Raw genomic sequence first — 57228 nt, 5'->3', positions numbered from 1 at the left:
TGAAGAACTGGCCTGACGGCCTGTCGATTCCCACTCGGACACGTGTAATGGCCACCAAGAGCGTTTCGCAGGAAGCGGATGACATCCTGCTAGCCAGCTCCATGATCACTCTGGGCGCGCGGCTGCAGGTGTTGGAGGCTGAAACCAGCCTCAGCCACGACCGCCTGGCACGTCTGTACCGCGAAATCCGCGGTTGCTCGCCACCGAAGGGCATGCTGCCTTTTTCGGTCGACTGGTTCATGACCTGGTTGCCGAACATCCATTCCTCGCTGTTCTACAACGTGTATTCGTTCCTGAACACGCGCACCAGCAGCAAGGGCATCCGCGCCATCATCGACGCGTACCGCCTCTATCTCGAGAACGCCGGCGTGGACAACGCCGAATCCGCCGAGCCCGTGCTGAGCTTCACCCGGGCCTGGATGCTGGTGCGGTTCTTCGATAGCGGCATGCTGCAGCTTTCCGCCTGCCGCCAGTGTGGCGGGCATTTCATTGCGCACGCGCATGATCCGCAGTCGGATTTCGTGTGCGCAATCTGCCGTCCGCCACCCCGGGCCGGCAAGACCCGTGCCGCCGCCAAGGCGCGCGCGGGCAGCCGATCCGTGCCAGCCGTAGACGCCGCCCGTTCCTGAGCGGCGCGTCCAAATACATCAAAAGCCCTGGAAAACTCCCCGTAACCCGCCTTTTTGGGACGGGGGGAACAGGGGATCATTGACGCCGGTTTTAGACTTCGTTGGCAGGGGCCTGATGTGTTGATTGTTATCGGTTTTCTAGTGGTGATCGTGTCGGTCATCGGCAGCTTCGTAGCGCTGGGCGGCCACATGGGCGCGCTTTACCAGCCGTTCGAGTTGACGCTGATCTTCGGCGCGGCCTTCGGCGCCTTCCTGGCCGGCAACAGCAAGAAATCGCTGATGCTCGTGAAGAAGGCGCTGCCCGACACGCTGAAAAGCTCGCGCTACGGCAAGGACGTCTACATGGAGCTCATGGCGCTCCTGTACGTGCTGCTGAACAAGGCGCGCCGCGAAGGCCTGATGGCGATCGAATCGCACATCGAGGATCCTGCCTCCAGTCCGATCTTCAGCGAGTATCCGCGCATCGCAAAGGACGAGAAGCTCATGGAGTTCATCACGGACTACCTGCGCATCATGATCAGCGGCAACATGAGCTCGTTCGAGATCGAAACGCTCATGGACGAGGAAATCGAAACCTACCGCCACGAGCGCGAAGTGCCTGCCAGCATGATCCGGCAGATGGCCGACGGCCTGCCTGCGTTCGGTATCGTGGCCGCGGTGCTGGGCGTGATCAAGGCACTGGCCGCCGTGGATCAGCCGCCCGCCATTCTCGGCGACCTGATTTCCAAGGCCATGGTGGGCACCTTCCTGGGCATTCTGCTTGCCTACGGCTTCGTCGGTCCGCTGGCCTCGCGCATCGAGCGCCGCACGGACGAGGCCATGAAGGTGCTGGAATGTATCAAGACCACGCTGCTGGCCAGCATGAACGGCTACCCGCCGCAGCTCGCGGTCGAATTCGGCCGCAAGGTGCTGTATTCGTCGGTGCGGCCGACTTTCGGTGAGCTGGAAGAGCACGTCCGGCAGACCAAGTCCACCGCCAAGGCCTGACGGAGCGGGCCATGAGCACGGTAAACAACCACCGTGTGGTGATCCGCCGCAAGAAAGTCCACGGCGGCGGACACCACGGCGGAAGCTGGAAGATCGCCTACGCCGACTTCATCACGGCGATGATGGCGTTCTTCCTGGTGATGTGGCTGATCAGCATCGTGCCGCGCGAGGAACTCAAGGGCATCGCCGAATACTTCCGCATGCCCCTGCGCGTGGCGCTGACCGGCGGTCCCAGCAGCTCGGCCGAGACCAGCGCGGTCCCCGGGGGCGGCCGCGACCCGCTGCGCAGCGACGGCGACGAGCGCCGCGCCCAGGGCAACCGGGTCGAGGCCCAGCCGATGGGTGATGCCGAACGGCGCGACCAGCACCGCCTGGAAAACCTCAAGAGGCGGCTGGAAAACGTCATCGAGAACAGTCCGGTGCTCAAGAGCTTCCGGCCCCAATTGCTGATCGACCTGACCACCGAAGGTCTGCGGATCCAGATCATCGACAACCAGAACCGCCCCATGTTCGCCACCGGTCGCGCCGAGGTGCAGCCCTACATGCGCGACATCCTGCGGGAATTGGGGCCGGTTCTGAACGAGCTGCCCAACAAGGTCAGCATCTCGGGCCACACCGACGCGTCGCAGTACGCCCGCGGCGAGCGCGCCTATAGCAACTGGGAACTTTCGGCCGATCGTGCGAACGCCTCGCGCCAGGAACTGGTGGCTGGCGGCATGAATGAAAGCAAGGTCATGCGCATCCAGGGCCTGTCCTCGAGCATGAGTCTCGTTAAAGATGATCCATATGCGGCCGTTAATAGACGTATCAGCCTAGTGGTGCTCAACCAGAGCACCCAGCGGCGCATCGAAAGCGAGAACGCCGCGGCCGCGGACGTCAGCGCCAAGGATGCGCGCGAGGTTGGAACGGCCGTGGAGGCGGTGAACGCCGCCGCCCAGGCCACGACGGCAACCAAGCAGGGCGACGCGGCGGCAACGCCGCCCGCCGAAGGGGCTCGATAGCAATGGCGGCAACGATTCTGGTGGCGGACGATTCGGCGACGATGAGAATGATCGTCCAGGCGACGCTGACGGGCGCGGGATGGAAGGTATTGACGGCCGGCAACGGCCAGGAAGCGCTGGAGGTGGCCAAAAACCATCCGGTGGACCTGGTGGTGAGCGACTGGAACATGCCCGTGATGGGTGGCCTGCAACTGATCCAGGGCCTGCGCGAACAGGAACAGTACCTGGACGTGCCGGTGCTGGTGCTGACCACCGAAGACGACGTGGACAGCAAGATGGCGGCGCGGGATCTGGGCGTATGCGGCTGGCTGTCCAAGCCGGTCGATCCCGATGTGCTGGTGGAATTGGCGTCCGAATTGCTCGATGAGCAATCCGGCGCGTAGGCAAGTTCATTTATGAAGGCGTACGGGTCATGAGTTCTGGTTTGGACCTCAGTCAGTTTTACGAGACCTTTTTCGACGAGGCGGACGAACTGCTCGCGCAAATGGAGCAGTTGCTGCTCGAGCTCGACGTCGGCGCGCCCGACATCGAGCAGCTCAATGCCATTTTCCGCGCGGCCCACTCGATCAAGGGCGGCGCGGCGACGTTCGGCTGCTTCAACCAGCTGGCGGGCACCACCCATCTGCTTGAAAACCTTCTGGACGCGATCCGTCGCGGCGAAATGGCGCTGCGTACGGACATGATTGATATTTTCTTGGAAACGAAAGACGTGCTCAAAAGCCAACTGGATGCCTACCGGGCCTCCGAAGAGCCCGATGAAGCCGTGTTTGAGCGCATCTGCGCGGTGTTGAGGCAGCTCGCCCTCGAGCACAAGGATCCCGCGGCTGCCGCAGCCCCGGCCGCCGCGCCTGCGCCGGTCGCCCCGCCGCCGGTGCAGGCCGCGCCCGAGCCCGAGCCCGAGCCCGCGCCCGTGGTCGAGGCGGCTCCTGCCGCCGATGCCGCCGGCCTGCCGCTGCGCGTGCGCATCACCAAGGTGTCGGACAAGGACGCCGAGTCGCTGCTCGAAGAGATGGGCAACCTCGGCCAGGTCAAGGCCAGCCAGCGTGCCAACGGCGTGCTGACCGTCTGGGTCGACAGCACCTGCACCCCGGACGACATCGAGGCCGTCTGCTGCTTCATCGTCGACGCCGACCAGCTCAACATCGCCCGTGAAGCGCCGCCGGCCAGCGCGGCAGAGGCGGCGCCCGCGCCCGTCGCGGCGGCGGCGCCCGCCGTGGCCCCGGCGGTGGCCCCTGAACCCGCGCCGGCGCCTGTTGCCGCGCCCGCCGTGGCCGAGTCGGCCGCCGCTGCCGAAGCCATCTCGCAGGCCTCGCGCACCAGCCGCGCCGCGGCTCCGGCCCACGTCGACAAGGAATCCACCTCGATCCGCGTCGGCGTGGAAAAAGTCGACCAGGTCATCAACCTGGTGGGCGAACTGGTCATCACCCAGGCCATGCTGGCGCAGACCGCGTCGACGCTGGACCCGGTGCTGCACGACCGCCTGCTCAATGGCATGGAGCAGCTCGAGCGCAACGCGCGCGACCTGCAGGAGGCCGTCATGTCGATCCGCATGATGCCGATGGACTACGTGTTCAGCCGCTTCCCGCGGCTGGTGCGCGACATCGCCGGCAAGATGGGCAAGCAGATCGAACTGCAGACCTACGGCCGCGCCACCGAACTCGACAAGAGCCTGATCGAGCGCATCATCGATCCGCTGACGCACCTGGTGCGCAACAGCCTGGACCACGGCATCGAGACGCCCGAGAAGCGCGTCGCCGCCGGCAAGGATCCGGTCGGCCAACTGGTGCTGTCTGCCCAGCACAATGGCGGTAACATCGTCATCGAGGTCAGCGACGACGGCGCCGGCCTGAATCGCGAGAAGATCCTCAAGAAGGCCATGGCCCAGGGCCTGCCTGTCAACGAGAACTCGCCGGACGACGAAATCTGGCAACTGATCTTCGCGCCGGGCTTCTCCACGGCCGAGAAGGTCACCGACATCTCCGGCCGCGGCGTCGGCATGGACGTGGTGCGCCGGAACATCCAGGACATGGGCGGCCACGTGCAATTGTCGTGCGAGCCGGGCAACGGCACCACCACGCGCATCGTGCTGCCGCTGACGCTGGCGATCCTGGACGGCATGTCGGTGCGGGTGGGCGAAGAGACCTTCATCCTGCCGCTGAACCACGTGACCGAATCGCTGCAGCCGACCAACGACCAGATCTACTCCGTGGCTGGCAACGAGCGCGTCATGCACGTGCGCGGCGAGTACCTGCCGCTGGTCGAAATGCACCGCGTGTTCTCGGTCAGCGAGGCCCAGACCGACCCGACCCAGGCCATCGCCGTCATCATGCAGGCCGAAGACCGCCGTTTCGCGTTGCTGGTGGATCACCTGATCGGCCAGCACCAGGTGGTGGTGAAGAACCTAGAGTCGAATTACCGTAAGGTCCCCGGCATCTCCGCCGCCACCATCCTGGGCGATGGCAGCGTGGCGCTGATCGTCGACGTATTTGCGCTTGCGCGCGCCAACCGTGAGCGTTGGTCGCAGCCCGAAGCCATTCTGAATTGATGGAGAAATAGCCCCATGGCAGCCAAACCGCAAGCGCAAGCCGCGCGCAATGAAGATGTCGGCAACGAGTTCCTGGTGTTCACGCTGGGCGACGAAGAGTACGGCATCGACATCCTGAAGGTGCAGGAAATCCGCGGCTACGATGCCGACACGGTGACCCGCATCGCCAATGTTCCGCCGTTCATCAAGGGCGTGACCAACCTGCGCGGCATCATCGTTCCGATCGTCGACCTGCGCATCAAGTTCAACCTGGGCAGCGTCGAATACAACGAGCAGACCGTCGTCATCATCCTGAACCTCGATCGCCGCGTGGTCGGCATCGTCGTCGATGGCGTGTCGGACGTGCTGATGCTCAACGCCGGCCAGATCCGCCCGGCGCCGGAGTTCGGCGCCACCCTGTCCACCGAATACCTGACGGGCCTGGGCACGGTCGACGAACGCATGCTGATCCTGGTCGACATCGAGAAGATGATGACCAGCGATGAAATGGCCCTGGTGGAGAAGGTCGCTTCCTGATCGGAAGGACCGGACCCGGATGCGCGACCGGCGGGGCGGAGCCCCGGCGGTGGCGACCTCCCAGGGAGATGGGCGCGCCATATTGTGGAATCGATATGGCGCTTTTCCTTAACGTTTGCAGTCAGGAGTGGTGCTTGTGATGCGCAAGTTTCTCGCGAACATGACGATACGCAGCAGCCTGTTGTGGGTGCTGGCGTTCTTCTCATTCATGTTGGTGATCGGAGCCGCACTGGGCGTGTTGTCGTTGCGCATCAGCAATGCGACGCTGGCGGAAATCAAGCAATCGCAAGAACTGAACGACGCGCTGGGCCGTGTCGTCTTGAGCTACAAGGACACCCTCAATGGCCTGGGCCGCGCGGCCACGTCCAATTATGGCGACATCGTCCGCAGCGTCGGTCAGCCCACGCTGCTGGCGCAGGGCCTGTCGAGCGAGGCAGCCGGCCTGCTGGAACGCGCCAAGGCGGCGCAGAACAAGGGCCAGGCGGAGTTCGACTATTTCAAGACCCTGCCGCGACCGGCCGAGGCGGCCGAGTCCCTCAAGGAAGTCGAGGACTCGTATGGCGCGCTGGTGCAGCAGGGCGTGGTGCCGCTGACCGCCGCGCTTGAAAAGGCCGACATGCCGGCCTACCAGGCGCAGGTGCAGAAGGTGCAGGATGCGCTCGAAGGGCGCTTCGCCCGCGCTGTCGAAGGCTTTGATTTCTGGCGCGCCAGCAAGATGCTGGACGCGTTCGAGGTGGCCCAGGTGCGCTACCAGTTCGTGCTGCTGGCGGTGAGCGCGGGCGGCGTGATCGCCGCGCTGCTGGTGTTCGCCACCTATGTGTTCCTGCGCCGCCGCGTGCTGCAGCCGCTCAAGGACGCCGGCCATCATTTTGACCGCATCGCCGGCGGCGACCTGACCGCGCGCGTCGAAGTCCGCAACACCAATGAGATCGGCCAGCTTTTCGCCGCGCTCAAGCGCATGCAGGAGAGCCTGACGCGCACGGTGGCCTCGGTGCGTCGGGGCGTCGACGAGATCAATACCGGTTCGCACGAGATCGCCGCCGGCAACACCGACCTGTCCAGCCGCACCGAGCAGCAGGCGGCCTCGCTGGAAGAGACCGCCGCTTCGATGGAAGAGCTGGCCTCGACGGTCAAGCAGAACGCCGACAACGCGCGCCAGGCCAACCAATTGGCGGCCAGCGCGTCGGACGTGGCCGAGCGTGGCGGTTCGGCCGTGGCGGAAGTGGTCAACACCATGCACGGCATTTCCGCCAGCTCGCGCAAGATCTCCGAGATCGTGTCGGTGATCGACGGCATCGCCTTCCAGACTAACATCCTGGCGCTGAACGCGGCGGTGGAAGCGGCCCGTGCCGGCGAGCAGGGCAAGGGCTTCGCGGTGGTGGCGGGCGAAGTGCGCTCGCTGGCGCAGCGCAGCGCGCAGGCGGCCAAGGAAATCAAGGGCCTGATCGAGGACTCGGTGACCAAGGTCGGCGCGGGTTCCGAGCAGGTTGAGCGGGCGGGCGCGACGATGCAGGAGATCGTGGCGTCGGTCAAGCGCGTGACGGACATCATGGGCGAGATCTCGGCGGCGTCCGAGGAGCAGTCCAGCGGCATCGATCAGGTCAATCGCGCGGTGTCGCAGATGGACGAGGTGACGCAACAGAACGCGGCGCTGGTGGAAGAAGCGGCGGCCGCGGCCGGCTCGCTGCAGGAACAGGCGCAGCGCCTGGCCGAGGCGGTGGCGGTGTTCAAGATCAACGTCGGCGAAGTGATCGAAGTGCCGGCCCATCGCCTGTCTTCGGGTCGCTCCGCCGCCGGCGACGATTCACGGCTGCAAGCGCCAGACGCGCTTGCTCTTGAGCGCTGAGGGCGGCAGTGGCGACAGCAGCAAACATGGCGCCGTCCATTCCGGTGGACCGCCAATTCGATTTTCGCGACGCGGACTTCACCCGCGTGCGCAAGATGATTCACGCGCGTGCCGGCATCTCGCTGGGCGCGCACAAGCGCGAAATGGTCTACAGCCGGCTGGCGCGGCGCCTGCGCGCGCTGGGCCGGCAGGACTTTGCCAGCTATCTGGACCAACTGGAGAACGAGCCGGACGCGGCCGAATGGGAAGATTTCGTCAACGCCCTGACGACCAACCTGACCGCGTTCTTCCGCGAGTCGCACCACTTCCCGATCCTGGCCGACTTCGCGCAAAAGCGCGGCGGCCCGGTGTCGGTGTGGTGTTGTGCGGCGTCCACGGGCGAAGAGCCATACTCCATCGCGATCACTTTGGCCGAGGCCCTGGGCCCGCGCGCCAGCGCCTGCTCGGTGCTGGCGACCGATATCGACACCAACGTGTTGAACCGGGCGCGCACGGCGGTCTATCCGGCCGAGCGCGTGGCCAAGATGGAAGAGAGCCGCCTCAAGCGCTTCTTCCTGAAGGGCCGCGGCGCCAACGCCGGACAGGTCCGGGTGCGTCCCGAGATTGCCGACATGGTGCGGTACGAGACGTTGAACCTGCTGGCGCCTTCCTGGCCGATCAGCGAGAAGTTCGACGTCATCTTCTGCCGCAACGTGATGATTTACTTCGACAAGCCGACCCAGGCGAAGATCCTTGAGCGGTTCGTGCCGCTGCTCAAGCCGGGCGGCCTGCTGTTTGCGGGCCATTCGGAGAACTTCACCTATATCAGTCGGGATTTCCGTCTGCGCGGGCAGACAGTCTACGAATGCGCTGGCAAGGCCTAGAGCTGTCGGTGACGACGGATTCCAGGTCCGCCTGAGGCGGTAAACAATGCAGAAAATCAGAGTTCTATGTGTGGATGATTCCGCGCTCGTGCGCGGACTGATGACCGAGATCATCAACAGCCAGCCGGATATGGAAGTGGTTGCGACCGCGCCCGATCCGCTGGTGGCGCGCGAGCTGATCAAAAAGCACAATCCCGACGTGCTGACGCTGGACGTGGAAATGCCCCGCATGGACGGGCTGGATTTCCTTGAAAAGCTGATGCGCCTGCGGCCGATGCCGGTGGTGATGGTGTCGTCGCTGACCGAGCGCGGCGGCGAAATCACGCTGCGCGCGCTCGAGCTGGGCGCCATCGACTTCGTCACCAAGCCCAAGCTGGGCATCCGCGACGGGTTGCTGGAATACACCGAGATCATTGCCGACAAGATCCGCGCCGCCTCGCGCGCCAAGCTGCGGGCGCCGAGCCCGCACGCGCCGGCGCCCGCCCCGGCGCCGATGTTGCGCCGGCCGCTGGCCAGCTCGGAAAAGCTGGTCATCGTGGGCGCGTCCACGGGCGGCACCGAAGCCATCCGCGAGGTCCTGCAACCGCTGCCGCCGGACAGCCCGGCCATCCTGATCACGCAGCACATGCCGGCCGGTTTCACGCGTTCGTTCGCGCAGCGCCTGGATGCCCTGTGCGCGGTGACGGTGCGCGAGGCCGTGCACGGCGAGCGCGTGCTGCCGGGCCACGTGTACCTGGCCCCGGGCGGCGAGATGCACATGCGCCTGGGCCGTAGTGGCGCCAACTACGTGATCGAGCTGGAGGCCAGCGAACCGGTCAATCGCCACCGCCCGTCGGTGGATGTGTTGTTTAATTCCGCCGCCGTGGCAGCGGGCAAGAACGCCATCGGCGTCATCCTGACCGGGATGGGCAAGGACGGGGCGGCCGGCATGCTGGCCATGCACCGCGCCGGCGCCCATACCATCGCGCAGGATGAAGCCAGTTGCGTGGTCTTCGGCATGCCCCGGGAGGCCATCGCAATCGGTGCGGCTGACGAAGTGGTGCCGCTGTCGGCAATGAGTGAGCGCATTCTGACTCGCCTGGGCGACCGGGGACACCGCGTTTGACGCGGCTGTGATCCCGATCGATCTCAAGCAAATTTCTTCTGGAGTAAAAGATGGTAGACAAGGGCATCAAGATTCTGGTGGTGGATGACTTCCCCACCATGCGGCGGATCATCCGCAACCTGCTCAAGGAGCTTGGTTTCGAGAACGTGGATGAGGCCGAAGACGGCGCGATCGGGCTGGAGAAGCTGCGCAACGGCGGCTTCCAGTTCGTCGTGTCCGACTGGAACATGCCCAATCTGGACGGCCTGGAAATGCTCAAGCAGATCCGCGCCGACGCCAGCCTGGCTTCGCTGCCGGTGCTGATGGTGACGGCCGAGGCCAAGAAGGAAAACATCGTCGCGGCGGCCCAGGCCGGCGCCAACGGTTACGTGGTCAAGCCTTTCACCGCGGCGACGCTGGAAGAGAAGCTGGTCAAGATCTTCGAGAAAATTGGCGGCTGAGGTGTGCAATGAGCACGACGCAGAATGAAGACTCGGCGGAATCCCCGGACCTGATTCACCGCATCGCCTCGCTGACGCGCATGCTGCGCGACAGCATGCGCGAGCTCGGCCTGGACCAGGCGATCAAGGACGCGGCCAACGCCATTCCCGACGCGCGCGACCGCCTGCGCTACGTGGCGCAGATGACCGAACAGGCTGCCAACCGCGTGCTGAACGCGACCGAGGCAGCCGGTCCGATCCAGGACGGCATGTCGCGTTCGGCGCAGGCCCTGGATGCTCGCTGGCAGCAATGGTACGACCAGCCGCTGGAATTGCCCGAGGCCCGCGAGCTGGTCAAGGACACGCGTGCATTCCTGCAGGACGTGCCCAAGCAGACGCAGCAGACCCAGTCCAAGCTGATGGAAATCATCATGGCGCAGGACTTCCAGGATCTGACCGGCCAGGTCATCATGCGCATGATGGACGTGGTCGGCGCGATCGAGCGCGAGCTGCTGCAGGTGTTGCTGGACAACGTGCCGCAAGAGCGCCGCGACGAGGCGAACAGCCTGCTCAACGGTCCGCAGGTCAGCCCGCAGGGCAAGACCGACGTGGTCACCAGCCAGGACCAGGTCGACGACCTGCTGGCCAGCCTGGGCTTCTGAGCCCGCCGGGCGACGGGCCGCGCGGACCCGCCTGCCGCCATGCCCGCTGGTCGGGCATGGTCGTATTCCCTAAGGGTGCGAACGCGCGCCCTTGGGTAGACTGCAACACAACAAGAATCGGGGCCGCAGCAGGAGACAGGGCGCATCGCGCCCAGGCAATGGATGCCCACAGAAGGCGATCCGGGCCGCACAAGGAGGTGCCATGTTGGCCAGATCCACATTCCGATTCGGAGGTATCTGGGGGTTGTTGCGCCGGCTCAACCGTGGCCGCGCCACGCTGTCCGAACGCCCGTTGTCCCTCAGCCCGGCCGCCTGGCCGCTTTACCGCTTCCTGGCCGGCATCCGCAGCCGGGTCAGCACGGTGCGGCAGTCCAGCATCGAGATCGCCCTCAACACCGCCCGGACCCAGTTCCAGGCCGGCCGCTGCGCGCTGCTGGCGCAGGAGCAGGCGCGCGCGGCCGAGGCCCTGGCTGCCAGCGGCGCCCAGATCGCGGCGCTGTCGGCGTCCACCTCGACCCATGCGCGCGAGATCGCCCAGGTCTCCGGGCAGAACCTGCGGGCGGCCGAGCAGGCGCTGGCCGAGCTGTCCGAGGTCAAGGAGCGGGTTGACCGCATGACGCGCGAGATGGCGGCGTTCACCGACGTGGTGGCGCAGTTGACCGGCCGGGCGCGTTCGGTCGGCGACATCAGCAAGCTCATCAAGGACATCGCCCTGCAGACCCAACTGCTGGCGCTGAACGCCGGGGTGGAGGCGGCCCGTGCCGGCGACGCCGGGCGCGGTTTTGCGGTGGTGGCCAGCGAGGTGGGCCGGCTGGCCGAACGGGTCAACGCCGCCACCAGCGACATCGGCCGCCATACCGGCGAGATGCTGGAGCTGGTCGATTCGACCCAGCGCCAGACCGGCGCCCTGCGCGAGGACGTGGACGCGTCCGGCGCGGTGCTGGACAAGACGCGCCAGGATTTCCAGCACTTCGTACGCGATTTCGACAGCATGAACCGCCAGGTGGGCGAGGTGGTGCAGGCGATCGGCGAGGTCGACGCCACCAACCACGGCATGAGCCAGGACGTCAGCCGCATCGCCGCGCTGAGCGCCGACGTGCGCGAGCGGGTGGCCAGCATGTCCGGCGAGATCGACCGCATCCGGCGCCAGACTGAGAGCGTGCAGGAGGTGCTATCGGACATGCGCACCGGCAATACCGCCTTCGACCGCCTGTCCGAGACGCTGGAGGGCTTCCGGCTGGCGGCGATCCGGCTGCTCGACCATGCCCGTGAGCGCGGCCTGGACGTGTTCGACCGCCATTACCAGCGGATCGCAGGCAGCGATCCCCCGCGTTACCACACCGCCTACGACCGCGGCATCGACGAGGCGCTGACCCGCCTGCTGGACCGCGTGCTGGAGGCCGTGCCCGGCGGCAGCTATGCGCTGCTGGTGGACGCGCGCGGCTACGCCCCTGCGCACAACAGCCGCTATTCGCACCCGCCCAGCGGCGATCCGGCCCAGGACATCGCCCGGGTGCGGCACAAGCGCATCTTCGACGACCCGGTCGGAGCGCGGCTGGCCGCCAACACCGAAACCCTGCTGTTTCAGACCTACTCCCGCGATACCGGCGAGATCGTCAACGACATCTCCGTGCCCCTGTTCCTGGACGGCGAGCACTGGGGCGCAGTGCGGATCGGGCTCGATTACGTGCGTTTCCAGGCCACCCTGGACGCCGGCGGATCGGCGCGGCCGGTGGTCGCGGCGGCCGGCTGAACCAGACCGATCCGCCTGGCTGGCGGGGCAGGGCGTCCGGTCGCCGGCCCGCCCTGGCCGGCCCGGCCCGGGCGCATCCGGGAATAGCGCCGCTTTCCCCCCGTTTCTTGGCTTATCGCCCAAGGCCCAGGCCTCCTAGAATCTCGGCGGGCAGCTCGTAATCCGTCAATCCGCGAGCCGCAACGACACCGCAGAGCATGGCCGAAGAAAGCGACCTCGAGAAAACCGAAGCCGCCTCTCCCAGGCGCCTGGAAAAGGCGCGCGAGGAGGGGCAGATTGCGCGTTCCCGGGAACTGGGCACGTTCATGATGCTGGCTGCCGGTGTCGCGGCGATCTGGGCCGGCGGCGGCACGATTTATAAGGGACTGAGCGGGGTGCTGCGCAACGGCCTGGCGTTCGACCAGCGCGTGGTGGCCGACCCGGGCGTGATGGTCGAGCAGGCCGTCAACGGCTTCGGCCAGGCCCTGATGGTTATTCTGCCGATCTTCGGCCTGCTGGCGGTGATCGCCGTGCTGTCCAGCGTGTTGCTGGGGGGCATTGTCATCTCGGGCAAGCCGCTGTCGCCGAATTTCTCCAAGCTCAGCCTGTTCGCCGGCCTCAAGCGCATGTTCTCGTCACAGACCGTGGTCGAGCTGATCAAGGCGCTGGCCAAGGCCCTGCTGGTGGGCGGCGTGGCGGTGTGGATCATCTGGCGCTACCACGACGACATGCTGGGCCTGATGCACGTGGCGCCGGCCGCCGCCCTGACCAAGGCGCTGAGCCTGGTGGCGATGTGCAGCGCCTTCATCGTCGCTTCGCTGCTGGTGATCGTGCTGCTGGACGTGCCGTGGCAGATCTGGAGCCACCTGAAGAAGCTGCGCATGTCCAAGGAAGACGTGCGCCAGGAACACAAGGAAAGCGAAGGCGATCCGCACACCAAGGCCCGCATCCGCCAGCAGCAGCGCCAGGCCGCGCGCCGCCGCATGATGTCCGAGGTGCCCAAGGCCGACGTGGTCGTGACCAACCCGACCCACTATGCCGTGGCGCTCAAGTACGAGGAAGACAAGAACGGCGCGCCGCGAGTGCTGGCCAAGGGCACCGGGCTGGTGGCGGCCAAGATCCGCGAACTGGCCGCCGAGCATCGCATTCCCACATTGGAAGCGCCGCCCCTGGCGCGCGCCCTGTATCAACACGTCGAGCTGGGGCATGAAATCCCGGCCGAGCTATATACCGCGGTCGCGGAAGTGCTGGCGTGGGTTTTCCAGTTGCGCTCGTGGCGCTCGGGATGGGGGGTCGAACCGACGGCGCCCAAGTCCCTGCCCGTGCCGGCCGCGCTGGACCCGCAGGCAAAGACCGCAGCACAAGGAGCTTAAGGAATGAGCGCTCTGCTCACCATGTTGAAAAGCAACGGAGCCACGCACGCGCGGCTCCTGGCCGGGCCCATCCTGATCGTGATGGTGCTGGGCATGATGGTGCTGCCGCTGCCCACCTTCCTGCTGGACCTGCTGTTCACCTTCAACATCGCGCTGTCGGTGATGATCCTGCTGGTGGCCATGTTCACCCGCAAGCCGCTGGATTTCGCCGCCTTCCCGGCCGTGCTGCTGTTCGCCACGCTGCTGCGCCTGTCGCTGAACGTCGCCTCGACCCGGGTGGTGCTGCTGCACGGCCACACCGGCCCGGACGCGGCGGGCAAGGTGATCGAGGCCTTCGGTCATTTCCTGGTGGGCGGCAACTTTGCCGTCGGCATCATCGTCTTCATCATCCTGACCATCATCAACTTCATCGTCATCACCAAGGGCGCGGGGCGGATCGCCGAAGTCGGCGCGCGTTTCACCCTGGACGCGATGCCGGGCAAGCAGATGGCCATCGACGCCGACCTGAACGCCGGCCTGATCGGCGAGGACGAGGCCCGCAAGCGCCGCGCCGAGGTGTCGCAGGAATCCGACTTCTTCGGCTCGATGGACGGCGCCAGCAAATTCGTGCGCGGCGACGCCATCGCCGGCCTGCTGATCATGGCGATCAACATCATCGGCGGCCTGATCGTGGGCGTGGCCCAGCACGACATGTCGATGAGCGACTCGGCCCGCGTCTACACGCTGCTGACCATCGGCGACGGCCTGGTGGCGCAGATCCCGGCGCTGGTGATCTCGACCGCCGCCGGCGTGGTGGTGTCGCGCGTGTCGACCGACCAGGACATCGGCCAGCAGATCATCAGCCAACTGTTCTCCAACCCCAGCGTGATGTTCCTGACGGCCGGCATCATCGGCATCATGGGCCTGATCCCCAACATGCCGCACATCGCCTTCCTGACGCTGGCCGGCGCGCTGGCCTGGGGCGGCTGGGCGATGCACAAGCGGCGCAAGGCCGCCGAGGTGGCGGCCAGCGAGGTGCCGCAGCAGGCCGTGACGCAGGCGCAGGCCGCCGCGGCCGAAGCCAGTTGGGATGACGTCTCGATGGTGGACCAGCTTGGCCTGGAGGTCGGCTACCGCCTGATCCCGCTGGTCGACCATGCCCAGAACGGCGAGCTGCTGCACCGCATCCGCAGCCTGCGCAAGAAATTCGCCCAGGACGTGGGTTTCCTGCCGCCGGTGGTGCATATCCGCGACAACCTCGAACTCAAGCCCAACGATTACCGCATCCTGCTGTCCGGCGTCGAGATCGGCCACGGCGTGGCGATGCCGGGCCAGTGGCTGGCGATCGACCCGGGCGGCGTGACCATGCAGATCAAGGGCACGCCCACCACCGACCCGGCCTTTGGCCTGCCGGCGCTGTGGATCGACGGCAGCCTGCGCGACCAGGCCCAGGTGGTCGGTTACACGGTGGTGGATGCCGGCACCGTGGTCGCCACCCACCTGAACCACCTGATGCACCGCCACGGTTCCAACCTGCTGGGCCGCCAGGAAGTGCAGCAGTTGCTGGACCGCATCGGCCGCGACGCGCCCAAGCTGGTCGAAGACCTGGTGCCCAAGACGCTGTCGCTCACCGCCTTGCAGAAGGTGCTGCAGGGCCTGCTGGCCGAGGAAGTGCCGATCCGCGACATGCGCACCATCATCGACACCCTGTCCGAGCACGGTCCGCGCCTGGCGGCGCTGGCGGCCGGCACGGGCGGCCAGCCCGACATCAACGAGCTGATCGCGCTGACGCGCCGGTCATTGGGTCGCGCCATCACCCAGCAATGGTTCCCGGGCGAGGGCGAACTGCGCGTGATCGGCCTGGACGTCAAGCTCGAACGCGTGCTGTCGCAGGCGCTCACCACCAGCGGCGGCCTGGAGCCTGGCCTGGCGGATACCCTGCTGCGCGAAACCCAGGCGGCGGTCGAGCGCCAGGAATCGCAGGGCAACGCGCCGGTGCTGCTGGTCTCGCCGGTGCTGCGCGCGCCGCTGTCGCGCTTCCTGCGCCACCACCTGCCGCAGTTGGGCGTGTTGTCGAATACGGAAATTCCGGATGAGCGCATGGTCCGTGTGACGGCGCTCATCGGCGGAGGTAATGGTCAATGAAAATAAGTCGCTTCTTTGGCGCGAACAGCCGTGACGTCATGCGCCAGGTGCGCCAGGTGCTCGGTCCCGACGCGCTGATCGTGTCGAACCGCAGCGTCGATGGCGGCATCGAGGTGCTGGCCACGGTGGAGGGCGCGTTCGACGACGCGTCGCCGCAGGCGCCGACGCCGACGCCGCAGGGGTATGCCGACGGCCACGCGCCGGCTCACGCTCCGGCCGCGCCGGTGCCGCCGCAGGCGCCCGCGCCGTACGGTCACGCCGCGCCCGCCAACCTGGCGCCGCCTCCCTATGGCGCCACCCCGACCACGGCCTCGCAACCGCCTTATGGCGCGCAGTCCGGTTATGGCGCGCCGGCCGCCGCCGCGCCGCAGCCGGTCGCGCCGCGACCCGTCTACGGCACGCCGCCTGCCGCAGCGCCGCAACCCGCCTATGGTGCGGCGCCGAGCGTCTCGCAACCGGCCTACGGAGCGCCGCCTGCGCCCGTCGCCGATGCGCAGCCCGCCTACGCGGTGCCGTCGCGTTCGATCGCCGCCTACCAGTCGGCCTACGCCGCGCAGTCTCAGCCCGAGCCGGAGGTGTCGGCGGAACCCGTCGCGCGTCAGGCGCCGCCCGCCGTGACGGCGGAAGCGGCCGCGCCCGCGGTGATGGCGCCCGCCGCGCCGGTGCGGATGGAAATGCCGGCCTTGCCGCCGGCGCGAGAGGTGCCGCCCGTGGCGCCGTCGCCGATGGCGCGCATGCCGGATGCGCCGCTGCGCAATGGTCCGGGGGTGCCGCCCGCGGCGCTGCCCAGCGATGCGGCGGCGGGCTTGCAGGACGCCATCAGCGCCTTGCGCGGCGCGCTCGAAAGCCGCATGGACGGCTTGCTGTGGGGCGGACGCCAGGGGCCGGGCCGCGAGCCGGCGGGCGCCGCCTTGTTCCGCAGCCTGCTGGACGCCGGTTTCAGCACCAAGCTGGTCCGCGCGCTGGTCGAGCGCATGCCGCAAGGCATGAGCGCCGAATCCGCGCTGGCCTGGGCCCGCAATGAACTGGTAACGCACCTGCCGGTGCTGGGCTCGGAAGATGAATTCCTGGGCGGCGGCGTGTACGCGCTGGTCGGCCCGACCGGCGTCGGCAAGACCACCACGCTGGCCAAGCTGGCGGCGCGCTGCGTCGCGCGCGAAGGCCGCGAGCAGGTGGCGATGCTGACCACCGACAATTTCCGGATCGGGGCGCTCGAGCAGTTGCAGATCTATGGTCGCCTGATGGGCGTGCCGGCGCACTCCGTGCGCGATGCCGGCGAGCTGCGCCGCATCCTGGCCGAACTGGGCAACCGCAAGATCGTGCTGATCGACACCACCGGCATCAGCCAGCGCGACCGCCAGGTGGCCGAGCAGGCCGCGATGCTGTGCAACGCCGGCAAGCCGGTGCGCCGCCTGCTGGTGCTCAACGCCGCCAGCCAGGGCGACACGCTCGACGAAGTCGCCCACGCCTATCGCAACGGCGTCGGCGAGGACGTGGCCGGCTGCATCATCACCAAGCTCGACGAGGCTTCGCGCCTGGGTGCGGCACTGGACACGGCGATCCGCCACCGCCTGCCCATCCACTATTCGTCGATCGGCCAGAAGGTGCCGGAGCACCTGGAGCTGGCGCGCGCCGACGCGCTCATCGATCGCGCCTTCGCCATGGTCGAGCGCGCCCGCGCCCTGTATTCGCCCAGCGAGGCCGACATGGCGTCGCTGTGGTCGACGTCGCGCGAGACCGAAGCGAGTGTCGATCCCGCGCGCCGCCGCCAATTGCTGGCTTCGGCGATCCTGCGTCCGCAGGGCGGCGCCGGCACGATCGAAGCCGCGCAGAACCTGGACGACACCCTGAGCTGGCTCGACAGCGACCCTGCCTGCGTGCAGGCCCGCGCCTCGTGGCGCGAGTATGTCAGCGACGGCGCGGGGTCGAGCCTCGCGGCGCTGGGCGAAACGCCGCTGGCGATGGTGCGGCGCGAATTCTCAACCACTTGCAGCCGCAATCTGCTGGTCATGCACGGCAAGGCCAGCATGAAGGGCGAGGCCTTGCCCGGGGGCACGTTGCTGAGCGCGGTGCTGATGAGCGATCGCGGCGCGGCCCTGGCCGCGCCTGCGCAGCAGTTGGTGCTGCCCCATGGCATGTTGTCGTCGTTCGCGCCGGCCGCCGCCGCGCAGCCGGACACGGCGCTGGCCCTGGAGGCGCGGGTGCGCTGGCTGAACGAACAACTGGCCCAGGTGCCGGTCGTGCACATGCTGGAAGCCGGCACCTCGGCGCTGTGGCAGAGCCTGAGCGAGCAGGGCGTGTCGTGGGTGGCGCGCAGCCCGGGCGGCATGCGCGTGATCCAGGACGAATGTCCGACCAATCTGAACGCGGTGGGCAAGAGTGTCGGCTATCTGCCGGTGGGCCAGCCGGGCGACATGCCCGGCCTGCGCGCCGTGCCCGGCACCCGTCCGGCGCCGTTGGCGCTGTGGGCCTCGGGCACCGAGATCGGCCTGCCTGGCCGCGGCGACGAAACCCGCTTCCGCCTGGTGTGCGCCCGCCTGATCGATACCGCCAGTGGCGAAGTGGCCGGCCAGTTGTTCGGCCTGACCAACCTTGCCGCCGGCCAGGCGGACGCCGCCACGGTGGCGCGCTGGCTGGTGCTGCAGGAAGAGGCGCGCGCCGGGTTCCGCTACATGGCCAATGCCTGGCAGGCGCTGCCCGCGGTCGATGGCGCGCATACGCTGGCGCGGCAGTCGCTGATGGCCGGCCAGTTGGGCGCGGCCTGCTGGCAGTTGGCGCATGCCTCGGCGGCGGACGGCGTGCGCGCCACCCTGGCCGGCGTCGTCAGCCCGGAGCGCAAGCTGTCCGGACGCCTGCTGCCGGTCGCGCTGTTGAAGATGTTCGCGATGCTGGAGATGGCCGGCGGCGTCTAGGGCGCTTCGACGCGGGGCCTTCAATGCAAGCAGCCCGCGAAAGCGGGCTGTTTGTATTGGGATGTCGGGATCCGGCTCAGCCGGCGACGATGGGCTTGCGGCCCGGCGTGGCGCGGGCGCCGCGGCCCTGGGCGTCGTAGGTCGAGGTGCCGCCCAGGCCGCCGATCTGACGCAGGGCGTCCAGCGATTGCTGGGTATAGCGCAGGTGCACGTCGATCAGGGCGCCGTTGCGCATATTGATTTCGTTGGCCGATGCCGACTTGGCCAGCAGCGCCTGCCAGACGTCGGACAGTTGTGGGTGCTGCACGGCGGCCTGCTCGGTGCCGGCATGGCCGGCGGGCAGGCCGATTTCGGCGAGCAGGCCATCGCGCGTGTGGCTGAGGTCGACCAACTGCTGGGCGATATTGCCCTTGCGCTCGGTGATGTCATGCAGCGCGTCGACGTTGCCCGGCCCGACCAGCACCTTGGTTTCTTCTTCCAGAATGGCGGAAAACTCGGTGATCAGGGCATCTTCCTGCTTCATGCAGGCTTGCAGGGATTCGACAGGGCTCATGGTCATACTCGGGCGGACGGGTCGAAAAAACGGCGATCTTGCAAAGGCAGTATTACTTCAGCAGGTCACGGGCGCTGGCGATCAGGCCATCGGCGATGCGGCTGGTGTCGATCTTGAGCTGGCCCGAGGCGATGGCGGCGCGAATCGCGGCGACGCGCTCGACGTTGATGTCGTTCGAACCGTCTTGCAGGGCCAGCATCTTGCGCGAGGCCGAGCTCAGCGCGACCTGCGAGCTGCTGGCGCCACTGCCGCTGCCGGCGCCGTAGGCCTGAGCGACCGCGGACTCGGCGCGAGGGCTGACCGCATCTGCCGAGATGGGCCGGTTGGTTGTCGAATTGATTTTCAAGGTTTTCTCCGCAGGGCGTCCTGGGTCGGTTTGCGACGGCTCCGCCTACTTATGTCTCTGTAACGACCGAGTCGGAAGGAACTTTAGGGTAGGAGGGCGCTAGCCGCAACGCGATATGTAACATTGCCTAAAGTTGTATTTCGACCAGGCCTGCGTTGCGCACCACGCCGCTGACCACCTGTCCGTTGGCGGTGCGGACCTGGACCGTGGCGCCCGGCGCCGCATTGTCCAGGGCCTGCCCCTCGCTGCTGACCACGAAACCCTTGCCGCGGGCGTTGATACGGACGTTCGAGCCGCGCACCACCGATTGGGCGTTGCGCAGGGCGGCGCCCTTGACCGGTTGGCCGGCGTTGATCCGGTAGGCCGCGGTCATGCCGACCACCGTATCGGGATTGGTGATGACCCCCGGGGGCAGGGCCACCAGGTCGCCGTCGCGCGGCGCCAGATCGGCGGGCGTCAGGGCCTGGCCCGCCGCGATCATGCGCGACGCGACATAGTAGTAGCCCGGCACGCTGACCGTGGCCTGCACGTAAGTGGTCCAGGGCTTGGGCGCGTTGCAGCGCACGCCGACCGTCATGCGCGAGCGCAGCTTCATGCCGGACGGCATAAATGGGGACAAAGTATCGCACGGCGCCAGGCGCTCCGCCCGCGGCGGATCGATGCTCACCGAGGCCTGGCCGGGCAGGGAGGCCAGTTGTTCCAGCAAATAGGTCTGCGCGGCGATGATGATCGCCTCGGGCGCCTGGACGGCGGCGTCCTGCGCCTGGGCCGCCGGGGCCAGCAGCAGGGCGGCCAGGCAGGCGGCGCGCGCGCGGAGATTTGCGGGGAATTTCCTCATGTCCGAATTGTAGAAGCCCGCGCCGCTTGGCAATACGTGAATTGGATGAGAAATGACGGGTTATTTGGCTGATTGTGTTCTGCCACCCGCCCCTATGATGCCGTCATCCAATGGGATAACGGTGCGTCCGCTGTCCCGGACTCCATCCGTATTGAAGGCGATCCGATGCTAGACCGGCTTAACGAAGATTTCCGCTTCTTCCAGCAGTCCCTGGGGCTGCGCGCGCAGCGCCAGGAAGTGCTGTCCTCGAACATCGCCAATGCCGACACGCCCAACTACAAGGCGCGCGACTTCGATTTCAAGACGGCGATGCAGAACGCCATGGAAGGCACCAAGCGCCTGCCGGACACCTCGCTGACCCTGACGTCGGCTCGCCACATTCCGGCCAAGGCCGTGTCGCAGGGGCCGACCGATCTGCTGTATCGCCTGCCGTACCAGCCCAGCATGGACGGCAACACGGTCGACATGGACATCGAGCGGGTCCAGTTCGCCGACAACACCTTGCACTACCAGAGCACGATGCAACTGCTGTCGGGTCGCATCCGGACCATGATGGCCGCCATCCAGGATTGATTTTCATAGGGAACCGCAGGCAATGTCCTTGTTGAGCATTTTCGATATCGCCGGTTCGGCGCTGAGCGCGCAGTCACAGCGCATGAACGTGGCAGCCAGCAACATGGCCAACGCCGACAGCGTGGTCGGTCCCGACGGCCAGCCGTACCGGGCCCGCCAGGTGGTGTTCCAGGTCAACCCGCCGGCCGGCCAGGCGCAGGGCCGCGAGATCGGTGGCGTGCGCGTGGCCGGGGTGGTGGTGGACCAGTCCCCGCTCAAGCAGGTCTACGACCCCAAGCATCCGATGGCCGACGCGCAGGGCTACGTCAGCATGCCCAACGTCGATCCCGTCGCCGAAACCGTCAACATGATCGCGGCGTCGCGTTCGTACCAGGCCAACGTCGAGGTGCTGAACACCGCCAAGAGCCTGATGCAGAAAACCCTCACCATCGGCCAATCCTGACCCGTCTGATTCCGCGCGCCGCGCCGCCCGCGCGGAAGTTTTTGAAGAAGTGAAACCATGACCACCGTCGACCAATCCACGAGCAAGACCGGCCTGGGCCTGGCGCAAAGCGGCGCCAACGGCACCAGCACCGCCCAGGGCCTGCAGGATCAGTTCCTGAAGCTGCTGGTCACGCAGCTCAAGAACCAGGATCCGCTGAACCCGATGCAGAACGCCGAGCTGACCTCGCAGCTGGCGCAGATCTCCACGGTGGAAGGCATCACCAACCTCAAGAACACCATGCTGGCCATCAGCGGCCAGATCGACGTGTCGCAGTCCATGAACGCGGTCGCGATGATCGGCAAGGGCGTGCTGGTTCCCGGTTCGAACGTCAAGGTCGGCGTGGATGCCGAGCATCCCTCCGAGCGCGTGGTCACGCCCTACGGCATCGACCTGCAGAAGGATGCCGCCAAGGTTCAGGTGCGCATCTCCGACGCCAACGGTCAGGTCGTGCGCACCATCGAGCTGGGCGAGCAGAAGGCCGGCGTGTACACGCTGGACTGGGACGGCAAGAACGACGCCGGCGCGGCGCTGGAAGCGGGCGCCTACACCGTGTCCGTCCTGGCCACGGATGGCGACGACAAGAAGGTGGCCGCCGAAGTGCTGAAGTACGGCAAGGTCAAGAGCGTGGCTTACTCCACCAACGGCCTGCGTCTGGATATGGGCCTGGATGGCCAGACCAGCATGCTGGATGTGCGCAAGGTGATCGGCTGAGGCCAGCCGGTTTGATTATCAGCCGGCGCCACGGCGGCGGTTTCCCCCTTAAAGATTAGCGAGAGAAAACATGGGTTTCGGACAAGGATTGAGCGGCCTGAACGCCGCGGCGCAGAACCTGGACGTCATCGGCAACAACATCGCCAACTCGGGCACCGTCGGCTTCAAGTCGTCGACCGCGTCGTTCGCGGACGTCTACGCCAGCTCGCGCGTCGGCCTGGGCACCAAGGTGTCGGCGATCACCCAGCGCTTCACGGTGGGCACGGTCAACGGCGGCGGCGGCGAATATGACATCGCCATCGATGGCGCCAAGGGCATGTTCCGCGTCACCGACCAGAGCGGCGCCGTGATGTACACCCGCAACGGCGAGTTCCTGGTCGACAAGAACAACTTCATCGTCAACGCGCAGGGCTATCGCCTGACGGGCTACCCCAACGGCGGCATCGGCGCCAACCCGGTCGAGCTGCAGTTGCCGACCGCCAACGTGGCGCCCAAGGCCACCTCCACCGCGACCACCGTGGCGAACCTGGACGCCAACGCCAAGGTCATCTACCAGGTCGACACCGTGACCTCGCCGGCCGTGCCCGGCTCCGTGACGCTCGGCGGCACCGCCTACACCTTCACCAAGGCGCCCGGCGGCGCGATCACCTGGACCCCGGGCAACCCGCCGGCGGCCACCTACGGCACCGCGCCCAATACCGTCACCATCGACGGCACCGGCCAGGTCACCGCCGGCAACCTGAACGTCATCCCCGGCTTCGTCGACTACACGGCCGCCGTGACCGAAGTCGGCAAGCCGTTCGACCCCAAGGTTCCCGGCAGCTACACCAACGCCTCGCCCATGACGGTCTACGACTCGCTGGGCAACTCGCACCAGGTGATGCAGTACTTCGCCAAGCGCGCCGCCGATGCCGCCGGCAACAGCGTCTACGACGTCTACTACACGATCGACGGCCAGGCCATGGCGCCGACCACCGAAGCGGCCGGCGTGTGGGGCAACCCGACCCAGTTCACGTTCAACAAGGCCGGCGTGATGACCAGCGCCGCCACGGTCAACCTGTCGTTCGCGACGCCGGGCGGTGGCACCACCCCGGCCGATCCGCTGGCGGTCGCCGTGAACTACACCGGCACCACGCAGTACGGCAGCGCCTATGCGCTCAAGGCCCAGCCGGACGGCTACACCTCGGGCGAGTTCCGCGGCATCAACATTGGCGCCGACGGCAGCCTGGTGGCCAGCTACACCAACGGCGAGACCTCGATCGTCGGCACCATCGTGCTGGCCGACTTCGCCAACCTCCAGGGCCTGCAGCCGGTGGGCAACAACGCCTGGAAGGAAACCGCCTCGTCGGGCCAGCCGATCCTGGGCCAGCCGGGCAGCAACGGCATGTCCAAGGTGGTGGGCCAGGCGACCGAAGCCTCGAACGTCGACATGAGCAAGGAGCTGGTCAACATGATCATCGCCCAGCGCACCTACCAGGCCAACTCGCAGACCATCAAGACGCAGGACGAGATCATGCAAGTCCTGATGAACCTGAAGTAATGGCTGACGGGCACGCGACGACATCGACGGAATAGGCAATGGATCGAATCATCTACACCGCCATGAATGGCGCAGCGCGGATCACGGAACACCAGGCCGCGCTCTCCAACAACATGGCCAACGTGAACACGCCGGGCTTTCGCGAGCAGATCGCGTTGTACCGGTCGGTTCCGGTGAACGACGGCGTGAGCCTGCCGACGCGTGTTTCGACGGTGGCGTCGACGCCCCGCAACAACTTTGAAATGGGCAACATGCAGACCACGGGCCGCGACCTGGACGTGGCCCTGGCCAGTTCCAACGGCTGGATCGCCGTGCAGACCCCGCAAGGCGAGGCCTACACCCGCGCCGGTAGCCTGCAGGTGGGCATCAACGGCCTGCTGCAGACCTCGCTGGGCCAGCCCGTGATGTCCGACCAGAACGGCATCATCGACGTGCCCGACCAGGCGGCGCTGACGATCACCTCGGATGGCACCATCACCGCCATCGGCGCCGGCGATGCCCCCAACAACATCCTCAATCTGGGTCGCATCAAGCTCGCCAACCCGCCGGAAGCGCAACTGGTGCACGGCGACGACGGCGTGTTCCGCCTGGCGCCGGTCAACGGCCAGCCGGCCCCGCCGGCCCCCGCTGATCCCAGCCTGCGGGTGTTGTCCGGCGTGCTGGAAGGCAGCAACACCAATCCCATGGCGGCGATGGTGGGCATGATCGAGAACGCCCGCCGCTTCGAGCAGCAGATGCAGGTGGTGCAGCAGGCGGACCGCAACGCCGAGCGCGCCAACGGCATTCTCTCGGTTTCCTGATCCGGTCAGCCGATCCGAACCCAATAATTTTCGCGCGCGGCCGGGCCGCCGCACCAGGAGTACTTCATCATGATGCGTTCGCTGTGGATTGCCAAGACGGGCCTGGAAGGTCAACAGACCTCGATGGACGTGATTTCCAACAACTTGGCCAACGTCGCGACCAACGGCTTCAAGCGCGGTCGCGCCGTGTTCCAGGACCTGATGTACCAGACGCTGCGCCAGCCTGGCGCCCAGGTCGGCGACGCCACGCAGTTGCCGTCGGGCCTGCAGTTGGGCACCGGCGCCCGCGTGGCCGCCACCGAGCGCATCCACACCACCGGCGGCCTGAACAACACTGGCGGCGAGCTGGACGTGGCGATCAATGGCCGCGGCTTCCTGCAGGTCGAACTGCCGGACGGCACCCAGGCCTATACCCGCGACGGCGCGCTGCAACGCGACCAGAACGGCCAGTTGACCACGGTCAGCGGCTACGTGATCCAGCCCCCCATGAACGTGCCCGACAATGCCCTGTCGATCTCCATCGGCAAGGACGGCATCGTCTCGGTGACGCAGCCCGGCGCGGCCGGCGTCAACGTGCAGATCGGCCAGTTGCAGATCGCCACTTTCATCAACCCGACCGGCCTGCAGAGCGTCGGCGAGAACCTGTACCTGGAAACCGATGCCTCCGGTCCGGCGAACCTGCTTCAGCCGGGTGTCGACGGCGCCGGCACGTTCATGCAGAACTACGTCGAGACCTCCAACGTGAACGTGGCCGAGGAACTGGTCAACATGATCACGACCCAGCGCGCCTACGAAATGAACAGCAAAGCCGTCAAGACCTCGGACGAAATGCTGGCCCGCCTGACTCAACTGTGATGCCTATGTCGTCTGTCCTGCGTCTGGTTTCGTGTGCGGCCCTGGCGTTGCTGGTGGCCGGTTGCGCCATGATCCCGCCCGAGCCCATCGTGACGGGGCCGACGACGGCCGCGCCGCCGCCGCCGCCGATGCCCACGGCGCAGCCCACGGGCTCGATCTACCAGCCGACGACTTACGGCAACTACCCCCTGTTCGAGGATCGCCGGCCGCGCAACGTCGGCGACATCGTCACCATCGTCCTGAACGAGAAGACCAACGCCTCGAAGAACGTCGCGACCAACACCAACCGCAGCGGCAATGCCAGCCTGGGCATCGCCGCCGCGCCGTCGTTCATGGATAGCTGGGCCAATGCCAACCTGAACACCGACGCCAAGGGCGGCAACGTGTCGCAGGGCAAGGGCGACAGCACGGCCAACAACGCCTTCACCGGCACCATCACCACCACGGTGGTGGGGGTGATGTCCAACGGCAACCTGCAAGTGGCCGGCGAAAAGCAGATCGCCATCAACCGGGGCAGCGAGTACGTGCGCTTCTCGGGCGTGGTCGATCCCCGCTCGATCACCGGCACGAACACCGTGTCGTCCACCCAGGTGGCCGACGCCCGCATCGAATACCGCAGCAAGGGCGTCATGGACGAGGTCCAGACCATGGGCTGGCTGCAACGCTTCTTCCTGATCGCCTCGCCGTTCTGACCATGAAACAACCCACTCCGATTTCCGCCATGTTGTCCCTGCTGGCGCGCGTCTGCGTCGCGGCGGGGCTGCTGGCCGGCGCCTCGGCGGCGCATGCCGAGCGGCTCAAGGACCTGGCATCCATCCAGGGTGTGCGTGGCAACCAGTTGATCGGCTATGGCCTGGTGGTGGGTCTGGACGGCAGCGGTGACCAGGTGCGCCAGACGCCGTTCACGCAGCAGAGCCTGACCAACATGCTGTCGCAACTGGGCATCACCGTTCCCGCCGGCAGCAACATGCAGCTCAAGAACGTGGCCGCGGTCATGGTCACCACGACCCTGCCGGCGTTCGCCCGTCCGGGTCAGACGCTCGACGTGGTGGTGTCCTCCATGGGCAACGCCAAAAGCCTGCGCGGCGGCACGCTGCTGATGACGCCGCTCAAGGGCGCCGACAGCCAGGTCTATGCGATCGCCCAGGGCAACATCCTGGTCGGCGGCGCCGGCGCCTCGGCCGGCGGTTCCAGCGTGCAGATCAACCAGCTCAACGGCGGCCGCATCAGCGGCGGCGCCATCGTCGAGCGCGGGGTGCCGACCACCTTCGCCCGCGACGGTTACATCTACCTGGAAATGAACAACACCGACTTCGGCACCGCCCAGAACGTGGTGGCGGCGCTGAACCGCAAGTTCGGGCAGGGCACGGCCACGGCGCTGGACGGCCGCGTGGTGCAGGTGCGCAGCCCGATGGAACAATCGGCGCAGGCGCGCTTCCTGTCGCAGGTCGAGGACCTCCAGGTGGCGCGCGCGCCGACCGTGGCCAAGGTCATCATCAACGCCCGCACCGGCTCGGTGGTCATGAACCGCACGGTCATGATCGAGGAAGCCGCCGTGGCGCACGGCAACCTGTCGGTCATCATCAACCGCCAGAACCAGGTGTCGCAACCGGATACGCCGTTCACCGAGGGGCAGACCGTGGTGGTGCCCAACACCCAGATCGAGGTGCGCCAGGAAAACGGTTCGCTGCAGCGCGTGAGCACCAGCGCCAACCTGGCTGACGTGGTCAAGGGCCTGAACGCCCTGGGCGCCACGCCGCAGGACCTGCTGGCGATCCTGCAGGCCATGAAGAGCGCCGGCGCCCTGCGCGCCGAGCTGGAAATCATCTGACCGCCATGGGTTACACCAACACCTCCGCGGCCCTGGGCAGTCGCCAGGATTCCGTGTTCGACATGGGTCGCCTGTCGGATCTGAAGCGCGATGTGACCAAGGACCCGGCCAATCCCGGCACCGAGCAGCAGAAGCAGGTGGCCAAGCAGTTCGAGGCCCTGTTCCTGCAGATGATGCTCAAGCGGATGCGCGAGGCGACGCCCAAGGAAGGGCTGTTCGACTCGCAGCAGACCCAGATGCTGCAATCCATGGCCGACGAGCAACTGGCGCTGCACCTGGCCACGCCGGGCATCGGCCTGTCGCAATCGATCCTGGCGCAGATGCAGCAGGGCAAGCCCGGCGACCTGCCGGCCGAGGCCGTGCAACGCCTGGGGCAGGGCACCGACCTGGATTTCCAGACGGGTGGCTCGCGCCAGGTGTCGGCGCTGATGGACGTGATGCGCAACAACCGCGCCAGCGACCGCGCCCTGGCGGCCGCCGAGGGCGCGCCCGAGCACGTCATCAATTTCGTGTCGAAGATGTCGCGCGCGGCCACTCTGGCCTCGCAGCAGAGCGGCGTGCCGGCCCGTCTCATCATGGGCCAGGCGGCCCTGGAGTCCGGCTGGGGCCAGCGCGAGATCAAGCACGAGGACGGGCGCACCAGCTACAACCTGTTCGGCATCAAGGCGGGGCCGAGCTGGAAGGGCAAGGTCGTCAATGTGCTGACCACCGAATACGAAGGCGGCGTGGCGAAAAAGGTGACGCAACCCTTCCGGGCCTACTCGTCCTACGAGGAATCGTTCGCCGACTACGCCCGCCTGATCGGCACCAGCCCGCGCTACGAGAGCGTGACGCAGGCGCGTAACGAAATCGAGGCGGCCCGCCGCATCCAGAGTTCCGGCTACGCTACCGACCCGCAGTACGCGCAGAAATTGATCGGCGTCATGAGCCAGTTGCGGGGCGCGGCCGCCAAGGTCGATATTTCGCGTCAGATGTTGGAAGGACTCTAAATTTGGACTACCTGCTGCCGTTAATCGGGTATCCAGAAATATCAGTCGCGGTTACATACGGGGCATTGTCAGCATGAATCTGTACAAATTGGCATTGGGCGGGCTGAACGCGTCCCAGGCGGGCCTGGCAACCACCGGCCACAACATCAACAATGCCACCACGGTCGGTTACAACCGCCAGCGCGTCATGATCTCGACCGCCGGCGCCCAGGCCACCAGCAATGGCTTCATCGGTCGCGGCGTCCAGGTGGACACCGTGGTGCGCAGCTACGACAGCTTCCTGTACAAGCAGCTCGTCGGCGCGCAGGGCAGCAGCGCCCAGCTTCAGACCCAGTTCGACCAGATTTCCCAGGTCAACAACCTGTTCGCCGACCGCACCGTGGGCATCGCCCCGGGCCTGTCGAATTTCTTCACCAGCATGAACACCGTGGCCAGCAAGCCGGCGGATCCCGCCGCGCGCCAGGACTTGCTGGGCAAGGCCAACAGCCTGACCACCCAGATCCGCTCGGCCTACCAGGAAATGCAGAACCAGCGCCTGGGCCTGAACACGCAGATCTCGACCACCGTCGACCAGGTCAACAGCTACCTGACCCGCATCGACGACCTGAACAACCAGATTTCCACCGCCCGCGCCAAGGCTGGCGGCAATCCGCCCAACGACCTGCTGGACCAGCGCGACCAGGCCGTGTCGGAACTGAACCAGCTCGTCGGCATCACGACCTACGAGCAGGGCGACAAGCTCAACATCTCGCTGGCCTCGGGCGGCCAGGCGCTGCTGTCGGGCAACACCATCTATCCGCTGCAGGCCGTGGCGTCGTCCAAGGACGTCAGCCGCACCGTCATCGCTTATACGCTGCCGGCCGGTTCGGGCGGCAAGACCGTGTCGGTCGAGCTGAACGACGCCGACGTCACCGGCGGCAAGCTGGGCGGCCTGCTGCAGTTCCGCGCCTCGTCGCTGGACGTCATGCAGGCCCAGTTGGGCCAGATGGCCGTCGGCCTGGCGATGTCGTTCAACGAGCAGCACCGCCAGGGCCTGGACACCGCCGGCAACCCGGGCACGGACTTCTTCAGCATCGGCTCGCCGCAAGGCGTGCCGAACGCCGCCAACAAGAGCGGCGCGCAGATCAGCGGCACGTTCACCGACGTGAACAACATCAATGCCAAAGACTACGAAATCAGCTTCGACGGCGCCAACTACCGCGTGACGCGCCTGCCCGAAGGCACGCAGGTGTACAACGGCCCGGCAACCGGCACGCCGCCCACCGCCACGCTGGACCTGAGCGCTGAAATGGGCGTCACGCTGACGATCGACTCGCCGCCGCAAGCCGGCGACAAGTGGTCGCTGTCGCCCACGCGCGATGCCGCCCGCGACATCAACGTGCTGATCACCGATCCGGAAAAGGTCGCCGCGGCAGACGCTGCCGGTGGCGACGCCAACGGCAAGAACGCACTGGCGCTGGCGCAACTGCAGACCAAGAAGGTGCTGGGCCACGGCACGATGAGCATCAACGAGATGTTCTCGCAGGTGGTCAACACCGTTGGTGTGCAGACCGCGCAGATCAAGTCGGCCAACACCGCCCAGTCCAACCTCGTCGCCCAGAAGCTCGAGGCCCAGCAGGCGGTGTCGGGCGTCAACCTGAACGAAGAATACGTGAGCCTGTCGCTCTACCAGGAGCAATACCAGGCCAGCGCCCGCATCATCGACGTCGCCAGCACGCTGTTCGATACGCTGCTGGGCCTGCGCGGCTGATCGGATCGTTGACATCGTGACCCATCAAGACAAATTCGGAGTATCCCCATGCGCCTGAGCACCTCCATGATGTACTCGAACGGACTCAAGGGCGTCCTCGCTCAGGAATCCGACATGAACCGCCTGGTCGAACAGGTCGGCAGCGGCAAGAAGTTCCTGACGCCGGCGGACGATCCGCTGGCCGCCTCGTTGTCGATCAACGTGGCGCAGACGCAGAGCATGAACGCGACGTACCAGCTCAACCGCAACACCGCCAAGACCAACCTGTCCCAGGAAAACAACGTCCTGGATTCGATCACGACGGCGCTGGCCGACGTGCGCACCCGCGTGGTGCAGGCCGGTAACGGCACCTTCGCCGACAGCGATCGCCAGGCCTTGTCCACCGCGCTGAAAAATGCCCGCGACGCATTGCTGGGCCTGGCCAACAGCACCGATGGCAATGGCCAGTACCTGTTCTCCGGCTACCAGGGCGGCGTCATCCCCTACGCCCAGGACGCCACTGGCAAGATCGTCTACAGCGGCGCCACCGGCGAGCGCACGGTGCAGGTCGACCAGTCGCGCCAGATGTCCACCAGCGACATCGGCAGCGACATCTTCAATCGCGCCAATCCGGGTTCGCAGGCGTACGTCAGCACGGCCGCCGCGCACAACACGGGCACCGCGCAGTTCAGCACCGTGTCGGTGACGCCGGGCAGCCCCAACATCGGCAAGAATTTCAGCCTGCAGTTCGAGTCGGATCCGGCCACGGGCAACATGGGCTATCGCGTCATCACGACCGATCCCAACGCCAATCCGCCGGTGCCGCCGGTTACCACGCCCGCGCCGCCGGCCGCCCCGACCGCGTACACGCCGGATGCATCGATCGATTTCGGCGGCGTCTCGGTCGTGGTCAAGGGAACGCCGCAGAACGGCGACGTGATCGACGTGCAAAGCGTGCAGTCCGCCGACGTCGACATATTCAACACCCTGGACAGCCTTATCAAGACGCTGGACTCGCCGATCGCCGGCGACCCCGTGGCGCTGGCCAAGCTGAACAACGAGCTGGCCACCGCGAACAAGAAGCTGTCGACCAACTACGACAACGTGCAGACCGTGGCCGCGTCCGTCGGCGCTCGCATGAACGAACTGGAGGCGTTGGACGCCACCGGTACGCAGAAGGGCCTGTCGTACTCGAAGTCGCTGTCCGACCTCGAAGACCTCGACTACTACTCGGGCGCCAGCCAGTTGGCCTTGCGGCAGGTGGCTTTGCAGGCGGCGTCGGCGGCCTTCATGACGATCCAGGGGTCGAGTCTTTTCAGCCGCAAATAATGCGGTGAGTCCATAGGCCGTGCCCGATGGCGGGCTCGGCATGTTGCGCCCTTACGGACGCTTCCGGTGGTATGCCGGAGCGTCCGTGTGTGCGTACAGGGTAGGAATTTTGTCGTTTCACACGCTTAACGCTCGGATATTTCATGCTTGTCAATTTGAAAGTTCGCACCTGCATCATCCTGGTGCTGTTGCTCTTCACGGGTGCCATGTTCGCATCCAATGGCGTGGCCTGGATGGGATTGAATTCCAGCAATGACAAGCTGGACCAGATCAACGCGGCCTACACCGACCAGGCGGTGCCGCTGACTCGTGCCTATACCGTCTTCCTGCGCGCGCGCCTGCTGTTGTCCACCTCGTTGATGGACATGCAGCAGGGCAAGACCGAACAGGCGACCGCCCAGGCCAAGCGTTCCGAAGGCCTGATGCAGGATGCCTTCAAGATGATGGACGAGTTCCGCAAGGCGCCCCAGTTGCCGGGCACGGAAGCCCTGGGGCAGGCGGTCGACGTCGCGCTCAAGGAATACGACGCAGTGCTCAAGGGCCAGGCCAAGGCCCTGGCGAACATGGCGATCCAGGATTACCTGAATCTCAACGATGCCGCCAGCAACGTCAACACCAAGTTCCGCGAAGCCGTCGAAAAGTACCTGGACTTCGTCGACAAACGCACTGATGAGTTGGCGGCGCAAGCCCAGGTGGACCACAACATCTCGCGCAGTGTCACGATCGCGCTGCTCGTTATCGCGGCGCTGCTGGCGATCGGCTGTTGGATCTTCATCAATCGCACGGTGCTGCGCCCCTTGCACGAGGCGGGTGATCATTTCGAGAAGATCGCCGGCGGCGATTTCACCGGCCGCATCGATGTGCGCAGCACCAACGAGATCGGCCAGATGTTCGGCGCCGTCAAGCGCATGCAGGAGAGCCTGACGCGCACGGTGGCCACGGTGCGCCGTGGCGTTGACGAGATCAACGTCGGCTCGCGCGAGATCTCGGCCGGCAACACCGACCTGTCCAGCCGCACCGAACAGCAGGCGGCCTCGCTGGAAGAGACCGCGGCCTCGATGGAGCAGTTGGCCTCGACGGTCAAGCAGAACGCCGACAACGCGCGCCAGGCCAACCAGTTGGCGGCCAGCGCGTCGGACGTGGCCGAGCGCGGCGGTTCGGCGGTGGCCGAAGTGGTCAACACGATGCAGGGCATCTCGGCCAGTTCGCGCAAGATCTCCGAGATCGTGTCGGTGATCGACGGCATCGCCTTTCAGACCAACATCCTGGCGCTGAACGCGGCGGTGGAAGCGGCCCGTGCCGGCGAGCAGGGCAAGGGCTTCGCGGTGGTGGCGGGCGAAGTGCGCTCGCTGGCGCAGCGCAGCGCGCAGGCGGCCAAGGAAATCAAGGGCCTGATCGAGGACTCGGTGAGCAAGGTTGGCGCGGGTTCGCAGCAGGTCGAACGGGCGGGCGCGACGATGCAGGAGATCGTGGCGTCGGTCAAGCGCGTGACGGACATCATGGGCGAGATCTCGGCGGCGTCCGAGGAGCAGTCCAGCGGCATTGACCAGGTCAATCGCGCGGTTTCGCAGATGGACGAGGTGACGCAGCAGAACGCGGCGCTGGTGGAAGAAGCGGCGGCCGCGGCCGGCTCGCTGCAGGAACAGGCGCAGCGCCTGGCCGAGGCGGTGGCCGTGTTCAAGATCAACGCCGGCGACGTGATCGAGGTGCCGGCGCGCCAGTTGGCGCAGCAGCACAGCGCCCCGCGTGTGTCGGCGCCGAAGGAAGAAAACGCGCCTGCGGCAGCGGCTCCGGCCGTGGCTGCGCCGGCCGCGAGGCCGGAAGCGGCGGCTGAACCGGCCCAGCGTGCGGCCAAGCCCGCCGCCGCGCCGGCGCCGCGCCTGGCCCAGCCGGCCCGCGCCCGGCCCACCCCGAATAGCGGCGCCACCGCGGCGCGTCCGCTGCGACGCCCGGTCGTCAAGACCAGCGACGCCACCGACGTCAAGGCGGTCAAGCCGGTCCCGGCATCCTCGCGCCGAGCGCCGCCGGCGGATGACGATTGGGAATCCTTCTGACGGCGTGTTCGGCCAAGGTTTTTTGTTGCATTGAATAGGTAGTAGAAAACACATCCCTTTTACGACGGGGCGACGTCAACATGTCGCCTCGGCGGTTACCGGAAATATCGGAAAATGTTAAGCAATCTGAAGGTGCGCACGGGTTTGATGCTTGCCCAATTGGCAGTCGCCGTGGCCGCGCTGGTTGCCATCGCCCTGGGTTGGAACAGCATGCGATCCAACGCCGAAGCGATCAACGCTTTGGATAGCCTGAGCGTCCAGCAGAGCAATCTGGTCAAGGACTCTTATGTGCAGATGCTGCGCGCCACCATCCGCGCGGACATCGCCGCGGCCCAGCGCGCCGCCGGCGACAAGGCGGGCGCGGCCGAGAACACCCGCATCGTCCAGCAGTTGCTGACCGACGGCAAGGCCAAGCTCGAGAAGTTCAAGGCGATTCCAAAGACCACCGATATCGGCCGCGCCGCCGAAGGCCAACTGCTGGCCTCGTTCAACGGCTTTGCGGAAGGCTTGCAGGCCATGCTGGGCGCGCTGGACCGAGGGGACAACGCCGAATACCTGAACCTGAAGAACACCAAGACCGCCGCGGCCAGCGGCGCGTTTTCCAAGCAGTTGACCGAGTTCGCGACCGCGATCACCACCTATAGCGAAGAGCGGGTGGCGGCGTCGCGCTCGGAGGGCGCGGTCATGGCGTATGTCTACCTCGCGCTGGTCCTGGTAATCCTGGCCGTATCGCTGGGCGCCTTCCTGTTCATGAACCGCGTCGTGCTGCGGCCGCTGCGGGCCGTCGGCGAGAGCTTTGACCGGATCGCCGGCGGCGACCTGACCACTCGCGTCGAGGTGCAATCGACCAACGAGATCGGCGCCCTGATGGCGGCGGTCAAGCGCATGCAGGAAAGCCTGGCGCGCACGGTGTCGACCGTGCGCCGTGGCGTCGACGAGATCAACGTTGGCTCGCGCGAGATCTCGGCCGGCAACACCGACCTGTCCAGCCGCACGGAAGAGCAGGCGGCTTCGCTGGAAGAGACCGCCGCTTCGATGGAAGAGCTGGCCTCGACGGTCAAGCAGAATGCCGACAATGCGCGCCAGGCCAACCAGTTGGCGGCCAGCGCGTCGGACGTGGCCGAGCGTGGCGGTTCGGCGGTGGCCGAAGTGGTCAACACGATGCAGGGCATCTCGGCCAGCTCGCGCAAGATCTCGGAAATCGTGTCGGTGATCGACGGCATCGCCTTCCAGACCAACATCCTGGCGCTGAACGCGGCGGTGGAAGCGGCCCGTGCCGGCGAGCAGGGCAAGGGCTTCGCGGTGGTGGCGGGCGAAGTGCGCTCGCTGGCGCAGCGCAGCGCGCAGGCGGCCAAGGAAATCAAGGGCCTGATCGAGGACTCGGTGAGCAAGGTTGGCGCGGGTTCGCAGCAGGTCGAACGGGCGGGCGCGACGATGCAGGAGATCGTGGCGTCGGTCAAGCGCGTGACGGACATCATGGGCGAGATCTCGGCGGCGTCCGAGGAGCAGTCCAGCGGCATCGACCAGGTCAATCGCGCGGTTTCGCAGATGGACGAGGTGACGCAGCAGAACGCGGCGCTGGTGGAAGAAGCGGCGGCTGCGGCCGGCTCGCTGCAGGAACAGGCGCAGCGCCTGGCCGAAGCGGTGGCCGTGTTCAAGATCAACGCCGGCGACGTGATCGAGGTGCCGGCGCGCCAGTTGGCGCAGCAGCGCAGCGCCCCGCGCGTGGTTGCGCCGACGGTCGAGGAAACGGCGCCCGCGCAACAGAAAGCCGCGGCGCCCGTCGAGCCGGCGCCGCGCCAGGCCGCGCCGGCTGTCCGCCTGACGCACACCGCGCCGCGCGCCAAGCCGGCGTCCGGGGCGGAGGCGGCGAGCGCGGCGCGTCCGCTGCGCCGTCCGGCGCCGCGCGCCGCCACGGCCACGACCGCGGCAAACGACGCCAAACCGGCGACGCCGGCGGCGACCCGCCGCCAGGCGCCGGCAGACGATGACTGGGAATCTTTTTGACGCCGGCAATGACCGGTAAATGGGCAGGTATGCGAGGCTATCTACATCTTCTGGCGGCAGCGGCGATCACGGCATTGATCGTCGGCTGCTCGGCGACGGGCCACAATTTCGACCCCGGCAAGCTGTCGACCCTGACGCCGGGGCAGACGACGCTGGAAGAAGCCTCGCGGGCGCTCACCGCCCCGCCCGACAAGTTCTACAAGCAGACCGACGGCACCTTCCTCGCCCTCTGGTCCTTCAAGATCACGTTTGTCCCGGACGGCTTGTACAGCCGCAAGGAAGCGCTGCTGCAGTTCGGCCCCGACGGCCGCCTGATGCGCCTCGTGGACAGCACCAATATTCTGCTGGAACCCTGGGAACGCCAGAAGTTGCTGGGCCCCGCGCCTGTGCCTGACGTCAGTCAGGAATGGGCGCAGCAGCCCGCGCCGGAGGTCCAGGTGGAAACCATCGTCATACCGGGGCCGGCCGTCGTGTCGCCCGAGCCGATGCGCCAGGGCCGTTAGGTCCCGTTTTCGCGGAGAGCGTGCCGGCCCCGGAGGCCGCCGCGTACGTCGCCCTGATGCGTGCCACTTCCGCCAGGAAGGCACGCCAGGGTGGTTTTTCATTTGGTCAGAGCTGTACCTGAGGGATGGGGAAAGAATATGGAAGCGAGTCTGGAATCCGGAGCGAAGTCAGGCAAGGTCGGTAAGAAAAAGGCCTCGCGTGCGCCCAAGGTGAAACGCAAGCTGAGACTGCGCGACGCACGCGTCGGCACGATGCTGCTGTGGGTCATGGCATTCTTCGCGGTGCTGATCGCGGCGGTGGGCGGCCTGGCCGCCTTCTTCCTGCAGCATAACTACGAGTCCATCCGCGAGGTCAATGCGCTGACCGAGCGCTCCAAGCAAGTGGATGTGATCAACAGCGACATGCTGCGCGCCCGCGTCAGCCTGATGGTCGCGGCCCGCCACCTGCAGGAGTCGGGCTGGGGCAGCGGCGAGAACTCGGCGCGCGACGCGGCCGCGGCGCTCAAGGGCGCCACCGATCTGCTGACCGGAGTGCGCAGCCGCTTCGCCGACTTCCAGAAGAACATGCTTCAGGATGACACCGGCCGCCAGCTATCGATGAACCTGGTGCGCCGCTACCGTTCGTATATCGATGACGGCGTCGACACCATGGTGGAAGCGCTGCGCAGCGAGGACTACTCGACCTTCTACATGGTCAACAATGAATACGGCACGCCGCGCAGCGCCGCCTTCATCGAGGCCATCGGCGAATTCAGCAAGTACATTGCCGACCAGCAGGAAGCCACGATCCAGCAGGCCGAGGACAACTTCAACCGCGCCATGGTGGCCGTTGCCGTCGCGGTGGCGTTGGCGCTGGCCCTGATGGTGTTCTGCCGCGTGCTGTTCGGCCGCCTGGTGGTCCGTCCGCTGGTCGAGGCCGGCCAGCATTTCGACAAGATCGCCGCCGGCGACCTGACCAGCCGCGTCGAAGTGCGTTCGCACAACGAAATCGGCCAGTTGTTCGCCGCGCTCAAGCGCATGCAGGAAAGCCTGACGCGCACGGTGGCCACGGTGCGCCGCGGCGTCGATGAAATCACGGTGGGTTCGCGCGAGATCTCGGCCGGCAACACCGACCTGTCGAGCCGCACGGAAGAGCAGGCGGCTTCGCTGGAAGAGACCGCCGCTTCGATGGAAGAGCTTGCCTCGACGGTCAAGCAGAACGCCGACAACGCGCGCCAGGCCAACCAGTTGGCGGCCAGCGCGTCGGACGTGGCCGAGCGTGGCGGTTCGGCGGTGGCCGAAGTGGTCAACACGATGCAGGGCATCTCGGCCAGTTCGCGCAAGATCTCCGAGATCGTGTCGGTGATCGACGGCATCGCCTTCCAGACCAACATCCTGGCGCTGAACGCGGCGGTGGAAGCGGCCCGTGCCGGCGAGCAGGGCAAGGGCTTCGCGGTGGTGGCGGGCGAAGTGCGCTCGCTGGCGCAGCGCAGCGCGCAGGCGGCCAAGGAAATCAAGGGCCTGATCGAGGACTCGGTGACCAAGGTTGGCGCGGGTTCGCAGCAGGTCGAACGGGCGGGCGCGACGATGCAGGAGATCGTGGCGTCGGTCAAGCGCGTGACGGACATCATGGGCGAGATCTCGGCGGCGTCCGAGGAGCAGTCCAGCGGCATTGACCAGGTCAATCGCGCGGTTTCGCAGATGGACGAGGTGACGCAGCAGAACGCGGCGCTGGTGGAGGAAGCGGCGGCCGCGGCCGGCTCGCTGCAGGAACAGGCGCACCGGCTGGCCGAGGCGGTGGCCGTGTTCAAGATCAACGCGGGCGAAGTGATTGAAGTGCCGGCCCAGCAACTGGGCGGCTACCAGGCGCCGACGCTGACGCAGGACTGATCATCGGGGCGCGAGCCCCGCGATGCGAAGCCCGGCCTGTTGGCCGCGGCTTCCGCCGACCCGGCGCCCGTTCGCGGCCGCCGGGTCGAATGTCTTATGTGGGTCTGATTTTTGTCATGAACAGCTTAAGTTTTCGAAAATATTGCCGTTCATGCTCATAACGCCCAGGACAAGGGCAGTGAACCGGCCCAGGTCGCGCCGCGCATCGGCATGCGCAGCCCCCGGGGCACGGCGCGGACGCGGTGCGGCGGGGCACCCGGTCCGGGTCGACCTTCGCGGATCGTTCGCTGCACCATGATGCAACCGGAGACAAGCTGTGCGCGTAAACCTTCCTGTCAATGACGTGGAAACCAAGCTGCGAGAGGATCAATACCTGATCTCGCGTACCGATACCAAGGGCCGCATCCTCTACGCGAATCCGGCATTTATCGAAGTCAGCGGATTCTCCCGCGAGGAACTGATCGGCAAGGCGCACAACATCGTGCGCCATCCCGACATGCCGCCGGAAGCCTATGCCGACCTGTGGCAGACGCTCGAAGCCGGCGAGTCCTGGCTCGGCCTGGTCAAGAACCGCCGCAAGGACGGCGGCTACTACTGGGTGCTCGCCAATGCCACGCCGATCGTCGAGAACGGCGAAGTGGTGGCGTATTCGTCGGTGCGCGTGCGGCCGAGCGACGAACAGATCGAGATGGCCGAGGCGCTGTACGAACGCATCCGCGAAGGCCGCGCCCGCGGCGTGCGCATCGTGCGCGGCCGGCCGGTGCGCGCCGGCTGGCGCCGCAGCCTGGACTTGCTGGCCTTCCCGTTCAAGCGCAACGTGCGCAGCCGCATGTTCCGGCACGCGCTGCTGTCGTCGGGCATCGTCGTGGCGGCCGGCGCCTATGGCCTGAACGCCAACTGGGCCTCGCTGGATGCCGCCGGCGCCGGCCTGGCCTGTGGCCTGCTGGCGTTGGGCGTGGCCGGAATCTTCGGCCTGGGCTGGAGCCTGAGCCGTTCGCTGCTGGATCCGATGGTCGACGCCGCCAACATGGCGCGCCAGGTCGCCGCCGGCAACCTGACCACCCAGATCGTGGCCGACTCCGATGACGAGATCGGCAGCCTGAAGTTCTCGCTCGAGGTCATGCGCAAGAGTTTGATCGGCATCGCGCAGGACGTGTACCGCGGCATCGAGGGCACGACTCAGGCCGCGGTGCACATTGCCCGCGGCAACCAGGAACTGGCCGGACGCACCGAGGGGCAGGCCGCCTCGTTGCAGCAGACCGCGGCGAGCATGGAGCAGTTGACCTCGACCGTGCGCCAGAACGCCGACAACGCCCGCCAGGCCAACCAGCTCGCGGCCAGCAGCATGGACGTGGCGCGTCGCGGCGGTGTCGCGGTGGGCCAGGTGGTCAGCACCATGCATGGCATTTCCGACAGCTCGCGCAAGATCGTCGACATCGTCAGCATCATCGAGGGCATTGCCTTTCAGACCAACATCCTGGCGCTGAACGCGGCGGTCGAAGCGGCCCGCGCCGGCGAGTCCGGCAAGGGATTCGCGGTGGTGGCCGGCGAAGTGCGCAGCCTGGCGCAAAAGAGCGCCCAGGCCGCCAAGGAGATCAAGGGCCTGATCGAGGATTCGGTCGAGCGCGTGACCGAAGGCTCGGCCCAGGCCGAGCAGGCCGGCGCGACGATGGAAGAGATCGTGGCGGCGGTGCGTCGCGTCACCGACATCATCGGCGAGATCTCGCAGGCGTCCCAGGAACAGTCCAGCGGCATCGAGCAGGTTGATAGCGCGGTATCGCAGATGGACGTGATGACGGTGCAGAACACCGCGCTGGTGCAGGAGCTGGGCGGCGCCGTGCTGCAGTTGGGCAACCAGTCCGGCACCTTGCGCGAGACCATCCGGGTTTTCCGCCTGACCGGACAGCAGTAGGTCTGCGAAAGACGCATGAAAAAGCCGGCCTTCGGGCCGGCTTTTTCATGGCGCGTTGCGCGTGGCAAAGCCGGCGGCGTCGGTCGTGGCGCTATCTGCCCGCCAGCGCGTCCGTCACGCGGCTCATCGCCGACAGGCCGGATTCGAACAGCGATTCCAGGAACGGGCCGGAATTGGGCAGTACCACGGTCAGCAGCACCACGCCCACGATCAGGCTGACCGGAAAACCCACCGAGAACACCGACAGTTGTGGCGCGGCGCGGTTCAGGATGCCCATGGCCAGGTTGATGGTCAGCAGCGCGCAGATCAGCGGCAGGGCCAGCAGCAGGCCCGACACGAACACGGTCTTGCCCCATTCCACCACCACGCCCCAGCCGTTTTGGTGCAACTGGATCGCCGCCACCGGCAGGGTGTCGAACGAGCGCACCAGGGCCGCCAGCACCAGCAGGTGGCCGTCCAGGGCCAGGAACGTCAGCATCGCCACGATGTTGAACAGGCGCGACAGCACCGCCGTGTTGGCGCCGGTGCTGGGATCGAAGAACGAGGCGAACGACAGGCCCATCTGCAGGCCGACGAATTCGCCGGCGGTCTGCACCGCCGCGAACACCAGGCGCATGGAAAAGCCCATGGCGATGCCGATCAGCACTTGCTGCATCACCATCCAGAGGCCGGCGAACGAGCCCGGCGCGATGGGTGGCGCGGGGTCGAGCGCCGGGCTGACGGCGACCGCCAGCACGAAGGCCAGGCCGATCTTGACCTTGACCGGGATGATCGATTCGGAGAAGAGGGGAGCGGTGCCCACCAGCGCCAGGATGCGCACGAACGGCCAGAGGAACTGGCCGATCCAGCCATTGAGCTGCTCGATGGTGAAGGAGAACATGGCGACGCGTCCCGGGGCCGGCGGCGCGCCGCTACGACACCAGGCCGGGGATCTGGCCGATGAGCTGGCGGATGTAGTCGACCATGATGCCGATCAGCCAGGGGCCCAGCAGCACCAGCACGCCGCACATGGCCAGCAGCTTGGGGATGAACGACAACGTCATTTCGTTGATCTGCGTGGCGGCCTGGAAGATGCTGATCACCAGGCCCACGATCAGGGTGATGATCAGCAGCGGGCCGGCCATCGCCAGCGCGACTTTCATCGCCTGGTAGGTCATGGTCATGACGGTTTCGGCGGTCATGGCGATTCCCTATTGATAGAAGCTCTGGGCCAGCGAGCCCATCAGCAGGTTCCAGCCGTCGGCTAGCACGAACAGCATCAGCTTGAACGGCAGCGCCACGGTCACGGGCGGCACCATCATCATGCCCAGGGCCATCAGCACGCTGGCGACCACCAGGTCGATGATGAGGAACGGGATGAAGATGGTGAAGCCGATCTGGAACGCGGTCTTGAGCTCGCTGGTGATGAATGCCGGCACCAGGATGCGCAGCGGCACCTGCGACGGATCCTCCAGCGCCGGCTGCTTGGCCAGGTTGGCGAACAGCGCCAGGTCGTTCTCGCGGGTCTGGTGCAGCATGAAGGTGCGCAGCGGGCCGGCGGCGCGCTCGACCGCGGCCTCGAACTGGATCGAGCCCTCGGACAGCGGTTTGTAGGCGTCGGTGTAGATCTTGTCGAACACCGGCGACATTGTGTAGAAGGTCAGGAACAGCGCCAGCCCGATCAGAACATGGTTGGGCGGCGACATCGCGGTGCCCATGGCGCTGCGCAGCAGGCCCAGCACGATGATGATGCGGGTGAAGCCGGTCATCATCAGCAGCGCCGCCGGCAGGAACGACAGCGACGTCATCAGCAGCAGCGTCTGCATGCTGAGCGAATAGGTTTCGGAACCGCCCGGGCCCGGCGTCGCGGTCAGGGCCGGCAGGGTCGCCTGCGCCACCACGCCGGCGGGGAACAGGGCCAGGCCCAGCAGGGCGGCGGCGCCCAGCAGGGGGAGCGCACCGCGGCGGGCGCGAGGGGAGTTGGGCAAGCTCATGGTGTGGAAATGCGCGCGCCGGCTAGCGGCGCTTGAGCGCCTGGCCCAGCTTGGCCGCGAAGGCGGCGGCGGGCAAGGTCGCGGCTTGCGGCAGTTCTCCGGCGGGCAGGGTATGCAGGGTGTTGAGCTGGCCGGGGCTGACGCCCACGACCACCCAGGTGTTCTCGATCTCGACGACGACGATGCTCTGCCGCGCGCCGATCGGCAGGCTGGCGACCTGCTTGAGCAGGTTACCGCCGCCGCGCTGCGTCAGGCCGGCGCGGCGCGCCAGCCAGGCCGCGGCCAGGATGGCCGCCAGCACCAGCACCAGGCCGATGATGACGCGCAGCAGGGCGGAATCGTTCATCACGGGCGTGGCTTCAACGGCGGTTGTTGAGGCGGTTGATGCGTTCGGACGGGGTGATGATATCGGTCAGGCGGATGCCGTACTTGTCTTCCACCACCACCACTTCGCCCTGGGCGATCAGGTAGCCGTTGACGAAGATGTCCATCGGCTCGCCGGCCAGGCCGTCCAGCTCGACCACCGAGCCTTGGCCCAGTTGCAGCAGGTTCTTGATGGTCAGGCGGGTGCGGCCCAGCTCGACCGTCAGTTGGACGGGCACGTCCATGATCAGGTCGATATCGGTGCCGGCGCCCGATGCCGCGCCGGCCAGCGGCTTGAACACCGACTGCGCGGCCGATTGGGCGGCGGGCGCGGCCGGGGCGGGCGTGGCGGGCGCTGCCGGGGCAGGCGCCGGGGTGGCGGCAGCGGCCGGCGGCGTGGCCGCGGTCTGCTCGGCCATGGCGGCGGCCCAGTCGTCCTGAGCGGGCTTCAGGCCATCCGCCTGGGTGGGCGGATTGGCGCGGGATTGTTCGGCGAGCGCGTCGGCCCAGTCGTCGGCCGGGGACGAGCCGGAGCCGGGCTCGTTCTTGTCAGTCATGGTCGGGGGCCTCGTTAGATTCGGTATCGTAGGTAAACATGTTCTGCACGCGCAGGGCGTACTGGCCGTTAAAGACGCCGTAACCGCATTCCATCAGCGGCACGCCGTCGACATGGGCAATGACGGTCTGCGGCACATCCACGGGCAGGATGTCGCCGACCTTCATGCGCATCAGTTCGCGGATATTGGACGGAATGCGCGCGAATTCGGCGACCACGTCGATGTCGGCGCTGCGCACCTGGCGCGAAAGCTGTTGCGACCAGCGCTGGTCCACTTCTTCCAGCGTGGTTTCCTGCAGCGGCCGCGTGAGCAGGTCGCGCACGGGTTCGATCATGGAGTAGGGCAGGCAGATGTTCAGGTCGCCGCCGGTCGCGCCGAATTCGATGTGGAACGAGGTGACGACCACCACTTCATTGTTGCCGGTGATGCTGGCGAACTTGGTGTGCATCTCCGAGCGGACGTAGTCGAACTCGATCGGATAGACGGGGTCCCAGGACTTGCCGTAGCTCTCCAGGGTCAGGTTGAGCAGGCGCCGGATGATGCGCTGTTCGGTGGTGGTGAAGTCCCGGCCCTCGACGCGCGTGTGATAGCGGCCATCGCCACCGAACAGGCTGTCGATGACCAGGAACACCAGGTTCGGGTCGTAGGTGAACAGGGCCGTGCCGCGCAGCGGTTTCATCTGCACCATGTTCAGGTTGCTGGGCACGGGCAGGTTGCGCTCGAAGTCCGCGTACTTCTGGATCTTGATGGAACCGACGGTGATGTCGGCGCTGCGGCGCATGAAGTTCAGCAACACGCTGCGCATCTGGCGCGCAAAGCGTTCGTTGATGAGTTCCAGCGTCTGCATGCGCCGGCGCACCACGCGGTCGGGCGAGCTCAGGTCATAGGCACGGGCGCCGTCGTTGGGGCCCGCGGATTCCTTTTTGCTGTCGCTCTCGCCCGTGACGCCGGCCAGCAGCGCGTCGACTTCGTCCTGCGAAAGAAACGCCTCGTAGGCCATGCTTATTGCACCACGAACGCCGTATACAGTACGTCGGTGACATACTGGCCGTCCGGCAGGGGCGCGAACGGGCGGTTGACGGCTTGCTTGATGGCGTTGGCCATGTCGGTCTTGCCCTGTTGCGTCTGCACGCCGGTGGGCGATTGCGAAGACAGCACCATCAGGATGCGGCTGCGCACTTCAGGCATGTACTTTTCGAGACGGATACGGGTCTGTTCGTCGCTGACGCGCAGAGTCAGGCCGACGTGCATGATGCGTTCGGTGTCGGCGTTCTGCAGCGTGACGGTGAAGGCCTCGATCGGCACGAAGATCGGCGCGGGCACCGCGGCCGGGGTGGTGGGCGGGGCGACGAAGGTGGTCGGCGTGGCTTGCGGACCCGCGGCGCCGGGCTGGCCCGGCTGGCCGCCGGTCTGACCGACGCCCAACTGCACCGGCGCGCCGCCTTGCGGCTGCATGCGCTGCGCGACGAACCAGGTCGCGCCCGCGCTCGCGGCCGCCACCAGCAACAGCACCAATATCATGAGCAACGGACGAAGGATTCGGCCAATGCCGCCGGAGCGTGTCGGAAGCGCGCCGCGCGGCGGCATGGTTGTGGGTTTGGAAGTCGCCATCTCGGTGTCGATGCGTGTTTTGCCGCTGATGAAAACGGATTCTTAGTGGATGAAAGCATTCTGCCCGAAATGCGCCCCCGGCTTGGAGGCGAAAAACAGGGCGAAAGCCGTGTATCTCAAGCTATTGCTGCACCGCCCGCAACCGTTGCCGGCCGCGGGCCGCGCGATTGTTACGCGAAGGTGTCGACCAGCGCATTGGCGTTGCGCGAAGCCGTCACGGCGACCGGCTGGCCATCGATCGCGCCGTCGGCCACGGCAGCGCCGTTGCCGCCACCCTGGCGCTGGGAACCGCCGCCGTTCTGCTGCGCGAATTCCTGTTGCGCGGCCTGTTCGCCGACGCTGGTCTGGCCCAGCGAGATGCCGGCCTGGGCCAGCGCCTGCTGCAACTGCGGGATGGCGGTTTCGATGGCCTGGCGCACCGAGGCGTGAGCCGAGACGAACGACGCGCTGGCCACTCCGTCGGCCAGGTTGATGCTGACGCGCAGCGGGCCGAGATCGGGCGGATCCAGGCGCAGTTCGGCGGTCTGGGTGCCCTGGCGCACGTTGTTGCTCATGACGACCATCTGCTGGCCCAGTTCGGTGCCCCAGTGGGTGCCGCCCACGGGGGTGGCGACCTGCAGCACGACCGGCACGTTGGGCACGGCGATGCTGGCGGGGTTGGCGATGGGCGCGGGTTGCTGGCGCTGCGAGGCGGCGGCGATGGCCTGGGCCAGGTGATCCTGGGCGTTGGCGGCGTGCTGCGGAACCTGGAACTGCTGCGCGGTGCTGAGCACCGGCGCGTCGGATTCCTCTTCGGCGCGCACATGGTGGGGGGCGGCCGGCGTCGGTTCGGCGGCCACGCGCACGTCGGCTGCGCGGGGCTGCGCGGGTTCGGGCGCGGGGCGCGGCAATTCGCCGGCGGGCGCGGCCTTGGCGGCGATCTCGGCGACCGGGGCGGAGCCGGGCTTGGCCGCGGCGGTGACCACCGGCAGGGCGGCCTGGGCATCGCGGCTGGCCAGGGCGGCGGCGGCTTCGGCCTGTTGTGCGGTGGCGGGCACCGGCGCGCGCGGCGTGGCGATCGCATCGTTGGCGGTCAGGGCGGCCTGCACCACGGCGGCGCCAGCGCTGATGGCCGTGGCGGCGGCCTGGGCGGTGCCGCGCGCCAACTGCGTCTGTTCGGCGGCCTGTGCGGCAATCTCCAGGGCCTGCTGCGGCAGCACCGGCGCCGCCGGCTGCTGCGCGGCGACGGCAAGCGCGCCCGCTTCGGCCTGGGCGGCAGTCTGCACGGCATTGTCGATGGCCTGCGCGGCGGCATCCTCGGCGTTGCCGGCGGCGCCACCCGAATTCTTGCCGCTGGCCGGCGTCTTGGCGCCGCCGTTGGCGGCGGGACCCGCGTCGGCGGACGGATTGGGGCGCTGCTGGGCCAGCACGTCCGAGAAGGACGGACCTTTCTTGGCTGTGGCCGGCGCGGCCTTGGCGCCAAGGGTGTCGGCGATCGAGACCGGCGCGGCGGGCGCGATGGCGGGGGTGGGCAGGGGAGCGGTCATGGCGGGCTTCCTGTGGGCAATTAATGCATCCCGGCCCGGCGCTGGACTAGGCGGGCGGAGTATTCGTCGTTGGCGCGCTGTTCGCGGCGGGATTCGACCACGGCCTGGGCGCGCAATTCGCGCTGCGCCAGGGCGTCGTACGAGTTGAGCTTGCGCTTTTCCTGCTGCCAGTAGAGCCGGCCCTTGGCCAGGTTATCGTCGGCCTGGCGCAGCACGCCTTGCTGCTGGCTGATGGCGTCGTCCAGCGTGCCGATGAAGCGCTGGTAGTTGTGGCAATCGCTGGCGGACATGCCGGTGGTCATGGCTTGCTGCAGGCGTTCCAGGTAGTCCTGGCGATAGTCCTGCAGCATGCCGAGCTGGCGTTCGGCATTGGTGCGCTCGGTGCTGAGGCGGCCAAGCAGGCGGGCGGCTTCGTCCGTGCTCTCCTTGGCCAGGTTGATCAGCATGTCCAGGGGCAATTGGCTAGGCATAGGTGTCCCTCAATTCAAAGCTGGCGCGCAACTGTTCCACCGCGTCCTCGTAGCCGACGTTCTCGCCGATATCCTGTTGCAGGAACGCTTCGAGGCGCGGGTAGCGGGCGATGGCGTCGTCCAGTTGCGGGTCGTTGCCGGCGGCGTAGGCGCCCACGGCGATCAGGTCGCGGTTGCGCTGGTAGCGCGATAGCGTCTGCTTGAAACGGCGCACCACCGAGAACTGCTGCGGCGTGATCAGCGAGGTCATGGCGCGCGAAATGGAGGCCTCGATGTCGATGGCGGGGTAGTGGCCGGCTTCGGCCAGATGGCGCGACAGCACCACGTGGCCGTCCAGGATGGCGCGGGCCGAGTCGGCGATCGGATCCTGCTGGTCGTCGCCTTCCGCCAGCACGGTGTAGAACGCGGTGATCGAGCCGGCCTTGCCGCTGGGGCCGGGCGCGCCCATGCCGGCGCGTTCGACCAGGGTCGGCAGCTTGGCGAACACGGATGGCGGATAGCCCTTGGTGGCGGGCGGCTCGCCGATGGCCAGCGCGATTTCGCGTTGCGCCATGGCGTAGCGGGTAAGCGAGTCCATGATCAGCAGCACGTCCAGGCCCTGGTCGCGGAAGTGTTCCGCCAGGCGCGTGGCATAGGCCGCGCCCTGCAGGCGCAGCAGCGCCGAGACGTCGGCCGGGGCGGCCACTACCACCGAGCGCGCCAGGCCCTCGGGGCCCAGGTTGTGCTCGATGAATTCCTTGACTTCGCGGCCGCGTTCGCCGATCAGGCCGACCACGATGATGTCGGCCTTGGTGTAGCGGGCCATCATGCCCAGCAGCACGCTCTTGCCGACGCCGGAGCCGGCGAACAGGCCCATGCGCTGGCCGCGGCCGACGGTGAGCAGGCCATTGATGGCGCGCACGCCGGTATCGAGCACGGTGTCGATCGGGGCGCGCGACAGCGGGTTGATCGGCTGCGCCGATAGCGGCGCCAGTTCGGCGCCGGTCAGCGGACCGAGGCCGTCCAGCGGCCGGCCGGCGCCGTCCAGCACACGGCCCAGCAGGGCGTTGCCCACCGGCAAGTGGCGGCCCAACTGGGGCTTGGCGTTGCCATTGAGTTCGGCCTTGCGCGGCAGCGGGATCTGGCGCTGCACGGGCGGTTCGCCGGGCACCACGCGGGCGCCGGGCGGCAGGCCGGAAATGTCGGCCTGCGGCATCAGGTACAGGGTGTGGCCGTCGAAACCGACCACTTCGGCGTCGGCCCAGTGGTCGTGGCCGCGGGCGATCTCGATACGGGCGGCGGCGCCCACCGGCAGGCGCAGCCCCGTGGCGTGCAGCACCAGGCCCGTGGCGCGCGTGATCTTGCCGCTGACCAGCCAGGGGTCGGTCGACGCGGCGCGGATCGAGCCGATCTGCAGTTGGGTCTGCCAGCGGTCGATCACGGGCACGGCCGGTTGGCCGGGCTGCGCGGGGGCCGGATTGGCGCTCACGCCGGATCCTCCCAGTGGACGTCGCGGCCCAGCGAGGCCGCGACGCGGCGCCAGCGGGTCTGCAAAGTGGCGTCGATGTCGCCGAACGGCGTCTCGGCGCGGCAGCCGCCGCGGGCGATGGATTCGTCGGCCAGCACGCGCCAGTGGCCTTCCTTGAGTTCGTCGGCCAGGTGCAGGCGGATCAGCTCGATGTCGGCGGGGTTGGCCCACAGGCGCATCTGGCCGCCGGCGGTGGGGTTGATGTGCAGCACTTCGCGGACGGCGCTGGCCACGGTGTCGGGCTGCTCGGCCAGGGTGGTGCGCACGACCTGCTGGGCGATGTCCAGCGCCAGCGTCAGCAGGCTCTGGCCCATCTTTTCTTCCAGCGAGCCGACCGACTCGGCGCAGGCCTGCATCAGCGCGTGCAACTGCTGCGCTTCCTGGGCGCCTTGTTCGCGCGCCTGGGCCAGGCCTTCGGCATAGCCGGCTTCGCGGCCGGCCGCCAGGCCCGCTTCATGGCCTTCGGCGCGGCCCGCTTCCAGGCCGGCGGCATGACCCTGCGCGTAGCCTTCCTCGCGGCCCTCGGCGATGGCCTGGGCGCGCAGTTGGGCCATCACCACTTCCGGGTCGGGGCCCGGATCGGGTTCGGGCTCGGGTTCGACTTCGACGGGCGGCGGCTCGTCGAACGACAGCATCTGCCAGCGCCGCCAGGCGGCACTGCGCGAGATGAGCGTCGACTGGCCGGTATCCGCTTCAGACATACGCGTCGTCTCCGGAGTTGCCCAGCACGATCTGGCCGCTCTCGGCCAGGCGGCGGGCGATCTGCAGGATCTTCTTCTGCTCGGTCTCGACCTTCGACATGCGGATCGGGCCTTGCGCTTCCAGGTCTTCGCGCAGCATTTCTGCGGCACGGCTGGACATGTTGCGCAGGAACTTGGCGCGCAGCTCTTCCTGGGCGCCCTTGAGCGCGACCATGAGGGTGTCGTTGTCGATTTCCTTGAGGATGAGCTGGATGGCGCGATCCTCGACGTCGAGCAGGTTGTCGAACACGAACATCTCGTCGATGATCTTCTGCGCCAGGTCGCTGTCGCGTTCGCGCAGGCTGGCGACCACGGTTTCCTCCTCGGCCGAATTCATCATGTTGAGAATCTCGGCCGCGGTGCGCACGCCGCCCATCTTGCTGCGCTTGGCGCCCTGGCCGGCCAGCACCGAATTGAGCACTTCGGTCAGTTCCGACAGCGCCGCGGGCTGCACGCCGCCGAAGGTGGCGATGCGCAGCATGACGTCGTTGCGCAGGCGGTCGGTCAGCAGCGCCAGCACGCCGGCGGCGCGGTCGCGCTCCAGGTGCACCAGGATGGTGGCGATGATCTGCGGGTGCTCGTCGCCGATCAGCTCGGCCACGGTGTGCGGATCGAGCCAGTTCAGGGCGTCGATGCCGCTGCCGCCTTCGCCGGCTTCCAGGATGTCCTCGATCAGGCCGGCGGCGCGGTCGCTGCCCAGCGCCTTGGTCAGCACGGTGCGGATGTAGTCGTCCGAACCCAGCGTGACGGCCATGAACTGGTCGGCTTCCTGGCGGAATTCCTCCAGCACCACGGCGACGTCGTTGCGGGTGACCTGCTTGAGGCTGGCCATGGCGGCGCCGACCTGCTGGACTTCGCGGGCGGAGAGGTATTTGAAGACCTCGGCGGCAGCATCTTCACCCAGCGACATCATCAGGACGGCGCTGCGCGTCATGCCGTCCATCGGCTTGGAATCATTTTTCATCTTTGGTCATCCAGGTGCGCAGGACCATCGCGACGGCGCGCGGATCCTTGTTCGCCATCGTGCGGGCGCGTTCCAGGTTGTCCTGGTAACGGTCGGTTTCCTTGGCGCGGGCCAGGTCCTGGGCCTCGCGCTGGGCTTCGATGCGCTCGGCCTCGGCCACTTCCGGATCGACCGGCGGGTACAGGTAGTCGCCCACCGAACGGCGCACCTTGCGGTACAGCCACAGGGCCAGGACGCCACCGACCAGCCATGCCAGGATGGTCTTGAACAGCGAGATCATTTCCGGATCGCGCCACATCGGCAGGGCCGGCGGACCGTCGTTGAACTGACTGTTGACCAGGTTCAGCGAATCGCCGCGGCTTTCCGAGTAACCCATCGCCTCGCGCACAAGGTTCGTCAGTTTGCTCAGTTCCTCGGGCGGCAGGGCCTTGAGGTCGCCATCCTTGTCGCGCACGTAGTTCACCACCACGGCGACCGAAAGGCGTTTGACGGTGCCGACCGGTTGCTTGATGTGGCTGATGGTGCGGTCGACTTCGTAGTTGGTGGTGGCGTCGCGGCGATCGTTGATGGTGCCGCCGGCGTTCTGGGCGCCGGTGGCCGTCTGTTGCTGCTGTTGTTGCTGGCCTTGCTGCTGCGGCTGGCCCTGGCGCGGCGGCTGGGTTTGCGGCGGATTGGCGATGGGAGCCTGGGCGTTGCCCGGGGGCTGGTTGGACAGTGCGCCGGGCACGCCCTGGGCGGGATTGATGCCGCGTTGGTTCTGATCGCTGGTCTGCTGGCTGCGGATGGCGGCCTGGCCGGGTTCCTGGTTGGGACGGTAAACCTCGGACGTTTCCTCGCGGCGGGCGAAGTCCATTTCGGCGCTGGCCTGGGCGTGCACGTTGCCCGGGCCGACCAGCGGATTGAGGATGGTCAGGATGCGTTCGACGGTGCGCTGTTCGGTTTCGCGGACCATGCGCATCTGGTCGGCATCCATGCCGCGGCCTTCGCCCAGCGGCGAGGACAGCAGGCGTCCGTTCTGGTCGACGACCGAGACGTTCTCGGCGGTCAGTTCCGGCACGCTGGAGGCGACCAGCCACGAAATGGCCGAGACCTGGGCGTCGCTGAGGCTGCGGCCGGGGTAGACGTTCAGCAGCACCGAGGCGGTGGGCGGCTGGCGTTCACGCACGAACAGCGACTGGCGCGGCATGGCCAGGTGCACGCGGGCGTGCTGCACGGTGTGCATGGATTCGATCGAGCGCGCCAGCTCGCCTTCCAGGCCGCGCTGGTAATTGATCTGCTCGGCGAACTGGCTGGCGCCGAAGCGGGCATTGTCCATCAGCTCGAAGCCGACCGAGCCGCCGCGCGGCAGGCCCTGGGACGCCAGTTGCAGGCGGGCGTCGTAGACGCGGTCGGCCGGCACCAGCAGGGCGGTGCCGGTGTCGTTGTACTTGTAGGGCACGTTCATGGTGCCCAGGGCCGTCACGATGGCGCCGCCATCGCGGTCGTCCAGATTCGAGAACAGCACCTTGTACTTGGGCTCGCTGCTCCACATCGCCACGGCGACGATGAGCGCGACCACCGCGGCTGCCGCGCCCAGCAGGACCGGCTTGGGCAGGGCGCGGATCTTTTCCAACACGGGAAACTTCGCCAGAAGCGACGCGCTCAGGGTAGCCTGCTGATTCATTGGCGGCTCCCGCTGGCTTCGCGGAGCAGGGAAAAGGACTTCATGTTCGGGTAGGGCAGATTACACATGCAACGTGCTTCTGGTCTGGGGAGAGCCTGGATTATTGCTGCTGCGTTAGCAAACCCAATCGTCGAAAACAGCGGTTTTTTGGCGTTACTTATCCCCTATGTAGACAAGCGACCGTGGCGGTGGGGCGGGCGGGGTGGCGGCGCACGCCGGCGGGGGCGCCGCATTCGGGGAAATATCGGGTGTTTTGGCGGCTTTTAGTCGCTATGACGCCGGGGTTGCCGGGTTACGCTGCGTGCATTGTTGGCGTAGTCCACGCCCCACCTGCAAGGAATAACGTAATGGCTGTATCAGGCTTGTCCGGCATCGAGAGCATGCTCCAGCAGATGCGCGTGGCCGTCACCAAGGCCGAAACCGGCAACCTCGCCGCCGGCGAGGCGGTGGCCCAGCCCGACGGCTTTGCCGCCGAGCTGCAACGCTCCATCCGCCGCGTCACCGGCGCGCAGAATGCCGCCACGGCGCAGGCCAAGGCATTCGAAATGGGCGCGCCCGACGTCTCGCTCAACGACGTGATGATCGACCTGCAAAAAGCCAGCATCGGCTTCCAGACGGCCGTCCAGGTCCGCAACAAGCTGGTCGCGGCCTACAAGGAAATCTCGTCGATGGCCGTGTAACGGCGCAGGCAGGGCCAGAACGGCCCTGCCTCGGCTAGAACACAACCCAATCTAGGCCAGAACGTCCGCCCGGCCGCCCGTAGGCGGGGCAGCCCCCTCGGGGGGCAGCAAGCACGCGTAGCGTGCGCCGCGTGGGGGCTCACAACACGCGCCGCGTGGGGGCAACACTACCTTGCGTTTTTTTCCAGGCGCCAGACGACCTGTTGCAGCCAGTTTTCCTGCCGCGCGTCCAGGTTCAGGAACACCGCGCCCAGGTGGCTCATGGGCGGTTCGCCGGTCAGCGACACATGGGGCGGCGCCGGCTCGTCGGGGTTATCGGACTGGACCATGGGTTGGCCCGAAATCGGGTACACATTGCGCACTTCGAGGTGCGCGTTGAGCTTGCCCAGGTCGCCGAAGTCCAGTCGCACGTCCTCCAGCACCGAGCCGCGTTCCGGCAGGGCCTGCACCGCCAGTTCCACCCGCAGGCCGACGCCGTCCACCGACAGATCGCGCACCGAGAAACTGATCGGCTTCTCGGCCGGGTCGGGTTGCCACGACGCCTGGCAGCGGTTGGCGTTGCTGATCAGCGAGGCGCGGAACATCTTGCGGCGCTGGATGCGGGCAAGGTGTTCGGGGAAGGGCGACATCAAGGCGGCGCTGCCGTCATCGAAATGGATGACTTCGGGGCGCTCGACGCGGAAGCGGATCTGCACGCCGCCGTAGGCGGTGGCGTGGAAATGGAAGGTCGTGCCGCTCAGCAGGCCCATGCTGTCGGACTGTTCGAAGTCGGCCCCGGCGTAGTCGCGCGGGCGCCAGAAGAACTGGCGGGTCTGCTTGTCGGCGCCCAGCACCAGTACCGCCATCTCGCGATCGGCGGCGTCGCGCACCAGGATATGGCTGTCCGGGTGCGTCAGTTCGAAGAGGGCGGCGCGCATGTCTTCCGGCCGCGTGAGCAGGAATTCCGGATCGCTGGCATCCAACACAGTGATGTCCTTGGAAAATAGGGGTCAGGCTGGCGGCGCGGCGTCGGGAAGCTCGCGCGATTCGAGGCGGTACAGCCAGGCCAGCAATTCTGCCACCGCTACGTAGAGTTGGGGAGGAATATGCGCATCCAGGTCCACTTGCATCAGCAGGCCGACGAGTTCGCGCGACTCGTGGACATAGAGTCCGTTTTCCTCGGCGGCGCGCACGATAGTGTCGGCCAACTGGCCGTAACCCTTGGCCACGACGCGGGGAGCGGCGTCCTTGTCGTCATACGAGAGCGCGACCGCGGCGTTGCGGTTGGCGTTGGGACCCTGGTCGGGGGGCGGGGCGGTGCGCATCAGAAATCCGTGGGCATGACGGGACGCGGATCGACCACGTTCACCACCAGGTGGCTGAGCGTGAGGCCGGCGGCCAGCAGGCGCGAACGCAGTTGGTCCGAGGACTCATTGAGTTCGGCCGCGCCATGGGGGGCGACCAATTGCAGCACGATCTGATCGCCGGCCAGGTTCAGGCGCGCGTCCACCAGGCCCAGGCGGGGCAGGTCCAGCTTCAGGCGGGTCGCCCAGGTGGGCACGCCGGATTCCGGGTCGCCGCCGTAGGGCTCGCGTTCGACTTCCCACTCCATGGGGGCGCCAGGCCAGGCTTCGCCTTGCCAGGTCAATGCCTGGTTGGCCAGCACGTCGAGCTGCTGGCGCACCAGCACGGTGAGATCCTGGTGGATGCCGCTGACCGGCGTGCCGGGCGCGGGGGTGTGGGCGCCGCCGCCCGTCGTCGGCGCCTCGCCGCCCGCGCGGTTGGCGGAGGTGCCGGCGCTGTCGGCGCGCGGCCGGGCCAGGTCGGCTTCGCTGGGAACGCCGCTGCGCGTGAGCTTGGCTTGCGGCTCCTGCTGCAATTGGGCCGGATTGCTGCGGCCGAAGACCATGTCGGTCAGGTGCGATTCGTAGAACAGGCCGCTGGTCTGCAGCGCCGCGCGCAGCGCCTGGCCCAGCGCGCGGGCGGACGGTCCGGCCGCCGCCAGGCTGGCGTGGGCCGTGGCGTCGGCGCCCTTGGCGCCGCCGGAGGCGTCGGCCGCGCCGCCAGGGCGGCCGGGCTTGGCGCCGAGCGGGGTATCGGCTTCGAGGTCGGCGCTGGCTGCCGCGGCGGTGGCCAGGGCCGCGGCCGCGCTGGTGGCCGGGGTCGTGGCGGGAGCCGCCGCGCCGGTGGCGGGGGGCTGGGGTTGTCCGGGTTGCGCCGGCTGTGCGGCGGCCTGGTCGGTGCCAGGCTGGGCCGGCGCGTTGGCCGACCACAAGGGAGCGCGGCCCTGCACCGGCGGCGCGGCGTCGGGATACTGGGCCAGCAACGCCAGGATCGCGCGCGCGGTCGTGCCCAGCGTGGTGGGGGCCGAGGCCGTGGTGTCGCTACTGGTGACCAGGCCGCGGGCGGCCAGCGCCAGCGCGGCGGCGGTCTTGGCGTCCAGGACGGTGGGCGGGCGGTCGCCGCGGGCGCCGCCGGTCTGGATGCCTTGTCGCGGGTCGCGATTGGAGCCGTCGGCCGAGCCGGGCTTGTCCAGGTTGCCGGGCTGGCTGACCGCATCCGGCCGCGCGCCCGACACCTGGTTGGCGCTGGCGGCGGACATCGTCGTGCCAAGCACGGCGTCCAACCGCTGCACTAGGACGTTGCCGAGTGCCGCGGGACCTACGCTCATGCTTCAGGCGCCTGGTAGCCGTAGGCCGACAACAGCGTCTGCTGGCGCTTCATGCGGCCCAGCAGTTCGCCCAGCCGGGCCAGTTGCGGGAGCGCCAGGTCCCGCGTGAGCGCGTCGTTTTCGAGGATACGCACCAGCAGGTCGTACTTCATGGCGCGGCCGGCTTCGTCCAGCGGCGCGGTCGGCTCCGCGATCCGCAGGCGTTCGACCAGCTCGCAGTATTGCTGCCCGTGGGCCATCGCCGTATCCCAGTCGCCGGCCTGGGCGGCCGTCAACATCTCGCCCGTGATGAGGGCGATCTCCTGGTAGTGTTCCAGAATAGGGGATGAGTACTGGGTAAGGGACGTCATGGAAATCTCGGGCGTTCGATGGCTGGCTGGATTTGTGTTTTTGGCCATCAGGGCTGGGTGAGGCCAGCCGGTCGGTCGACGGAAGTCTGCCAAGCCTCGGCCAGATCCGCCAGCAGGCGGTCGGCGATATCGAGTTGCTCGGCGTTCGCTTTCAGATTTGCCGTCAGCAAGGTGCGGACGATGTAATCGTAGAGACGGGCGAGGTTGGCGGCGATCTCGCCGCCGGCCTCCATGTTCAACCCGGTCTTCAAGCCTTCATCGACGATCTTGATCGCTTTCGAGATGGCCGCGCCGCGCTCGGCGACCCGGCCTTCCTGCAGGTGGATGCGTGCCTGCCCGATCGCCGCCCGGGCACCCATGTACAGCAGGGTGATCAGCCGCTCGGGACTCGCGCCCAGCACCTGGGTTTCCAGGCCGATATCGGCGTAGGAGCGGACGGATTGGGACCCTGTGGGGCGGCGGGCGGCGTAAGTCATTAATGCATCTTCTACAGGTTATTTGCTCGATTTGTTCATCGCCGCAAATTGTTGGGTCAGGTAGTTGGCGGTGGTCTGCATTTGCATGTAGAACTTGTCCAGCGCCACGAAGCGGGTACGCATCTGGTCGATCTCGGCATCGCTGGCGGCCTTGGCCCGCTTTTGCTGGGCGTCCAGATCGCTCATCGACTTGGTCAGGCCGTCCGTGCGCGTCTTGAGCGAACCGGTGCTGCCCAACACGTCCTTGAACGCCTTTTCGAAATTCTTGGCCAGGCCGTTGTCGCCGGTCAGCAGCTTGGTGACGTCGGCCGGGCTGCCGCTCAGTGCCTTGTCCAGCTTGGTCTGGTCGAGCTTGAGCTGGCGCGTCTGCGGATCGGTGGTGATGCCCAGGTCGGCCAGCGAGCGGACAGTGCCCGAGCCCAGCACGGCCTGCAGCGCGCCGGTCACCGAAGACTGGATCGAACGCGTGGTGCCGTCTCCGGTCAGCGGCTGGTTGGTGGCCGCCTTGGCGTCGAAGGCCGTCAGGTTCTTGATGGTCGTCTGCAGCGCGTTGTAGGTCTTGACGAAGTCCTGGATGGCCTTGTTGGCGACCGACGTATCGGATTCGAGCTTCAGCGTGATCGGCTTGCCGGCCTCGGTCTTGTCGGTCAGGTTCAGCGTGACGCCGTCGATGACGTTGGCCACGTTGTTCGAACCGCTCTTGACGGCCAGGCCGTTGATGGTGAGCTGGGCGTCTTCGGCCTTGGTGTTGGCCATGCCGGTGGTGGTGCCGTCGGCGGCGGTGCTGAAGGACAGGATGTCCTTGAGCGACTGGTCGCCGGTGACGGTGATGTTCTTGACCGAGGCCTGGACGCCGGTGTCCTTGGCCGTCAGCATCAGGTAGTTGTTGCCACTGCCGTCGTTGATGACGGTGGCGCGCAGGCCGGACTTGTCGTCGGCGTTGATGGCCTTGACGATGCCGTTGAGCGAGGTGTCGCCCTTGAGGTCGATGGTGCGCTTGGTACCGTCGGCCAGCTCGATTTCGAACGAGCCGGTGTCGCCGTGCTTGGCGGTGCGGTCGGCCACGGCGCCCGATTGCAGGCTCTGGGCGCGCGCCAGGTTGTTCACTTCGATGACGTATTGGCCCGCGACGGCGCCCTCGGCGGCCACAGTGGCCGTCAAGGCGGTGCCGCCGGTGACGCTGCCCTTGATGGCAGCCATCGTCTCGGTCTTGCCCAGTACCGCAGCCGACTTCTGCAGGGCTTCCAGCGAGCTTTGCAGCTGCGCGTAGGCGTCGATGCGAGTCTTGTAGCTGGAGGCGCGGGTGGTGTAGATCGAGAGTTTCTTGTCCTCGGCGGCCTGCAGGTCCGACAGGATCTTTTCCAGGGGCAAGCCGGAAACTGAACCGAGGTTAGTGATAGAGGCCATGTGAAATCCTTCCTAGCGATGCGATTCTGTCAAAAATAGGGTGCCGGCGATTGGCCGGGTAAGGGCATAAGGCGGGCCTAATTCGATGATTCCATCATCGATTGGCGCCAAAACGGGCACAGAAGAAAGTACGGGAATTCATGTCAAGCCGAGGTCTTGATGCCATTTCCCTGCATGTTCACGATCATTTTGGCGATCTTGAGCACAGCTTCGCTGGGGATGGTGCGAATGACGTCCCCGGACTTGGCGTCCACCACCGATACCACCACCTGGTGCACGTCCGGGTCGACCTCGAACTGCAACTGGGTCGACCACGCCTTCATCTGCTCGTTGATTTCGTCCAGCGCCTTGTCGAGCGGCAGCTTCTGCGAATTCGACTGCTCCGACGTCGCGGAATCGGTGCCGCTGCCATTGGTGCTGGCGGCGGGCGGGGCGACGGTGACGGATGGATCTGCGACGACTGGCACGGCCGCGACCGGCGCCGGTGCGAACGTAGCGGGGGCTAAGGGGGTTACGGCCATGATCACTCCAGCGGCGGTGCGGGCGTCTCGGAGGAACGCGCTGTTTTCAGGGAATTCTCAGCTACGATTACGGCAGCGCCGCAGGGAACTTTAGCCCTCGTCACAGCGGGCTGTTTCATGTGCTAACAAGTTG

The 57228-nt window shown here is 67.1% G+C and carries 56 protein-coding genes (1 of these 56 running past the window's edge); 33 read left to right on the top strand and 23 right to left on the bottom strand.

Annotated elements, in window-relative coordinates; translation table 11 throughout:
- The 16 genes from flhD to flhF form a co-directional block, all read left to right on the top strand.
- A protein-coding gene (flhD, locus tag SB816_RS14935) for a flagellar transcriptional regulator FlhD (RefSeq protein ID WP_006219025.1) crosses the window boundary here: on the top strand, positions 1-16 show its 3' portion. Its footprint begins 308 nt before the window's first position; the window shows 16 of its 324 coding nt (coding positions 309-324); its start codon lies beyond the left edge, outside the window; it ends in the stop codon at positions 14-16.
- A 31-nt stretch (positions 17-47) separates the two neighbouring features.
- Positions 48-629, top strand: coding sequence for a flagellar transcriptional regulator FlhC (gene flhC / locus SB816_RS14930; RefSeq protein WP_054504151.1), 582 nt, complete (start codon positions 48-50; stop codon positions 627-629).
- Between the two features lie 117 nt (positions 630-746).
- Positions 747-1616, top strand: a complete 870-nt coding sequence (gene motA, locus SB816_RS14925) for a flagellar motor stator protein MotA (protein ID WP_006387509.1) — start codon at positions 747-749, stop codon at positions 1614-1616.
- Between the two features lie 11 nt (positions 1617-1627).
- Positions 1628-2617, top strand: coding sequence for a flagellar motor protein MotB (gene motB, locus SB816_RS14920; RefSeq protein ID WP_054504152.1), 990 nt, complete (start codon positions 1628-1630; stop codon positions 2615-2617).
- Positions 2618-2619: 2 nt separating this feature from the next.
- Entirely contained in the window at positions 2620-3000 is a 381-nt protein-coding gene (locus SB816_RS14915; RefSeq protein WP_054504153.1) for a response regulator, read from the top strand.
- Positions 3001-3029: 29 nt separating this feature from the next.
- Entirely contained in the window at positions 3030-5162 is a 2133-nt protein-coding gene (gene cheA, locus SB816_RS14910) for a chemotaxis protein CheA (RefSeq protein WP_410547224.1), read from the top strand.
- Between the two features lie 15 nt (positions 5163-5177).
- The gene (gene cheW, locus SB816_RS14905; protein ID WP_006387513.1) at positions 5178-5678 is read left to right on the top strand and encodes a chemotaxis protein CheW; all 501 of its coding nucleotides are present in this window, start codon (positions 5178-5180) and stop codon (positions 5676-5678) included.
- Positions 5679-5817: 139 nt separating this feature from the next.
- Positions 5818-7524 (top strand): methyl-accepting chemotaxis protein, encoded by a 1707-nt coding sequence (locus SB816_RS14900; RefSeq protein ID WP_064528004.1) that lies wholly within the window; start codon positions 5818-5820, stop codon positions 7522-7524.
- A gap of 26 nt (positions 7525-7550) precedes the next feature.
- Entirely contained in the window at positions 7551-8387 is an 837-nt protein-coding gene (locus SB816_RS14895; RefSeq protein ID WP_116793268.1) for a CheR family methyltransferase, read from the top strand.
- Positions 8388-8433: 46 nt separating this feature from the next.
- Positions 8434-9492: a chemotaxis response regulator protein-glutamate methylesterase gene (locus SB816_RS14890; protein ID WP_054504546.1), complete on the top strand. Its 1059-nt coding sequence runs from the start codon at positions 8434-8436 to the stop codon at positions 9490-9492.
- 50 nt (positions 9493-9542) lie between these two features.
- Positions 9543-9932, top strand: coding sequence for a chemotaxis response regulator CheY (cheY, locus tag SB816_RS14885; RefSeq protein WP_006387517.1), 390 nt, complete (start codon positions 9543-9545; stop codon positions 9930-9932).
- A gap of 8 nt (positions 9933-9940) precedes the next feature.
- Positions 9941-10573, top strand: coding sequence for a protein phosphatase CheZ (gene cheZ / locus SB816_RS14880; RefSeq protein ID WP_054504545.1), 633 nt, complete (start codon positions 9941-9943; stop codon positions 10571-10573).
- Between the two features lie 202 nt (positions 10574-10775).
- Positions 10776-12326, top strand: coding sequence for a methyl-accepting chemotaxis protein (locus tag SB816_RS14875; RefSeq protein ID WP_054504544.1), 1551 nt, complete (start codon positions 10776-10778; stop codon positions 12324-12326).
- 197 nt (positions 12327-12523) lie between these two features.
- A complete protein-coding gene (flhB, locus tag SB816_RS14870) occupies positions 12524-13678 on the top strand; it encodes a flagellar biosynthesis protein FlhB (protein ID WP_054504543.1) in 1155 nt (384 codons plus the stop codon).
- A 3-nt stretch (positions 13679-13681) separates the two neighbouring features.
- Entirely contained in the window at positions 13682-15802 is a 2121-nt protein-coding gene (flhA, locus tag SB816_RS14865; RefSeq protein WP_054504542.1) for a flagellar biosynthesis protein FlhA, read from the top strand.
- Positions 15799-18714, top strand: coding sequence for a flagellar biosynthesis protein FlhF (flhF, locus tag SB816_RS14860; RefSeq protein WP_410547223.1), 2916 nt, complete (start codon positions 15799-15801; stop codon positions 18712-18714). The genes flhA and flhF overlap by 4 nt, the downstream gene beginning before the upstream one ends.
- Before the next feature lie 76 nt (positions 18715-18790).
- Here flhF and SB816_RS14855 read toward each other — a convergent pair whose 3' ends face one another.
- The 3 genes from SB816_RS14855 to flgA all read right to left on the bottom strand — a co-directional run bounded on the left by SB816_RS14855 (position 18791) and on the right by flgA (position 20451).
- The gene (locus tag SB816_RS14855) at positions 18791-19267 is read right to left on the bottom strand and encodes a flagella synthesis protein FlgN (protein WP_054504549.1); all 477 of its coding nucleotides are present in this window, start codon (positions 19265-19267) and stop codon (positions 18791-18793) included.
- A gap of 52 nt (positions 19268-19319) precedes the next feature.
- Positions 19320-19613: a flagellar biosynthesis anti-sigma factor FlgM gene (flgM, locus tag SB816_RS14850; protein ID WP_006394436.1), complete on the bottom strand. Its 294-nt coding sequence runs from the start codon at positions 19611-19613 to the stop codon at positions 19320-19322.
- Positions 19614-19740: 127 nt separating this feature from the next.
- Positions 19741-20451: a flagellar basal body P-ring formation chaperone FlgA gene (gene flgA / locus SB816_RS14845; protein ID WP_054504548.1), complete on the bottom strand. Its 711-nt coding sequence runs from the start codon at positions 20449-20451 to the stop codon at positions 19741-19743.
- A gap of 165 nt (positions 20452-20616) precedes the next feature.
- On the opposite strand from flgA, the gene flgB reads away from it, so the two are divergent.
- From flgB to SB816_RS14765, 16 genes are all read left to right on the top strand, one after another.
- Complete coding sequence (gene flgB / locus SB816_RS14840; protein ID WP_006394438.1) at positions 20617-21024, top strand: flagellar basal body rod protein FlgB; 408 nt, start codon at positions 20617-20619, stop codon at positions 21022-21024.
- A 22-nt stretch (positions 21025-21046) separates the two neighbouring features.
- Positions 21047-21466: a flagellar basal body rod protein FlgC gene (gene flgC / locus SB816_RS14835; protein WP_054504540.1), complete on the top strand. Its 420-nt coding sequence runs from the start codon at positions 21047-21049 to the stop codon at positions 21464-21466.
- 57 nt (positions 21467-21523) lie between these two features.
- Complete coding sequence (locus tag SB816_RS14830) at positions 21524-22219, top strand: FlgD immunoglobulin-like domain containing protein (protein WP_054504539.1); 696 nt, start codon at positions 21524-21526, stop codon at positions 22217-22219.
- A 70-nt stretch (positions 22220-22289) separates the two neighbouring features.
- Complete coding sequence (locus SB816_RS14825; protein ID WP_054504538.1) at positions 22290-23759, top strand: flagellar hook-basal body complex protein; 1470 nt, start codon at positions 22290-22292, stop codon at positions 23757-23759.
- A 38-nt stretch (positions 23760-23797) separates the two neighbouring features.
- Positions 23798-24559 (top strand): flagellar basal body rod protein FlgF, encoded by a 762-nt coding sequence (locus tag SB816_RS14820; RefSeq protein ID WP_054504537.1) that lies wholly within the window; start codon positions 23798-23800, stop codon positions 24557-24559.
- A gap of 69 nt (positions 24560-24628) precedes the next feature.
- Complete coding sequence (flgG, locus tag SB816_RS14815) at positions 24629-25414, top strand: flagellar basal-body rod protein FlgG (RefSeq protein WP_006385244.1); 786 nt, start codon at positions 24629-24631, stop codon at positions 25412-25414.
- A complete protein-coding gene (locus SB816_RS14810; RefSeq protein WP_054504536.1) occupies positions 25414-26106 on the top strand; it encodes a flagellar basal body L-ring protein FlgH in 693 nt (230 codons plus the stop codon). The genes flgG and SB816_RS14810 overlap by 1 nt, the downstream gene beginning before the upstream one ends.
- Before the next feature lie 2 nt (positions 26107-26108).
- Positions 26109-27245: a flagellar basal body P-ring protein FlgI gene (locus tag SB816_RS14805; protein WP_054504535.1), complete on the top strand. Its 1137-nt coding sequence runs from the start codon at positions 26109-26111 to the stop codon at positions 27243-27245.
- A gap of 5 nt (positions 27246-27250) precedes the next feature.
- A complete protein-coding gene (flgJ, locus tag SB816_RS14800; RefSeq protein ID WP_054504534.1) occupies positions 27251-28234 on the top strand; it encodes a flagellar assembly peptidoglycan hydrolase FlgJ in 984 nt (327 codons plus the stop codon).
- Positions 28235-28307: 73 nt separating this feature from the next.
- Positions 28308-29984 carry a flagellar hook-associated protein FlgK gene (gene flgK / locus SB816_RS14795; protein WP_175167458.1) on the top strand — a complete coding sequence of 559 codons (1677 nt, stop codon included), beginning with the start codon at positions 28308-28310 and terminating at the stop codon, positions 29982-29984.
- 48 nt (positions 29985-30032) lie between these two features.
- Positions 30033-31292, top strand: coding sequence for a flagellar hook-associated protein FlgL (gene flgL, locus SB816_RS14790; RefSeq protein WP_054504532.1), 1260 nt, complete (start codon positions 30033-30035; stop codon positions 31290-31292).
- A gap of 143 nt (positions 31293-31435) precedes the next feature.
- A complete protein-coding gene (locus SB816_RS14785) occupies positions 31436-33346 on the top strand; it encodes a methyl-accepting chemotaxis protein (protein WP_410547222.1) in 1911 nt (636 codons plus the stop codon).
- 114 nt (positions 33347-33460) lie between these two features.
- Positions 33461-35353 (top strand): methyl-accepting chemotaxis protein, encoded by a 1893-nt coding sequence (locus SB816_RS14780; RefSeq protein ID WP_410547221.1) that lies wholly within the window; start codon positions 33461-33463, stop codon positions 35351-35353.
- 29 nt (positions 35354-35382) lie between these two features.
- Entirely contained in the window at positions 35383-35856 is a 474-nt protein-coding gene (locus SB816_RS14775) for a hypothetical protein (protein ID WP_054504566.1), read from the top strand.
- Positions 35857-35994: 138 nt separating this feature from the next.
- Complete coding sequence (locus tag SB816_RS14770; RefSeq protein ID WP_175167455.1) at positions 35995-37725, top strand: methyl-accepting chemotaxis protein; 1731 nt, start codon at positions 35995-35997, stop codon at positions 37723-37725.
- Between the two features lie 316 nt (positions 37726-38041).
- Complete coding sequence (locus tag SB816_RS14765; RefSeq protein ID WP_269876116.1) at positions 38042-39637, top strand: PAS domain-containing methyl-accepting chemotaxis protein; 1596 nt, start codon at positions 38042-38044, stop codon at positions 39635-39637.
- Positions 39638-39728: 91 nt separating this feature from the next.
- On the opposite strand, the gene fliR is transcribed toward SB816_RS14765, so the two are convergent.
- The 13 genes from fliR to fliF form a co-directional block, all read right to left on the bottom strand.
- Positions 39729-40517, bottom strand: coding sequence for a flagellar biosynthetic protein FliR (fliR, locus tag SB816_RS14760; protein WP_054502848.1), 789 nt, complete (start codon positions 40515-40517; stop codon positions 39729-39731).
- 31 nt (positions 40518-40548) lie between these two features.
- Positions 40549-40818: a flagellar biosynthesis protein FliQ gene (fliQ, locus tag SB816_RS14755; RefSeq protein ID WP_025138879.1), complete on the bottom strand. Its 270-nt coding sequence runs from the start codon at positions 40816-40818 to the stop codon at positions 40549-40551.
- A gap of 9 nt (positions 40819-40827) precedes the next feature.
- On the bottom strand, positions 40828-41610 hold the full coding sequence (fliP, locus tag SB816_RS14750; protein WP_020927351.1) for a flagellar type III secretion system pore protein FliP: 783 nt from the start codon (positions 41608-41610) through the stop codon (positions 40828-40830).
- Between the two features lie 22 nt (positions 41611-41632).
- Positions 41633-41956, bottom strand: a complete 324-nt coding sequence (gene fliO / locus SB816_RS14745) for a flagellar biosynthetic protein FliO (RefSeq protein WP_116793262.1) — start codon at positions 41954-41956, stop codon at positions 41633-41635.
- Between the two features lie 13 nt (positions 41957-41969).
- A complete protein-coding gene (gene fliN / locus SB816_RS14740; protein ID WP_144658143.1) occupies positions 41970-42530 on the bottom strand; it encodes a flagellar motor switch protein FliN in 561 nt (186 codons plus the stop codon).
- The gene (gene fliM / locus SB816_RS14735; protein ID WP_006394458.1) at positions 42523-43530 is read right to left on the bottom strand and encodes a flagellar motor switch protein FliM; all 1008 of its coding nucleotides are present in this window, start codon (positions 43528-43530) and stop codon (positions 42523-42525) included. Before fliM ends, fliN begins: the two co-directional genes overlap by 8 nt.
- A gap of 2 nt (positions 43531-43532) precedes the next feature.
- Entirely contained in the window at positions 43533-44141 is a 609-nt protein-coding gene (locus SB816_RS14730; protein WP_035360305.1) for a flagellar basal body-associated FliL family protein, read from the bottom strand.
- A gap of 170 nt (positions 44142-44311) precedes the next feature.
- Positions 44312-45667 (bottom strand): flagellar hook-length control protein FliK, encoded by a 1356-nt coding sequence (locus tag SB816_RS14725; RefSeq protein ID WP_410547220.1) that lies wholly within the window; start codon positions 45665-45667, stop codon positions 44312-44314.
- A gap of 20 nt (positions 45668-45687) precedes the next feature.
- The gene (gene fliJ, locus SB816_RS14720; protein ID WP_054502844.1) at positions 45688-46137 is read right to left on the bottom strand and encodes a flagellar export protein FliJ; all 450 of its coding nucleotides are present in this window, start codon (positions 46135-46137) and stop codon (positions 45688-45690) included.
- Entirely contained in the window at positions 46130-47605 is a 1476-nt protein-coding gene (gene fliI / locus SB816_RS14715) for a flagellar protein export ATPase FliI (protein ID WP_054502843.1), read from the bottom strand. Before fliI ends, fliJ begins: the two co-directional genes overlap by 8 nt.
- Positions 47602-48345, bottom strand: a complete 744-nt coding sequence (gene fliH, locus SB816_RS14710) for a flagellar assembly protein FliH (protein ID WP_410547219.1) — start codon at positions 48343-48345, stop codon at positions 47602-47604. Before fliH ends, fliI begins: the two co-directional genes overlap by 4 nt.
- Positions 48338-49348 carry a flagellar motor switch protein FliG gene (gene fliG, locus SB816_RS14705; RefSeq protein ID WP_054502841.1) on the bottom strand — a complete coding sequence of 337 codons (1011 nt, stop codon included), beginning with the start codon at positions 49346-49348 and terminating at the stop codon, positions 48338-48340. Before fliG ends, fliH begins: the two co-directional genes overlap by 8 nt.
- The gene (gene fliF, locus SB816_RS14700) at positions 49338-51011 is read right to left on the bottom strand and encodes a flagellar basal-body MS-ring/collar protein FliF (RefSeq protein WP_410547218.1); all 1674 of its coding nucleotides are present in this window, start codon (positions 51009-51011) and stop codon (positions 49338-49340) included. Before fliF ends, fliG begins: the two co-directional genes overlap by 11 nt.
- Positions 51012-51358: 347 nt before the next feature.
- Here fliF and fliE point away from each other — a divergent pair, with 347 nt between their 5' ends.
- Positions 51359-51691: a flagellar hook-basal body complex protein FliE gene (gene fliE, locus SB816_RS14695; RefSeq protein WP_035360311.1), complete on the top strand. Its 333-nt coding sequence runs from the start codon at positions 51359-51361 to the stop codon at positions 51689-51691.
- A 167-nt stretch (positions 51692-51858) separates the two neighbouring features.
- Here fliE and SB816_RS14690 read toward each other — a convergent pair whose 3' ends face one another.
- The 7 genes from SB816_RS14690 to SB816_RS14660 form a co-directional block, all read right to left on the bottom strand.
- Positions 51859-52656, bottom strand: a complete 798-nt coding sequence (locus SB816_RS14690; RefSeq protein WP_054502839.1) for a flagellar brake protein — start codon at positions 52654-52656, stop codon at positions 51859-51861.
- 24 nt (positions 52657-52680) lie between these two features.
- The gene (locus tag SB816_RS14685) at positions 52681-52995 is read right to left on the bottom strand and encodes an EscU/YscU/HrcU family type III secretion system export apparatus switch protein (protein ID WP_054502838.1); all 315 of its coding nucleotides are present in this window, start codon (positions 52993-52995) and stop codon (positions 52681-52683) included.
- The gene (locus SB816_RS14680) at positions 52995-54341 is read right to left on the bottom strand and encodes a flagellar hook-length control protein FliK (RefSeq protein WP_064522911.1); all 1347 of its coding nucleotides are present in this window, start codon (positions 54339-54341) and stop codon (positions 52995-52997) included. Before SB816_RS14680 ends, SB816_RS14685 begins: the two co-directional genes overlap by 1 nt.
- Entirely contained in the window at positions 54338-54691 is a 354-nt protein-coding gene (locus SB816_RS14675; RefSeq protein ID WP_035360316.1) for a flagellar protein FliT, read from the bottom strand. The genes SB816_RS14680 and SB816_RS14675 overlap by 4 nt, the downstream gene beginning before the upstream one ends.
- A gap of 47 nt (positions 54692-54738) precedes the next feature.
- A complete protein-coding gene (gene fliS / locus SB816_RS14670) occupies positions 54739-55167 on the bottom strand; it encodes a flagellar export chaperone FliS (protein ID WP_054502836.1) in 429 nt (142 codons plus the stop codon).
- Positions 55168-55185: 18 nt separating this feature from the next.
- Positions 55186-56574: a flagellar filament capping protein FliD gene (fliD, locus tag SB816_RS14665; RefSeq protein ID WP_054502835.1), complete on the bottom strand. Its 1389-nt coding sequence runs from the start codon at positions 56572-56574 to the stop codon at positions 55186-55188.
- A gap of 143 nt (positions 56575-56717) precedes the next feature.
- Positions 56718-57095, bottom strand: coding sequence for a flagellar protein FlaG (locus tag SB816_RS14660; protein WP_054502834.1), 378 nt, complete (start codon positions 57093-57095; stop codon positions 56718-56720).
- Between the last annotated feature and the right edge of the window lie 133 nt (positions 57096-57228).

The sequence above is a fragment of the Achromobacter sp. SIMBA_011 genome (genome assembly GCF_046535435.1).
Classification (GTDB): Bacteria; Pseudomonadota; Gammaproteobacteria; order Burkholderiales; family Burkholderiaceae_B; genus Achromobacter; species Achromobacter dolens.
The sequence above is the reverse complement of the archived record's forward strand: the minus strand, read 5'-3'. Positions and strand labels throughout refer to the sequence as shown.

Coding starts and splice junctions, on each gene's coding strand:
- SB816_RS14820 (WP_054504537.1), top strand. CDS start 23,798: ATGGATCGAATCATCTACACCGCCATGAATGGCGCAGCGCGGATCACG.
- flgJ (WP_054504534.1), top strand. CDS start 27,251: ATGGGTTACACCAACACCTCCGCGGCCCTGGGCAGTCGCCAGGATTCC.
- fliF (WP_410547218.1), bottom strand. CDS start 51,011: ATGAATCAGCAGGCTACCCTGAGCGCGTCGCTTCTGGCGAAGTTTCCC.
- SB816_RS14660 (WP_054502834.1), bottom strand. CDS start 57,095: ATGGCCGTAACCCCCTTAGCCCCCGCTACGTTCGCACCGGCGCCGGTC.
- fliH (WP_410547219.1), bottom strand. CDS start 48,345: ATGTCTGAAGCGGATACCGGCCAGTCGACGCTCATCTCGCGCAGTGCC.
- flgG (WP_006385244.1), top strand. CDS start 24,629: ATGATGCGTTCGCTGTGGATTGCCAAGACGGGCCTGGAAGGTCAACAG.
- SB816_RS14685 (WP_054502838.1), bottom strand. CDS start 52,995: ATGCGCACCGCCCCGCCCCCCGACCAGGGTCCCAACGCCAACCGCAAC.
- SB816_RS14875 (WP_054504544.1), top strand. CDS start 10,776: ATGTTGGCCAGATCCACATTCCGATTCGGAGGTATCTGGGGGTTGTTG.
- flgL (WP_054504532.1), top strand. CDS start 30,033: ATGCGCCTGAGCACCTCCATGATGTACTCGAACGGACTCAAGGGCGTC.
- fliQ (WP_025138879.1), bottom strand. CDS start 40,818: ATGACCGCCGAAACCGTCATGACCATGACCTACCAGGCGATGAAAGTC.
- motB (WP_054504152.1), top strand. CDS start 1,628: ATGAGCACGGTAAACAACCACCGTGTGGTGATCCGCCGCAAGAAAGTC.
- fliO (WP_116793262.1), bottom strand. CDS start 41,956: ATGAACGATTCCGCCCTGCTGCGCGTCATCATCGGCCTGGTGCTGGTG.
- fliD (WP_054502835.1), bottom strand. CDS start 56,574: ATGGCCTCTATCACTAACCTCGGTTCAGTTTCCGGCTTGCCCCTGGAA.
- SB816_RS14890 (WP_054504546.1), top strand. CDS start 8,434: ATGCAGAAAATCAGAGTTCTATGTGTGGATGATTCCGCGCTCGTGCGC.
- fliN (WP_144658143.1), bottom strand. CDS start 42,530: ATGACTGACAAGAACGAGCCCGGCTCCGGCTCGTCCCCGGCCGACGAC.
- SB816_RS14895 (WP_116793268.1), top strand. CDS start 7,551: ATGGCGCCGTCCATTCCGGTGGACCGCCAATTCGATTTTCGCGACGCG.
- SB816_RS14780 (WP_410547221.1), top strand. CDS start 33,461: ATGTTAAGCAATCTGAAGGTGCGCACGGGTTTGATGCTTGCCCAATTG.
- SB816_RS14825 (WP_054504538.1), top strand. CDS start 22,290: ATGGGTTTCGGACAAGGATTGAGCGGCCTGAACGCCGCGGCGCAGAAC.
- flhC (WP_054504151.1), top strand. CDS start 48: ATGGCCACCAAGAGCGTTTCGCAGGAAGCGGATGACATCCTGCTAGCC.
- fliS (WP_054502836.1), bottom strand. CDS start 55,167: ATGACTTACGCCGCCCGCCGCCCCACAGGGTCCCAATCCGTCCGCTCC.
- cheW (WP_006387513.1), top strand. CDS start 5,178: ATGGCAGCCAAACCGCAAGCGCAAGCCGCGCGCAATGAAGATGTCGGC.
- SB816_RS14680 (WP_064522911.1), bottom strand. CDS start 54,341: ATGAGCGTAGGTCCCGCGGCACTCGGCAACGTCCTAGTGCAGCGGTTG.
- SB816_RS14785 (WP_410547222.1), top strand. CDS start 31,436: ATGCTTGTCAATTTGAAAGTTCGCACCTGCATCATCCTGGTGCTGTTG.
- SB816_RS14915 (WP_054504153.1), top strand. CDS start 2,620: ATGGCGGCAACGATTCTGGTGGCGGACGATTCGGCGACGATGAGAATG.
- SB816_RS14810 (WP_054504536.1), top strand. CDS start 25,414: ATGCCTATGTCGTCTGTCCTGCGTCTGGTTTCGTGTGCGGCCCTGGCG.
- SB816_RS14675 (WP_035360316.1), bottom strand. CDS start 54,691: ATGACGTCCCTTACCCAGTACTCATCCCCTATTCTGGAACACTACCAG.
- cheA (WP_410547224.1), top strand. CDS start 3,030: ATGAGTTCTGGTTTGGACCTCAGTCAGTTTTACGAGACCTTTTTCGAC.
- flgA (WP_054504548.1), bottom strand. CDS start 20,451: ATGAGGAAATTCCCCGCAAATCTCCGCGCGCGCGCCGCCTGCCTGGCC.
- SB816_RS14830 (WP_054504539.1), top strand. CDS start 21,524: ATGACCACCGTCGACCAATCCACGAGCAAGACCGGCCTGGGCCTGGCG.
- fliE (WP_035360311.1), top strand. CDS start 51,359: ATGGCTGTATCAGGCTTGTCCGGCATCGAGAGCATGCTCCAGCAGATG.
- flhB (WP_054504543.1), top strand. CDS start 12,524: ATGGCCGAAGAAAGCGACCTCGAGAAAACCGAAGCCGCCTCTCCCAGG.
- fliJ (WP_054502844.1), bottom strand. CDS start 46,137: ATGCCTAGCCAATTGCCCCTGGACATGCTGATCAACCTGGCCAAGGAG.
- fliR (WP_054502848.1), bottom strand. CDS start 40,517: ATGTTCTCCTTCACCATCGAGCAGCTCAATGGCTGGATCGGCCAGTTC.
- SB816_RS14900 (WP_064528004.1), top strand. CDS start 5,818: ATGCGCAAGTTTCTCGCGAACATGACGATACGCAGCAGCCTGTTGTGG.
- flhF (WP_410547223.1), top strand. CDS start 15,799: ATGAAAATAAGTCGCTTCTTTGGCGCGAACAGCCGTGACGTCATGCGC.
- SB816_RS14855 (WP_054504549.1), bottom strand. CDS start 19,267: ATGAGCCCTGTCGAATCCCTGCAAGCCTGCATGAAGCAGGAAGATGCC.
- SB816_RS14770 (WP_175167455.1), top strand. CDS start 35,995: ATGGAAGCGAGTCTGGAATCCGGAGCGAAGTCAGGCAAGGTCGGTAAG.
- fliP (WP_020927351.1), bottom strand. CDS start 41,610: ATGAGCTTGCCCAACTCCCCTCGCGCCCGCCGCGGTGCGCTCCCCCTG.
- flgK (WP_175167458.1), top strand. CDS start 28,308: ATGAATCTGTACAAATTGGCATTGGGCGGGCTGAACGCGTCCCAGGCG.
- cheZ (WP_054504545.1), top strand. CDS start 9,941: ATGAGCACGACGCAGAATGAAGACTCGGCGGAATCCCCGGACCTGATT.
- flgB (WP_006394438.1), top strand. CDS start 20,617: ATGCTAGACCGGCTTAACGAAGATTTCCGCTTCTTCCAGCAGTCCCTG.
- fliG (WP_054502841.1), bottom strand. CDS start 49,348: ATGAAAAATGATTCCAAGCCGATGGACGGCATGACGCGCAGCGCCGTC.
- fliM (WP_006394458.1), bottom strand. CDS start 43,530: ATGGCCTACGAGGCGTTTCTTTCGCAGGACGAAGTCGACGCGCTGCTG.
- flgC (WP_054504540.1), top strand. CDS start 21,047: ATGTCCTTGTTGAGCATTTTCGATATCGCCGGTTCGGCGCTGAGCGCG.
- SB816_RS14775 (WP_054504566.1), top strand. CDS start 35,383: ATGCGAGGCTATCTACATCTTCTGGCGGCAGCGGCGATCACGGCATTG.
- SB816_RS14805 (WP_054504535.1), top strand. CDS start 26,109: ATGAAACAACCCACTCCGATTTCCGCCATGTTGTCCCTGCTGGCGCGC.
- SB816_RS14730 (WP_035360305.1), bottom strand. CDS start 44,141: ATGGCGACTTCCAAACCCACAACCATGCCGCCGCGCGGCGCGCTTCCG.
- SB816_RS14725 (WP_410547220.1), bottom strand. CDS start 45,667: ATGACCGCTCCCCTGCCCACCCCCGCCATCGCGCCCGCCGCGCCGGTC.
- cheY (WP_006387517.1), top strand. CDS start 9,543: ATGGTAGACAAGGGCATCAAGATTCTGGTGGTGGATGACTTCCCCACC.
- flhA (WP_054504542.1), top strand. CDS start 13,682: ATGAGCGCTCTGCTCACCATGTTGAAAAGCAACGGAGCCACGCACGCG.